Source organism: Paraburkholderia sediminicola (assembly GCF_046027355.1).
In the GTDB taxonomy this organism is placed as follows: domain Bacteria; phylum Pseudomonadota; class Gammaproteobacteria; order Burkholderiales; family Burkholderiaceae; genus Paraburkholderia; species Paraburkholderia sediminicola_B.
On the sequence record NZ_JAQQEK010000020.1, the window covers coordinates 1 to 57,671 of the forward strand.

The following is a 57,671-nucleotide window of genomic DNA, read 5'->3' on the forward strand; positions in this document are numbered from 1 at the left end:
GCTCTCGGCTCTCGGCTCTCGGCTCTCGGCTCTCGGCTCTCGGCTCTCGGCTCTCGGCTCGAAGCTCGAAGCTCGAAGCTCGAAGCTCGAAGCTCGAAGCTCGAAGCTCGAAGCTCCGATCATCGTGTCGACTCAGTGAACTACTGGCCGATACTCTCCAGCAAACAACTGTCACAGTGGAGCTCGCTGCGGGGACTTTATGCGCATAAACCTCGCGGCCAGTTCCGGCGACCTACCGCGCGCTCGCCGCCAACGCAAGTCTCGTTGCCGGTGACGCCCGCGTTGATAAATAGCGGTCCGGACACGGCACGAACGGATTCGAATTGGTGCCGTGCTGGCCAAATCGCTTGAGCGCTCTAAGCATCCAAGCGGCTATCACTCCGCGGCCACTACAGCGCACGGCACGCATCGACCAAACCGGTCTGCCGACACATCGCCCTCCAACCTCTCTTAACCACAACAGCGTCCCCATCACCGCGCCCGCGTCCTTTATGCGCATAAACCTATCCCGAACGGCTAATCCTTCTTGTGTTTACACAAAAACGATTGAAATACCAATTCATCCAGGTAAAATCCATCTGCGTCTAAAAAGAGGAGGTGAAGATTGGCAGCAGAAATCATCGCGGTAACTCAGCAGAAGGGCGGGGTCGGGAAGAGCACAATCGCGATGCACCTCGGCGCTGCATTTCATGAAAAAGGCAAACGCGTCCTCGTCGTAGACGCAGACGGTCAAAACACGCTGATCCATTGGGCCAGTGCATCATCAGACGGCGACACCGGCATCCCCTTTCCAGTCGTCAACCTCTCCGAAGCAGGCAGCCAGATCCATCGCGAGATCAAGAAGTTCGTGTCTGACTACGACATCATCGTCGTCGACTGCCCGCCTTCTATCACCGAGAAAGTCTCCGGCGTCGTCCTTCTCGCTGCGAGCGTCGCGGTGATCCCGACATCGTCATCGCCCGCCGACTACTGGTCGAGTATTGGATTGGTGAAGCTTGTCCAGCAGGCTCAGGTCATGAACGAAGACCTGCGTGCGGTCTTCCTGCTCAATAAGACCGAAGAAAAACGGATGCTGACGCGCGAACTGAAGCGCGCGTTGGAGGAGCTCGGGTTCCCGTTGCTCAAGACACAGATCCCGACTCGTGAGGCCTACAAGCAGGCCATGGCGTTAGGGCAAACAGTGCTTCAGATGAATGATCGCGGCGCCAAGCTGGCCGCCATCGAAGTACGGGCATGCGCGAATGAGATCGCTGCCTTGCTCCCGTGAAATTTATGCGCATAAAGGACCCTGAATGAAACCCTCCCAATTCGCCAAAGGCTTTCAAGCACGTCCTGATTCGACCAGCAGCGAAAAGCGAACCGCGCTCGATCGCCTGAACGCTATCGACGGCCTGGTCAAGAATGACCCAAAGACTAGCGAGGCGGCGCGGCATACCCTCGCGCCCGTCATGCCATCGCAAAGCGTTGCCGAAGTCGACGCCATTGACGCGGCTAATGAATCGGCGGCATACCGCACGTGGCGCAACGAGCACGGCTACCGGCCGGGTCAAGTCATCGAGCTGGCGCTTAAGACGATCAAGCCGAGTCCGTTCAATCCGCGGCACTTCTATCTGAAGTCGTCGATTGCCGAGCTCGCCGTCAATCTGGCCAAGCAGGGGCAGCAGCAGGCGATTCACGTCATCCCTGATTACGACAATCCCGGCACCTACTACGTCAGCGATGGCGGACGACGCGTGCGGGCCCTGAAAGAAGCGAACAAGGAAACGGTGAAGGCGATCGTCATCGATCTGCCGATCGGTATCCAGAGCTACAAGCTCGGCTACGACCTCAACGTGCAGCGCGATTCGCAGACGGTGTTCGACAACGCGGTCGTATGGAAACGCTTTCTCGACGATCGGCATTTTCAGAGTCAGAAGGAACTTGCCGAACACCTTGGGCTAGACGAGTCGACCGTCGCGGTTGCCTTGTCGATCGCCAAATTGCCTGAGGTCGTCATGCATGAGATGGTCGCGCGACCGGACCGCTTCGGCTCGAACATGGCGTATCAGGTGGGTCGATATCACACCGCCCGCGGCGCCGATGCAACGCTGCGTCTGATCAACAAGATCCTCTCGGACGATCTGAGTACGCGACAAGTCGCGGACATCGTCAAGGGAAGGGCGAGCGCCCAGGAAAGCGCCAAACCAGCAGGCCGGCAACGCTACGCGCAACGCCTGGAAATCAAACTCGACGGTGTGTCGGTCGGCGATCTCAAATCGTACGGTGATGATCGAATCGAACTGCGCCTGAAGGGGCTCACGCGTGAAAAGCGCGACGACATCCTTCGGCAGATTGAGAAGATGTTGAAGTAAGAAAAGACTGTACAGAGATGGGGCAGGCGGCAGCCAAGAGCCGCGCCCCACTCGATGATTACGCCGCGCGCGATTGGCTCAGCGTGAAGGCAAGCAGATCACCGTCAGTAGGCTCGCCCCAGGTCTTGCGAGCCAGCCAGTCGAAGAATGCCGTTTCGACAATCTTCGAATCCAGCCCGCGACGGCGCCAGTCGTCGCGCATGTGCGTGCCGAGTCCCGGCAATTCATCTTCCTCAAACGACTGCCGCGCGATCTCCCGCTCGGACTCACCTTGTTCGTCGTACAACTCGCGCGCTTCCTTACGGCGATACGCCGAGTACTCGCCGAGCAGGCGAGCCTTGAGGTCGTCGGCCGGCGCGGCAACCGCAGCCTTGCCGCCACCTCCCGACGGCAGCGCTTCGACCGGCGGCGCGTAACCTTTCTTCAACGCGTCCTTGAACAACGCGGGCGCGCTGCGCACCGCCGGCAACGACGTGCTGCGCATGCGTTGCTCGGTCATCTGCAGCGCGGCGCGAATGCGATTTTCCTCGCTGTCGGCGTAGAGCGTTTGCGCTTCTTTCAGCGGGATGCCGATCTTCACCATCCGGTCGACCAGCGTGCTGTCGAACACGTTCGGATGTTCGTCGAGCGCGAGCATCGGCTGCTTGCGTTCGGTCACGCGGAACTGGATCTCGGCGACCCGTCGTCCTTCCCGGTGCTCGATCAGTTCGACGAAGATGTTGGTAACGGCGTTCACTTCGGCGATGGCCGGGCGCAAGTAATCACGCTTGAAGTATTTGTACTCGCGCTTCGCTTCATCGCCCGCTTCCGTATCCGGTGTGCCGGACAGGATAGGGCGCCACCATTCCCACGTCTCGCGCATCGTCAGATGGCTCGGGTTGGTCAGGTAGCGCACGCATATCTCGTACAGCGCGAGACCCGCGCTGCTGCGCAGCTGGCTCTGGAACTGGAGACTCAGGCGGGCGTACTGAACCGGATCGAGCAGCTTCTTCTTGATCTTCGGCGCAAACGAGAATTCCACCCAGACGCGGCGGGTGGTCGGGTCTTCGAGAATTTCCGCGTCGGCAATCAGCGTGGAAATACCCCATTTCCGGCCCGGCTTCTGACTGGACGTGCCGGTGCTCCATTCGACCTGAACCGACACCATGCGCCGCAAGTGCTCCTTGACGAGCGCCGTGTCATTGGAATCAAACGCGGAGTTCGCGACGATATCGGACAACAAGGCACGATACGTGTCGCCGGATTCGTCCGCTTGCTGAGCCACAGCGAGGAGCACGTTGAACAGCTTGCGGGTAAGGAGTGTGATTTTGCCGCTTTTAGGCTGAATCGCGATCGCCTCGACGGCTTTGCGCAATTCGGCCGAGCTCGGGCTGACTACGTCGGTCTTCTTCGCGCGCTTCGTGGCCATGCGTCTGGTCGAGGAGGGATTTGGCGAGAGCATACCGGCTGCGGTGATACGCGTCTATAGCGTGCATCTCACCGTTGCGGGTGAAGCGAGTTTACGAGGCGCAACTCACCTCGAACAACTCCCGAAAACCCTCACCTCAACCGTTTCGCGCCAGGTTCGCACCATCCTTGCAGGTCGCGGGCCTGGCAAATTCGGACCATTTCCGCAGCGTGCGCGAACCGAAGCCATCTGATCCCGAATCTTCTCACCTCAAAAAAATTTCGAGAATTTTGACGGGTGCGCCCGCGGACCGGGCGCGCTCGTGGTTGATCAATGCGGCGAACAAACTCCGAGCAACATTGTCAGCAGGAGAGGGCTGCGCCGGCGCAAAACGTGGGACGCTGACATGCGAGCGGTCGGATCGACGCCGCCTTAACAAGCAAGGCCTCCACATGCGCACTGCGCCGTGCGAAGCACGCCGAGCCTAGCTACAAGCCTGCCGCGCGCGTTCTTGAAACCGCCCCGCACGCAGCAGCCCACGCATTCACGGCGATGCCGCAGCCCCACGGGGACCTCCGCAGGCGTCACAAGCTTTCCAACCGTGCACCCGGCCCAGGTCGGCACAGCCTGAGCTTCGCGTATTGATGCAACTACCACTTGTGCAACGGTTATAGGCAGTGGCCGACCAAGGCGTTCTGACTCGATGGGTCCGAATCAACGCTCTCAAAGCCCCCGAAAAAGCTCACCTTAGTGCTAGCGGCGTGCTTGGAACGACGCGGCCTTCAGGCGGGTTGAGCTCCAAAAGCACGGAAAAAGGGTCCCGAAAAACCTCACCATAGAGCGATCTGAGAGTCTCCAGCCACCCCAAAAAAGAGCCCCCGAAAAACCTCACCTTTGCGAAATTCATCAAAAATATTCAACGATTTCATCAACTTAGAGATCGCACTTTAGCAGAGCCATCCGCGAACACTCCCGTAAAATCTCACCTCAAAGCCCATTTCGGTGAAATCCCGCATTTCTGATCCCAATCGTCACTGGTCCTGAAAAATCTCACCGTTCGATTTCCGCGACCGTAAAACGCAAACGACTTCGGCAGCGTCAGTAGGGCTTTTCCGGGCGATGGAAGCCATTTTGGTCCCGTATTTCCTCACCTTGACGATCACCAAGCACCCAAACGACTCCTGAAAAACCTCACCTTTGACCCAAACCGGGTGCATTTCGCGGACGGTACAAGCCTCAAAACCCGACCTCCCGAATTTCCTCACCTTTGGCAGACAGCGACCCTCCAATTCATCAGCGTAGACCCCGACATTCAGCCCGAAACCCGGCCTCGCTCCCGAAAACTCTCACCTTAGGCACCGGAATGCACAGAAATAAGGCAAAAATGCCACCCCTTCCCCGTAAAATCTCACCTTCGGTTCGCGTTTTCTCCCGACTTGACTCACCAATGGGGTTAACGAGCTCAAAATAAGGCCGAAATTGGGCGGACGAACACATCCCGAAAGCGCTCACCTTGGCCCCGCTCGGGCCACGAACAGACTTTCTAGTGCTGCCGGGCGATCCACGGCGTTCAGGTCCTGCAAAATCTCACCTTTAGTCATACCGCACTTTTGAGGTGGCTCCTGAACCCGCTCACGTCCTGTCCCGGACCCGCTCACCGAGGCCCCCGAACCTCATCACTCTACATTCCCGCAAGACCTCACCACCTCTCCCGCAAAGCTTCACCTTACCCGGCTGGAACCCTTGCCAGATAAGGCTTTGCCGTGGCGTTAACGTTTTTAACATGGGTTCAAAGGTGTTTACTTTTATTACTCTCTAGCATTTCCCCGCGCGTCCTTCGGACAAAGCCTTCCAACCAAAGTAGCCATCATGAAGCGTTCGTGAAACAGTGCGCGATCGCTGTAAAACCTTTAAAAGCTCTTTCTTTACAAGACCTTATTGGCTATTCTTCGTTTTGTTTCACGGAAAAAACCAGCTAGCACAAATCCGCCGCCCCACGTCTAGCAGCAAAACACGCCTTTTCTCGAATCCGTGTTCCAGACCAACAAATACGTAGCAAACAGTACGTAAATTGTTATGATTTATCCAATTCGAGCGACATCGAGGTATACATGAATCTGGATCAGGAACGGCAATCCATTCGAAACGAGCTTGAAGCGCTGCGAGCCAACGGGGCACGGCGACAAGAACTTTCGCTGCACGCATGCAAGCGTCTGTTTTTTGATCTGGGAATCCGGCCCTCCATGGCAACCGTTCGTGATCTGACCCAGACTGGCAGTGCGAGCGACATTCCAAAAGATATTGACCACTTCTGGGAGCGCATTCGAAATGTCTCGCGCGTGAAAGTCGGCTCCGGCGCTATTCCGAAAGCGCTCGAAGACCGTGCCGGCGAATTGCTGGGCGCGCTTTTCGAAGAAGCCGTCGCTCATGCACGCACAACGCTCGACGACGAGCGCGAGGAAATTCGTGCGCAAATCACCGCCGCCGACCAACGCGCTAGAGAGGCGGAAATTCGTCAGCAGGCATCGGAAGACGCGATCAAGCGCAGCGAATTGCGAGCGGAGGCCGCCTGGGAACGAGTTCGCGTGCTCGAAGCCGAGTTGTCGAGCGCGACCACACACGGAAATGCTCACCAGGAAGGTTTACAGGCAACGGTGCGTCGACTCGATCACGAAAATGAAGCGCTTCGTCAACGGCTCGACACCGAACTCGCGACCAATGCAACGCTGCGGGACCGGATCGACGCATTGCATGTCGAATTGCGCCAAAGCACTGAACACTATGCGCAGCAGATCAAGGACGCCGTCGCCGAAGCCGAGCGGCGCGTCAAGCCGATGCTGGTCGAGCTCGATTCCTTGCGCAGCATGGCGGCCACTTATCAGTCCGGGGTGCGCGACGCAAGCCGCAAGGAATTTGAGTTTATTCAGCAAATCGCCGCGGCCAAGGCGCGTGGCGACCGGCTCGACGCTCAGTTGCGCGAGCAGTCCGACGAAGTGGACGCGCTCACGAAAGAAGTCGCCGTCCTGCGCGGCCAGCAAGGCATCGATCCGGCGATCGCGAGTCTGCTTTGCTCGCTGGTCGAAGCCGGCCGGCTGACGGGTGACGAATTAAAGGCGATCGGCACCGCGGCGGACGGTCATGTCGCCCTCCCGCTGCGGTGTCCAAAATGCGAGGAAGGTGAGCCCGAACTGTCACAAGTGGATCACCGCTTCGAACTGCAATGTCCGGAGTGCGATCACTCGTCGGGTCTCGGCGAATCAAGGCTGGAGGCGGTTAGCCGGTTTTTGTCGAGCGACCCGATTGCAGCGTCGGCGTGACGTTTGCCGCGGCGCAATAGCGGATAAATTGTCAAAGGTGAGGAAATTCGGGACTCGAAAGGTGAGCAGTTTCAGGACTCGCCGGCTCCCCTTTTCCTCGTCAAACGCCCGTCGCGCCTAGGCGCTGGCAGCGGCGGAACGGCCGGATCCGGCACATCTGCGGCAGGAGAATCCTGCTGATCCATCCAGTTTTGCCACGCGCGATACAGACGGTTCGCCGACACCGCCTGCACAAACCCCAGCCACTGCCCGACCAGTTCCGCCTCGACCCCGCTCTCGAACAGATCCGCCGCAAACGTATTGCGCAATGTTTGCGGACTGGCTCGCGACGCCCGCGACTCGGCGATCCCGGAGCCGTCGATCAAGGCGTCGACCGCGCGCAGCATGGTGGCTTTATGCATCGGACGTCCGGAAGGCGATGCGGGAAAAACCAGATTACCCGCCAGCTCCGACAGACGCCTTTCGGCGAGCCACGCATCGAGAATAGCCGCGGCGAAAGGCGCGAGCCGAGTGCGCCGCGTCAGTATCGGGTTGGCTGACTCGATCGTCACCCAAGGTGAGCCCGCATTCACGCAACTAACCGTAAGCGAAGTAGCCTCGCCCGTCTTCAACCCACCGCCTAAAAACACAGCAATCAAAGCGCGGTCCCGCCGTTCCCTCCAACGTTGCGCCGCAGACAAATCCGGCAACGGTGAAAACAGATGCGCGATCAATGCGGTTCGTTCGGCGTGGTTGAGAAAGCCGGTCGGCTCGTTGTCGCGCGCGTTTCGCCACGCTGCTTCGCCATCCTGAGCAATGAAGCGCGCCGGATTGGTCGAAGCGGATTCGATTTCGCGCACATGATCGAGCACCCGCTCGATCAACCGTAAATACCGCACACGCTGTGTTTTTTTGACATCGAGTCCGGCGACGAATTCAGCAATCGTGTGAGCATCGACTGTGACCAGACTCTTTTGACGCGCGCTCAGCCAATCGAGAAAAAGCCCCCACTGCGCCTGGTAGACTTCAGCGGAAGAACGGCGGAAATGTTGTTTGGCAAGCCATGCATCGAATGCGATTTGCGGGTCGCGGCGCCAGTCTTCACGTTGCTGATCGAAGAGATCCGTGGACGGCGCAGGGCGCGGGGCCGGGTCGGTCAGATGAGGAGGTGACATGAGCTATTCTTCCGTTAGTTGCACACATTGTAGGTGGCAACCAATGGAAATGCAGCCCCGCTTCAGTCGCCCCAAGCGCGCGCGTGTTTCAGCGGCGCGTTTTCCGACGACGGTTGTGCAGCGCGGCGTGCCGCCTCTTCATAGGCACTGACCGCGAACGCGAACACCGCCGGCAGTGCCGTGGACGTGCCGAAGTCCACCGCCTCGTCTGTTTCCGGATACGGCAGGTCGGACGGTCGTTGAAAAAGGCCCAGCATCACCGCGTCGTGCCGGCTGGCGAAGCCGAGGTCAGCGAGCGCTTCGGCTTCGATGGCATGCAGCAAACGCCAGGTGAGCGGCACCTGCTGCACGATGTAGCGCGCAGCAATATTGCGGACGATGTGTTCGAGATCACGCGCTGCGGTTTGATAGCGCAGTGCGGCCAGAGCGTGGTCGGTCGAGTCGGTTGTCAGGTTGTTCATGATCGGCTCCAGTCGATACCCTGTACTGTACAAATATACAGTGTCCGATGCAACCTCCGCCGAAGTGCCGATTCCGCCAACTGCTAGCCACGGTGCGCCGGAAAATCAGCCGTGAATCACCACCAGCAAAGCCTTTGCCTCGCCCTTTCCGGCGTTGCGGATAGCGTGCGGCTCGTCGGCGACATAGCGCGCGGTGTCCGCCGCCTTCAGTCGCTTCGTCGTGCCGGCCGCCTCGATTTCGATCGATCCTTGCAGCACGGTCAGATGCTCGCGCGTGCCGGGTTCGTGCGCGTTCGACACCAGCGCCCCGCCCACCTGCAGCGTCAGCTCGTACCATTCGAACTTGCCGGCCAGCTCGATCGGCCCCCACACGCGCAACTGGTACTTGGCGTCGTGCCCGCTCAATGTGGGAATCTCGTGCGGACCGGAGACGGCGATCGCTTCCGGCGTCTTTTGCGGCGCGAACAGCGAATCGAGGCTGACGCCGAGCGCATTGGTCAGCCGCCAGGCGACCGCAATGGTCGGATTGGCCTTGTCGCGTTCGATTTCCGAAAGCATTGATTTCGACACGCCGGCCGCGCGCGACAGATCGTCGAGCGTCATGCGCCGTTCGGCGCGCAGACGCTGAATCTGCTCGCCGACGCGCGGCGGCGCCGCGACTGCCGGGACCGAAGTCGCCCCTGGGATGGGCGCCGCGTTGGCCGCGGCGCGGCGGATACCCGAACTTGCCATTTCCTGACCCATCGTTTAGAGTTGTTCGACATACCGGATTTTAGTTCGGAAAAACGAAAATATCCGATAAAACTGACTGCCGACTATAACAGGCCGCCTCGTGGTCGCACATGCCGAACACGCTGACACGGGCGCTATCACCCTTTTCAGGAGTCTGGTTCATGCGTGACCTTTACCTCGCCCATCTGCGCGGCACCCTCGAGCAGATTCGCGCTGACGGCTTTTACAAGAACGAGCGCGTGATCGCCAGCCCGCAATCGGCCGACATTCGTCTGGCTAACGGCACGGACGTGCTGAACTTCTGCGCGAACAATTACCTCGGCCTCGCCGGCGACGCACGGCTGATCGACGCCGCCAAGCAGGGCTTGGACAACGACGGCTTTGGCATGGCGTCGGTGCGTTTCATCTGCGGCACGCAAACCGTGCACAAGGATCTGGAACACGCGCTCGCCGCGTTTCTGCAAACCGACGATTGCATCCTCTACTCCAGCTGCTTCGATGCAAACGGTGGCCTGTTCGAAACCCTGCTCGACGAAAACGACGCGATCATCAGCGACGAACTGAACCACGCGAGCATCATCGACGGCGTGCGGCTCTCGAAGGCGAAGCGCTTTCGCTACAAGAACAACGATCTCGCCGATCTCGAAGCGAAGCTGGTCGAAGCGAAGGCCGCCGGCGCGCGCTTCACACTGATTGCCACCGATGGCGTGTTCTCCATGGACGGCATCATCGCCGACCTCGCCGGCATCTGCGATCTGGCCGACCGTTACAGCGCGCTCGTGATGGTCGACGACTCGCACGCCGTGGGTTTTGTCGGCGAACACGGGCGCGGCACGCCGGAGCATTGTGGCGTGCTGTCGCGCATCGACATCATCACCGGCACGTTAGGTAAAGCGCTGGGCGGCGCATCGGGCGGCTACGTGGCCGCGCGCAAGGAGATCGTGGAGTTGCTGCGTCAGCGCTCGCGTCCCTATCTGTTCTCGAACACGCTGACGCCGAGCATTGCCGCCGCTTCGCTGAAAGTGCTCGAACTGCTGGCGAGTGACGAAGGCGCGCAACTGCGCGCACGCGTGCGCGAAAACGGCGCGCACTTCCGCAGCAAGATGAGCGCGCTCGGCTTCACGCTCGTGCCCGGCGAACATCCGATCATTCCTGTCATGCTCGGCGACGCGCAACTCGCTTCGAAAATGGCCGATGCACTCCTGAAGGAAGGCGTGTACGTGATCGGCTTCTCGTTCCCGGTGGTGCCGAAAGGCCGCGCACGCATTCGCACACAGATGAGCGCCGCGCACACGCCCGAACAGATCGACCGCGCGGTGGATGCATTCGCGCGCGTCGGCCGTGAACTCGGCGTCATCTAATACGGAGGCGCACATGAAAGCATTGGCAAAACTCGAACGCGCTCCCGGCCTCACGCTCACGGACGTCAAGAAACCCGAAGTCGGCCACAACGACGTGATGATCCGCATCACGCGCACCGCGATTTGCGGCACCGATATTCACATCTGGAAGTGGGACGACTGGGCGCAAAAAACGATTCCCGTGCCGATGCACGTCGGTCACGAATACGTGGGCGAAATCGTCGAAATGGGTCAGGAAGTGCGTGGCTTTGCAATCGGCGATCGCGTGTCGGGCGAAGGACATATCACGTGCGGTTTCTGCCGCAATTGTCGCGCTGGTCGCAGACATTTGTGCCGCAATACGGTGGGCGTCGGCGTGAATCGTGAAGGCGCGTTTGCCGAGTATCTGGTGATTCCGGCATTCAACGCATTCAAGATTCCGCCCGAGATTTCCGACGACCTCGCCGCGATTTTCGATCCGTTCGGCAACGCCACGCATACCGCGCTGTCGTTCAATCTGGTCGGCGAAGACGTGTTGATCACTGGCGCCGGACCCATCGGCATCATGGCGGTGGCGATCGCGAAACATGTGGGCGCGCGTAATGTCGTGATTACAGACGTCAACGACTATCGCCTCGAACTCGCGCGCAAGATGGGCGCGACGCGTGCGGTCAACGTCTCGCGCGAATCGTTGCGCGACGTGATGGCGGATCTGCACATGACAGAAGGTTTCGACGTCGGGCTGGAAATGTCCGGTGTGCCGAGCGCGTTCACCGGCATGCTCGAAGCGATGAACCACGGCGGTAAGATCGCGCTGCTCGGCATTCCGCCCGCGCAGACCGCGATCGACTGGACTCAGGTGATCTTCAAAGGCCTCGAAATCAAGGGCATTTATGGACGCGAGATGTTCGAGACCTGGTACAAGATGGTCGCGATGCTGCAAAGCGGCCTGGATCTCTCGCCGATCCTCACGCACCATTTCAAGGTCGACGACTATCAGGAAGCGTTCGCCACGATGCTCTCCGGCGAGAGCGGCAAGGTGATTCTCGATTGGACGGCCGCGTGAGTTAACACTGAACGTGCTTTAACGCGCGCAATCGCAGCAGCGCGCACAGCGAAAAAAGCTTAGACAAAACGCCCGCGCCGCGCTCACCCGCCTGCGGGCGTTTTAACGAATTCGGCCTGAATGCGCACATGAATATCGTCGCCGACGGCCGGATACCACGTCGCCAAACCGAACTTCGCGCGACTGAAATGACCCTCGGCGGAAAAACCGAGCGTGTCTTTTTTCGTGAGCGGATCGGGGGCAAAACCGTTGAAGGTCACGTCGAGCGTGACCGGTTGCGTGACGCCGCGAATCGTCAGGTCGCCAGTCAACGTGCCGCGCGATTCACCCGTGCGCTCAAAACGCGTGCTGACGAAGCGAATCTCCGGATAACGCTCCACGTCGAGCATGTTGCCGCTCTTCACCATCTTGTCGAGCAAAGGCACATTCGTATCGATGCTCGCGGCGTCGATCGTTACCGAAACCGTACTCTTGTCGAGACCGCCTTCGTTCCAGTCGAGCTCTCCCTTCTTGCGATCGAAGCGTGCAGTGAAGCGTGAATACTTGAAGTGATCGATGTCGAAGGTAATGCTGCAGTGATCCGGATCGATTTCGTAGCGGCCGGGCGGCACGCGCGTTTCGTTCTGGCTGACCGTATGCGTGAGCACTTGCACAGGCGTGCAGGCTGCCGCCGTCAGAAGTGATGCGCTGAGCAAGGCGCGCATGAACGTGGCGCGGAGAGTCAGTGTGCTCATGAAGTTCGTTCCCGTTGATCGATCGTGCTCAAGATAACAGTTCGCACACCCCACCTGCAAAAACGCAAAAGACTTGACGGAGGAGAATGATCGTTCTACCCTTCGTCCATGGCTACGGAAACTCACACTGAATCAGTCACACCCGGCAGTGCGCGCGAGCGGCTGCTGGACGCGGCTGAGGCGCTGATCTACGCCGGCGGTATTCACGCAACCGGCGTGGACGCGATCGTCAAGCAGTCCGGCACGGCGCGTAAAAGCTTTTACACGCACTTCGAATCGAAAGACGCGCTCGTGGCGGCCGCGCTCGACCGGCGCGACGAACGCTGGATGAACTGGTTCATCGCGGGCACGCAACGGCATGGCAAGACGGCGCGCAAACGCCTGCTCGGCATGTTCGAGGTGCTGCGCGAATGGTTTGCATCGGAGGATTTTCACGGTTGCGCGTTTCTGAATGCGTCCGGCGAGATTGCCTCCGCGGACGACCCGATCCGGATCGTCGCGCGCCATCACAAGGAACGCCTGCTGGCGTTCGTGCAAACCGAATGCGATGCATTCGCGGCGGAGTCGGACATCGACGCCCGTCGCACGGCGCGCTTGTCGCGTCAATGGCTGATCTTGCTCGACGGCGCCATTGCCGTGGCGCTGGTGAGCGGCGAGCCCGATGCCGCACTCGACGCGCAAGCTGCAGCCCAAGTCCTGCTCGACGCGGAGTGTGCGAGCGAGCCAGGCATCCCGCCAAGCAAACGACCGCCATCCCGGCGAACCGCAACCTGACTGAGGAACCATCATGGCCGACACAATCGAAACCCGCCCGCCGCTGCCGCCCTTCACACGCGAAACCGCGATCCAGAAAGTGCGCGCCGCGGAAGACGGCTGGAATACGCGCGACCCGGAGCGCGTGTCGCTCGCCTACACGGTGGACAGCGTGTGGCGCAACCGCGCCGAGTTCACGCACGGCCGCGCGGAAATTGTCGGCTTGTTGCGCCGCAAATGGGCGAGAGAACTCGACTACCGTTTGATCAAGGAGCTGTGGGCGTTTACCGATAACCGTATCGCCGTGCGCTTTGCCTATGAATGGCACGACGATTCGAACAACTGGTTCCGCTCGTACGGCAACGAGAACTGGGAATTCGACGAACACGGACTGATGGCGCACCGTCACGCCAGCATCAACGATATGCCGATTCGCGAAGCCGACCGTCTCTATCACTGGCCGCTTGGCCGCCGCCCCGACGATCATCCGAGTCTCTCCGATCTCGGTCTCTGACCTTACGCCGGTGAATGCGTGATGCGCGTTCACCGCTCTGCCATCGGTTCTCCGTTACTGTTGTGTCTGCGCCGCGGGGCACGTCTTGTGCCCGCGCGCCCGAGCGTGTCCTCAACATCGTGTGTGCGGCTTGAGGTACAGTGCGCGACGGACGGCATGCAAGCATACCCAGAACACAGATGACGCCGGCGCTCGACCGGTGGCGGAGAGGACATGCATTTTCGGCAGATCAACAAGAATATCCGACGTACCGCAGTGGCGCTCGTGGCTAGCCTCGCTGCTGCGTCGGCCGCGCATGCGGGCAACTGGTGCGAGGGTGGCGTCTGGGTCGACGCCATGCTGGGTTCGTATCACATCAACCCCGACCCAGATACCCATTTCGAACAGTTCAACCCGGGCCTCGGCGTCGAATGCTGGCTCAATAACCAATGGGCGTTGACTGCCGGCGGCTTTCGCAACTCGCTGCGCCGGCCTTCCTACTATGGCGGCGGTGTGTGGGCGCCGGAGTTCGCGCACTGGGGCATCGTGCGGATCGCGGCGATCGGCGGGATTATCTCTGGCTATAACTATGGCAACTGGGGTTTGGGCCGCGACCATACGATCGGTCCGGTGGTCGCGCCGATCGTCATGGTCGAATACAAGCGTGTGGGCGCGAACTTCATTGTGATTCCGCCGATCCCATCGGATGATCTTCCGTTCACCATTGGGTTTCAGTTGAAGGTGAAGTTCTAGCCAAATGCCACTTCACAAGCAGATCGTGACATTTCACATCGGCATTTTCGTGGCAAATGAGTCGCGATCCTCTCTTCCGTAGTCCGCGAGGTCGGCAAGCAAAGCATGTCAGGGCAGGTGTCGAAAATCCCGTATATGTCAGGCATTTCAGGCATTCAGACAGCACCGCCGTCTTGGCGAGACGACAGCCCGCAAGGTGAGACGTTCCAGGAGATCGCGCACAGAAAGTGAGGTGTCCCGGGAGGTGAGCGATCACCGCGATTCAAGCGCACCTGAACCTCATCTGAGCCTACGGTGAGTATTTCCAGGGAGTCCTGGCCGAACAATGGCGCATTCGAATATGAAGACTGGGGCCATACAGAGCAAGCGTTAAACCGGTATATGGACTCCGCCTTCAGGACCCGCTCCCCTTTCGGCCCTCGCCACACCTGCGGCATTGCGCGGCGCGCAACCTCAATCTCCGTTGTGACGACCATGCCGCCATCAACTTCCAGGAAATTTGAACGCCGACCACCCCGCGATGGCCGTTGTCCGGCGGTCGGCGACCATGCGGGAAGGATTCGTAGCTCAATGGCAAGCAATAGCGTCACCGACTTTAAGTAGCCGCGGGACAACGAAGCCGTTCGTGCGTGAAGACTATCTCCGCCGATTACTGCTTGCAGCAATGCGCGCAACTATCGGCACCAAACGAGGATTGAACGCCGGGATCGAGCTACTCCGACATTCAGCTCGAGCGACAATTGCATCAATGGTGACTCGTGCAACCGCACGTTGTGCTCGCTTCGCGAAGTGCTTCAGACGGCGATCGCTCACAGGATGCCGCGCCCATATCAGCGCCGCGAACCAGCCGATCACCGTCCATCCCAGCAAGATGTTCACCATGGTCACCGCAAAGGCGTCCTTGCGTTCTCTGGCGTCCGCAATCATTGCGGGCGCCAGATACAGCATCAGCGCACTCAGAACCACCGCACCTTCGATAATCTTCAACATTTCGACACCTCGCTACAACCTCGGTACGCAGACGACCTTCAGATTAGTGACCTGAGTACAGACGACCAAGAGACTGGTCAGGTTGACGGCTGCCGGATTCCGAAGACGACGCCACGACGCCACCGTACGAATCATTGACCGAACCGACTGCATTGTTGCGTTCGGCTGCGACGGTTTGTGCGCTCTGGCCGCGCTGCGACGCCGGGGCGCCAACCGACGGGCGATACGAAGGTGCCGGACCATATCCACTGGCAAATGCGGGAGCAGCGAAAGCGGTAGTGGCTGCGACGAGCAAGGCTGCAAGAAGTTTGCTTTTCATGATGAATCTCCAATGCGATTTTTTAGGAGCACCGCGAGTCGAGTGAGACGCGCGCCACTGACAAGATGCAGTTTAGGTGGCGCCTATCTTTTTTCTATGCCGATAGCGTGAAATCACAGTTGCTGCAAACCGAACAATGAGGCGGAGCGCGGCTCATGGCGGGTTTCAGGGCATCCCAGTGCTGAGAAAGGCCGATGACCAACAGTCCGCGGGTGACCGAAAATTCGCGTTCAGGTCGAGGCAGAGGGCGAAAACATGGATTCGCCTGCGGTGCTAGCATCGTTGACGGACAAGTTGTGACAACTGCGAAGTGCAGGCCCGATCTTGGAGTGCAGATCCGAAATGTCATCACGTATCGACAAGTCTTCGCTGGTGTTCGACAGCATCGAAAACGATGAGCACAACCGATGCGTGGACCTGTTCCTGCGTTCGGACAGCACGTACGGATTCGAAGAATTTCGTCGCGACGTTGAAGACGGGGGAGCCTGGACGCCGGTCCAATATTATTCGGGCGCTGTGTTTCCTTCGAAGGAGGAAGCGCTCGACGCGGCAGTCAAAGCAGTCGTCTGGCTTGCCGATAGGGTCGCTCGTTGAGGTGAGCTGTTCCAGGATGGTGAGGAATTCCAGGAGATAGCGCCGCACCGATGCATGGTGAGGAATTCCAGGAGATGACACCAGCACGATCAAAGGTGAGGAATTCCAGGAGATGACGCTCGTCACGATCAACGGTGAAGGTTTCCAGGAGACAGTCTGCTTAGACTTGCTTAGAGGTGAGCCGACCCAGGAGCTGGAATAGCACCTTAGCCATACACAAATACACGTGAAGGTGAGCCGTTCCAGGAGATCGCCCGGCAAAGGTGAGCGATTCCAGGAGGTGAGTTAACGCCGCGCTGAATCCGCACCTGAGATAAGGTGAGGATTTCCAGGGAGTTCTATTCATAGCGTCTACGGTGAAGCATCAAGCGCTCAAGCACCTCACCTTGAAGCGTATCGGCGCGACGCCGATGCCGCCCATCTGCTTACATCCTCTTCCATATACAAACAAAGCGTGAACGCGTCAGCTTGCCCGCGCAATGCTGCGAAAAGCCATGTGACCCACGCTACAAGGCGACACACACGCTAACGCGTTTCGCGGCAACCGCCATTCATCGCCGAGCTTGTAACCGCTTCGTAAAACATGATCTTTCGCCGGTTGATAAGTTGCGCATGACACGCAACGCCGCCGCTCCAAACACGAGCGACGACGTGACGTGACCATAGACTCATCGAAGGAGAAAGCATGAAGAAGTTATTGGCAATCGCGGCGCTGGCCGCCTTGAGCGCAACCTTGGGTGGATGCTGGTGGGGTCCGCCTCCGGGTTGGGGCGGCGGCGGTCCGGGCCACGGTGGCCCCGGCGGCGGTCCGGGTGGCGGCGGTCCTGGTGGAGGCGATGGGCCTCATGGCACGATCGTCGTTCCCGGCAACGTCGCTCAAGCCTGATCGATACACACCGCGCGTGAGTTCACGCGCGGCAACCGTGCAAGCAACTACGCCGGAAACGTCATCGACACCACGAACCCGCCGTCAGCCGCGTTATCCGCATGAAAAGCGCCACCGTTATACCGCACCAGACGCCGCACGATCGCAAGGCCCAAACCGCAATGCGCATCGCCGCTGCGGGCTTCGTCGAGTCGCACGAAGGGTTGCAGCGCTCGGTCGAGCTGACCGCCAGGTATGCCGCTGCCATGATCCCGCACCTCGAGCGTGAAGCGGCCGTTATGCCGTGACGTCGAGATTTCCACCGGCGGTTCGCCATAGGTGAGCGCGTTCTCGATCAGGTTCGTCAGAATCCGGTCGAGGTCGACGAGCGGCAGCTCGAAGCTGTCGCCGGCCTGCAGATGCAGACGCACGAGTGCATCGTCGGCGAGACTGTCGCCGTAATGCCGGCGGCAATGCGCGTCGACGTTGGTGCGCGGCGAGGTGTCCGCGGTCTCGCGCGCAAAATCCAGAAACTGCGTGACGATGCGCGACAACGACTCCGCATCGCGCAAGAAGCCGCGACGGTTCGCTTCGTCGGGCAGCAGATCCGCGCGCACCTGCATGCGCGTGATCGGCGCGCGCAGATCGTGCGCCACGCCGGCCAGCATCACCGCGCGCTCCTGCTCGGCCTGCGCGAGTTCATGCACCATCTGGTTGAAGTCGCCGATCAACTCCTTCACCTCGCGCGGACCGCTCGCCTCCACGACCGGCGCGCGATGGCCGACGCGGAACTCGCGCGCCGCAAGCGCCAGCCGATGCAACGGCCGCTGTAAATGCCACGCGCCGAACAACGCGATGATCACCGCGAACACCAGCATCGTCGCCGACGCACCAAGAAAACGTCGCGCCGGCAGCATCGAATTCCGCAGTTTGAGCCAGTCCGAATTGCCCGCGTAGTGCACCCACACCGTGCCATCATCGGCGTCGGCCACTACCTGGCTGCCAGGCGGCAACTTCGCGCGCAAGTCCCGTTCGAACGGACCCGAAGTGTTCTCACACGGCGCGGGACAGCCCGACGCGATCGCGTCGCTCGCCTTCACATACGACACGCCGAGTATCGCCGAGACGTGCGACGCGGCCAGTGCGCCGTCATGTTCTGCCTGGACCGCGAGAAGCAGAGCGCGCTGCGCATGACCCGTGTCGATCTGACCGCGCTCGCGGTCCACGAGCAACATGGCGGTGATGTGGACCAGCACGATCAGGCTCACCGTCATCAACGAGAGCCGGCCGAACAGCGTGTTAAAGGGATTGGTCATCGTCACTGCCGCCAGGCACGAACATGTAGCCGGTGCCGCGTATCGTCTGGATCAGGCGCGGATTGGCCGGATCGTCTTCGAGCAGACGGCGCAGGCGCCACACCGGCACGTCGATACCCCGTTCGGTCACTTCCGAATACGGACCGTGCAGCAGGTCGACGAGCTTCGAGCGCGACAGCGTTTCCATCGGATGTTGCGCGAGCACTTCGAGCAACGCGTATTCGCTGCCGGTCAGCTTGAGCGGCTCATCGTCGCGAAACAGCGTGCGACTGGCGAAATCGAGGCGGAAGCGGCCGAAGCGCAGCGCTTCGCGCTTCTCGACCGGCGCTGCTGCTGCAGGCGCGGCTTGCGCGTGCCGGCGCAGCACCGCATGAATACGCGCGAGCAATTCCTGCGGCATGAACGGCTTGCCGAGATAGTCGTCGGCGCCGAGTTCGAGACCGACCACGCGATCCACGCCGTCGGCGCGTGCCGTCAGCATGATCACGGGAATCGTGTCGCCGTTGGCGCGCAATTGCTTGAGAGCGCTGAGTCCGTCGATGCCCGGCATCATCAGATCGAGCACGATGATGGACGGCCGCTCGCGTTCAAGCCGGCGACTCAAATGATTGGCGTCGTGCAGCACGGACATCTCGATGCCGCGTTGCTGGAAGAAGGTTCGGAGCAGGTCACGAAGGTCGGCGTCGTCGTCGACCAGTAGAACCTGGATGGGCGTGTCTGACATGGCTGAGCCCTGATCGATGAGGACAATTGACTGACGGCGTTCCCGCGCGCCTGGCACTCGTCGAAATATATCGAATCGCGCGGCGCCAGCGGTTTCCGGTTCTTAACCACGCTTACAGTTTATTACGGCAACGCGGCCAGTTCGAGTGGCTTGCGTCGAGCCATCACGTCCCTTCACGTCATCCCGGCGCGCTGCGTTACAAGTCGTAATCGCAGTCTAAGCCACCGTAAGACGCCGCTCTCTATGCTGGGCTCCATCTTGCCGCTGGCGCGGCGCTGCGTGGGCTCTTTCGCGAGCGAACGGCGCATGCCAGACGGTCCTTGGTCGAATCCAGTCGAAGGATGCTCACAGCATGCCCGCTCTCTCTATCGCGGTTGAACCGTCACGGCGCGCGCCGGCGTTCACGCTGCTTGCGGCGGCCGTTGCCGCTGCCACGTTCATGTTGTCCGGTTGCGGCGAACAGGCGTCTCACGGACCGGTGCAGTCGGTCCCCGAAGTCAGCGTCGAAACCATCAAAGCACATACCGTCGTGTCGAGCACCGAATTGTCCGGGCGGCTCTCGGCGATTCGCGTCGCCGAAGTCAGGCCGCAGGTCGAAGGCATCGTCAGAAAGCGCCTGTTTACCGAGGGCTCGCAGGTCGTGGCCGGCGCCGTGCTGTATCAGATCGACGCGTCTAGCTATCAGGCCGCCTACGACCAGGCGGTCGGCACGCTGGCCAAAGCAGTGGCGACGGCCAGCGCCGCGCAGACCAAGGCCACTCGCTATGCCGAACTCTCGAAGATCCAGGGCGTGAGCCGCCAGGACTACGACGACGCCGTCGCCGCGCTGGACGAAGCGAAAGCCGACGTGGTTGCCGACCGCGCCGCGTTGAAGACCGCGGCGATCAACCTAGGCTACACGAAAGTCGTGGCGCCGATTGCGGGCCGCATCGGCAAATCGAGCGTGACCGAAGGCGCGCTCGTGACCGCTGAGCAGACCACCGCGCTCGCCACGGTGCAGGCGACCACCGAGATGTATCTCGACGTCACGCGTTCTTCCGCGGACTGGCTGCGTCTGCAGAAGGAATTCGCGAGCGGTCAATTGCAGCAGGCCGGCACGGACGGCGCGGTCGTTCATCTGGTGATGGAAGACGGCAGCACCTATGCGCAAGCCGGCAAGCTGCTGTTTTCCGATATCACCGTCGACGCCACCACCGGCTCGGTGACCTTGCGCTGCGTGTTCCCGAATCCTGACGGCGTGTTGTTGCCCGGCATGTTCGTGCGCGCGCGGCTCGATGAAGGCGTGAACCAGCAGGCGATCACGGTGCCGCAACTCGCGGTCTCGCGCGCGTCGGACGGCTCCGCCAGCGTGCTCACCGTCGGCGCCGACAACAAGGTCGCGCAAACAGCCGTGACGGCCGACACCGCGTCGGGCAGCGACTGGCTCGTCACGAGCGGCCTCAAGGCGGGCGATCGCGTGATCGTCGCGGGCTCGCAGAAAGCGCGCACCGGCGTGGTCGTCAAGCCGGTCGAACGTCCCGGCACGTCGGGCAGATCGGCCGCGCCCGCCACCGCGGACAACACGTCGGCAGCCCATAGTTAAAGCGAGATTCTCATGGCAGGATTTTTTATCAACCGACCGATCCTCGCATGGGTCATCGCGATCGTCATCATGATGATCGGCGGTGCTTCCATTGGGACGCTTCCGGTCGAACAGTATCCGAGCGTGGCGCCGGTTTCCGTGCAGATCACGGCGACCTATCCGGGCGCCTCGGCCGAAACCATCGCGACCACCGTCACGCAGGTGATCGAGCAAAAGCTGAGCGGCATCGACCATCTGCTCTATATGTCGTCCACCAGCAGTTCGTCCGGACAGGCGCGCATCACGCTCACGTTCCAGCAAGGCACCAATGCGGATATCGCGCAGGTGCAAGTGCAGAACAAGGTGGAGCAGGCCAGTTCGTCGCTGCCGGAGACGGTTCAGGAGCAAGGCGTGCAGGTCGCGAAAGCGGCCAACGCGTTCCTGATGATCGTGTCGCTGTCGTCGACGGACGGCAGCATGAATTCAATCGATCTCGGCAATATCATCGCCACGCAGATCGAGGACCCGCTCACGCAGATCGACGGCGTCGGCGACGTCACGCTGTTCGGCGCGCAACACGCCATGCGCATCTGGCTCGATCCGGTGAAGCTGCAGGCGGTCGGGCTGACCACTGCCGACGTGACCACCGCGATCACGAATCAGAACGTGCAACTCTCCGTGGGCCAGATCGGCGGCTCGCCGTCCACGAAAACGCAGGCCATCAACGCGACGATTTCCGCGTCGAGCCTGCTCACCACGCCCGCGCAGTTCGGCGCGATCCTGCTGCGTGTGAATAGCGACGGCTCGAAGGTCATGCTCAAGGACGTCGCGCGCGTCGAGGTGGGCGGCGACGACTACAGCACGGACTCACGCCTGAACGGCAAGCCGGCGGCCTCGCTCGCGGTCAAGCTCGCGAGCGGCGCGAATGCCATGAGCGTCGCGAAGGCCGTGCGCGCCAAGCTCGACGAACTGAGCGGGCAATTGCCGCGCAACGTGGTGGTCGACTATCCGTACGACACCACGCCATTCGTGAAGATCTCGATCGAAGAAGTGGTGAAGACGCTGGTCGAAGCGGTGATGCTGGTGTTCGTCGTGATGTACGTGTTTTTGCAGAACCTGCGCGCGACGCTGATTCCGACCATTGTCGTGCCGGTGGCCTTGCTCGGCACGTTCGCGGTGATGTCGGTGGTCGGCTTTTCGATCAACGTGCTGTCGATGTTCGGGCTGGTGCTGGCAATCGGCTTGCTGGTGGACGACGCCATCGTGGTCGTCGAAAACGTCGAGCGGTTGATCGCCGAAGAAGGACTGTCTCCGGTCGAAGCCACGCGCAAGGCGATGAAGCAGATCACCGGCGCACTGGTCGGCATCACGACGGTGCTGATCGCCGTGTTCATTCCGATGGCGTTCTTCTCGGGCTCGACGGGCGCGATCTATCGGCAGTTCTCCGTGACGATCGTCGCGGCGATGCTGCTCTCGGTGTTCCTCGCACTGACGCTCACGCCGGCGCTGTGCGCGACTTTGCTGCGGCGCACCGACGTCGAGCATCACGCGAAACGCGGCGTGTTCGGCTGGTTCAACCGCGTGCTTGCGCGCGGCACCGATCGCTACGACTCGGCGGTCTCGCGCGTGATCGGCAATCCGATGCGCTACATGGTGATCTATGTGTTGATCGCGGGCGTCGTGGCGTTGCTCTTCATGAAGCTGCCCTCGTCGTACCTGCCGGACGAGGATCAGGGGATCATCATCACGTCGATTTCCGCGCCCGTCGGAACGCCGTCCGCGCAGACGCTGGAAACGGTGAAAAAGGTCGAAGCCTATTATCTCGCGCTTCCGCAGGTCGACAAGATCATTGCGCTGACGGGCTTCAGCTTCAACGGCTCCGGCCAGAACAACGCGTTGACCTTCGTGAAGCTCAAGGACTGGAGCACGCGGCGCGGCAAGGACGGCTCGGCGGCGGCGCTCATCCAGCACGCCAACATGCACTTCGCCGCCACGCGCGACGCGCAGATTTTCGCGCTCAATCCGCCGGCCATTCAGGAACTCGGCACGCAGAGCGGTCTCGACTTCGAACTGGAAGACCGCGCGGGCCAAGGGCACGACAAGCTGATGGCCGCGCGCCAGCAACTGCTCGCGCTCGCTGCCAAAGACAGCGCGCTGTCCGGCATGCGTCCCGGCGGTCTCGACGATACGCCACAGTTTCATGTCGACATCGACCGTGAGAAGGCGAGCGCGCTCGGGCTCTCCATTGCCGATGTGAGCGACACGTTGCAGACGGCGTTCGGCTCGTCGTATGTGAACAACTATGTCGACACGGGGCGGATTCAAAAGGTCTATGTCCAGGCCGATGCGCCCTACCGGATGATGCCGTCGGACATCGGTCGATGGTATGTGCGGTCGAGCACCACGAGCAGTTCGAGCAGCACCACTTCGACAAGCACAAGTGCGACTGCCACCACGAGCAGCTCGACCACAAGCGGTTACGACGGCGAGATGGTGCCCTTCTCCGCCTTCGCCACCGGTAAATGGACCTTCGGGCCGCCGCAGATCGAGCGCTTCAACCGCACGCTGGCGATGGAAATCACCGCGCAAACCGGCGCGAACACCAGCACGGGCCAGGCAATGGACGCCGTCGACGCGCTCGTCAAGAAACTGCCCGCGGGCTACGGCATCGACTGGACCGGGCAATCGTACCAGGAGCGCATTGCCGGTTCGCAGGCGATCTATCTATACGCGATTTCGCTGATCGTGGTGTTCCTCTGCCTCGCCGGTCTGTATGAAAGCTGGTCCATTCCGATCGCGGTGATTCTGGTGGTGCCGCTCGGCGTGCTCGGCGCGGTGCTGGGCGCGCATATCCGCGGGCTCTCCGACGACATCTATTTCAAGGTCGGCTTGCTCGCAACCATCGGCCTGTCCACCAAGAACGCGATCCTGATCGTCGAATTCGCCAAGGATCTGCAGGCACAGGGGCGCGGGCTGATCGACGCGACCATCGAAGCCGCCCGGCTGCGACTGCGGCCGATTCTGATGACGTCGCTCGCGTTCATATTCGGTGTCTTGCCGCTCGTGATCAGCACCGGCGCCGGTTCGGCGAGCCGTCATGCGATCGGCACCGGCGTGATGGGCGGCATGATCGCCGCCACGTTCCTCGCGATCTTTTTCGTGCCGGTGTTCTTCGTCGTCGTGCGACGCCTGTTCGGCGAACACGGCGACACCAAGCAACAGGAAGGTGTTGAATGATGAGACTCAAACTCGGTGCCTGCGCAGTGGCGTTCGCGCTCACCGTGCTCACGGGCTGCACGCTCGATCCGCACTATGAGCGGCCTGCGGCGCCGGTTGCGGTGGCGTATCCGCGAGGCGATGCCTACGAAAGCACGAGCGCGGCGGCGGCTTCAAAGAGCGCGAGCGGCACGGCCGCCACACCACTGCTCGCCGTCGATACCGCATGGCGAAGCTTCTTTCGCGATGAGCGTCTGCAGCGGTTGATCGACATCGCGCTGGCGAACAACCGCGACATGCGCGTGGCGGCGTTGAACGTCGCCGAGTACGAAGCGCAATACCGCATCACGCGCGCCGCGCTTGCGCCGTCAATCAGCGCGAGCGGCAGCCTGACTCGCGAGCGGACCCAAGGCGTGACGTCCAGTGTCAGCGATCTCAACGTCGGCACGACGTCGTGGGAAATCGATTTCTTTGGGCGCTTGCGCAGCCTCAAGCGTCAAGCGCTGGAAAATTACCTCGCAACGGATGCATCGCGCCAAAGCACGCAGATCAGTCTGATCGCGACGGTAGCGACCGACTATCTGACCTTGCTGTCCGATGAGCGCCTGCTGCAGTTGACCGAAGACACGGTCAAGGCGGATCAGTCGACCTACGAGGTGACGAAGCGCGTGCAGGAGTTGGGCAACTCTTCTCTGCTCGACGTGCAACAAGCCGAGAACTCTCTGGCTAGCGCGAAGGCCAGCCTGGCGTCTTACCGTCGCGCCGTCGCGCAAGACCGCAACAACCTGGTCGCCGTGCTCGGCGCGCCGATTCCCGACGACCTGCCGCCTGCCCGCTCATTCGACGATGAGTCGATGTTCGCCGACATCGGTGCGGGCGTGCCGTCGCTGTTGCTCACCCGTCGCCCTGACATCGTGCAGGCGGAGCACGCGTTGAAAGCGGCGAACGCGAATATCGGCGCCGCGCGCGCCGCGTTCTTCCCGAAGATCGAATTGACAGCGACGGCCGGCACGTCGAGTTCGACGCTCTCGAGTCTGTTCAAGGCCGGCACGGGAGCGTGGGCGTTCGCGCCGAGCGTGTCGGTGCCGATCTTCGATTACGGCAGCAACAAGGCATCGCTCGATGTCGCGAAGATCGAGAAGCAGATCGAGGTCGCCGACTACGAAAGCACGATCCAGACGGCGTTCAAAGAGGTCTCGAATGCGCTGACGGCGCGCGCCACTTACGTCGATCAGGTGCAGGCGGATCGCGAATACGTGGCGTCCTCGCAGCGTTACTACACGCTGGCCGAAGCGCGTTACAAGGCGGGCACGGATAGCTTTCTGACTTTCCTCGACGCGCAGCGCACGCTCTACACCGCGCAGCAGCAACTCGCGACCGATACGCTGTCGCGGCAAGCCAATCTCGTGACGTTGTATAAGGTGCTGGGCGGAGGTTGGGAGCAAGGTTGAAAGCGTATAGGTGAGAAGATTCGGGAGCCGGCGAGGTGAGAATATAGCTACCTGTGTGCGCACTTTAAATACAAAGGTGAGGGAATTCGGGAGCGGAAGTTCGAATTCTCATCGGGCGGTTTTCCCGTTAATTTGACATTGATTTCCTGGAAAACTAGCATTCGGCCAACATATCTTTGATGCTTCCATCGAATAAACGTCCAACTCTGCTGGAGATCACAATGTCCGCCACGCTCGATGAAGCAAGCCGTCGCGTTGCCGAAGACTGTGCGCAGCGCTCGCACAACGGCGCGATCGACCTCGGCTCCGTGGTGTCCGCGCTCGGTGAGGCCGGCATCGAATCGTATTTCACCGATTACCGTTGCGGTGAAGTTCATGTCGAGCGCTTTCCCCAATGACGCCCAACGCCTTCGCCAAGGAAATCAAGGCCGCGCTCGCGCCGCACGCGGACACGGAGCGAGCGTTCGCCATGCGTGCGTACATGCGTCACCAGTTCGACTTTATCGGCGTGCCGACACCGCTACGGCGACAAGCGGTAACGCCGGTCTTCAAGCGGCTGCCGGTGGAGAGCGCCGATCACTTGCTGGCGTGCGCCAATCGCTTATGGACAATGCCGGCGCGTGAATACCAGTACGTCGCGACAGATCTGTTGGCGCGCAACTGGAAGACGCTTGCGGTCACCGACATCGCGCATCTGCTGGCCATCGCGCAGCACGCGTCGTGGTGGGATTCGATCGATCCGCTCGCGGCCGTGGTCGGCGATGTGCTGAAAGCAGCGCGAGTCGAGACGCCGCAGGCGCAGGCCGTAATGGATGCCGCGCTTCAGCACGAATCGCTGTGGGTGCGGCGCATCGCGATGATTCATCAACTCGGCTGGCGCGGGCATACCGACGAAGATCGCCTCTTCGGTTACGCGCGTTTGCTTGCGGGGGAAAGTGATTTCTTTATCCGCAAGGCAATCGGTTGGGCGTTGAGAGACTACGCGCGGCACGCGCCCGACACGGTGAGCGGCTTTCTGTCGGCATCACGAGACCTTATCTCGCCGCTCACCCTGCACGAGGCGTCGAAGCATCTGCCGCCGATTCGCTGACGCCTTCGATCGCACTCGATCTAATCACCGCCGTGCGCGAGCGCAACCCGCGCTTTGTCTTCCGGACTGTCCGCGACGAAATACTTCTTCGCCCACGACCCATCCGGCGCCAGCATCAAACGCTGATGCGTGCCGTCGTTCTTTTGCTGTATCGCCAACGCGCGCGCCCGATAGTGCTCGTAGAGCCGCAGAAATTCCGCGAGATACGTGCCGGCGATGCGGCGGTCGCGAATCTCCAGCAGGTTCTCGTCGTTGAAATGTTCCGAGTTATTGCTCATGTTCGCGGAGCCCGTGTAGACGACCGGATTCGCGCCCTCCGCGTCGATCACCAGGAACTTGTGGTGAATGATGACCGGCGCGTAGCTCGGCGCGTGTTCGCCTGGAAAAAGGCGCAGCTCGGGTTCGAACCCTGCCGGCACGGTCGCCGGTGAAAAATACTCCGCGTCGATCACGTCGTGCTTGTCCCGGCCGCGGTGATACAGCTCCATGTTGGCGAGCGCGGTCGTCGAGACGATCTGGCCGTTGTTCTCCGCCTCCTCCGCCGCTTCCGCCGACTTCGGGCTGATGTGGTTGACGAGGCCGAACATCATCCGGCCTTTGTCGCCGGCCGCGAAACAGGCATCGCGCAGCGGCGCGTCCGTCGGCATGAAAAGGCAAAACACCACGGAGTGCTTCGCGTTGTTGATGGCGTCGACGATCGTGTCGATCTGCAAACGCGAGTCCTTCGCTTCCGGTGAAAAACAGACCCGCACTTTCGCGCTGCCGATCTCGATCGACTCGGACCAACCTGGCGTGAGCTTCGCTGTCGCGGCAATGGTCGGATTGCCGGCGAGCGCCTCGGCGCGCTCGCTGTACAGCGTGGCCAGTTCCGGCGAGTCGAACAGATGGAGCACGTTCGCCTGCTCCGTGATGCCTTCGGTGGTGAAGTTGGCCGATCCCGTCAATACGCGCGCCGGTGACGCCTCGCCATTGCCGTTGTCCACCACGATGAACTTGTCATGCATGATGTGCGTCTTGTCGCGCGGCGCGAACGTGGCGACATCGGCGAGCTGGTCGACGGCGGGTTGATTCGGCGACGGTGCCGGCGGCTTGCCCTTCTGCGAGACCTCGTGCGAGTCGTAAACAATGGCAAGCGATGCTTTGCCCTGCTTCTTGCCGAAAGCCTCGAAGGCAGGAATTGCCCAGAGCGGATCGGTCAGGTGGTACACCGCCGACGCCGCGCGATGCGCTTGATCGAGCGTGAGCGCGAAGACTTCCTGCAAATCGTTCGCGAGCCAGGTGCGCAGGCGCAATGCCTGCTCCGGCGACGGCGCCGCGTTCGGCGCGAGGTGCAACGCGGCGACTTTACGCGCGAACGCCTGCGAGCTGACCACGGCGCGGTTGAACCACGAGCCGATGTTCGCCTCCATATGGGCGGGCAGCGTCAACTTGCATTCGCCCTTCTGCGCGTCGAGCAATTGCGGCGCCCCCGGCGTGCCGACCACCGGATAGACGAGATAAGTGAACGACTTCTCCCGATCCGCTTCGTCGATCCGCGCATCCCACCACATGAATTTCTGAATGGGCGCCTCATTCGTCGGCGCGTCTTTCTGCGTGTCCGGCACCACGCCTTTGAAGGTCAACCGGTTGGGCAGCCAGCTGCTGGCTTCGCGTTCGTGTCCATCGGCGGCGAGAAAACCCGGCGTCCGTTTGATGGCGAAACCGAGGAAGTCTTCGCGGGTGCCGCCTTCGGGCCAATCGAAAGCGAGTAGGACGAGTGTCGGGGACAGATAGCTACGCACGCTCACATTCATCATTTGGCTCCATGATGTCGAATGGAGCTTTAGTCTGGATGCGCAGTTTGTTGAAATGGTGACAAGACGCAAAATCGAAAAAGATATTAATTAACGGCATTTTATGCAGAAACTTTAGCGATAAATTTAACGCGTCGAATGCGCTCTAAAAGTCTGCAGTCATCGCTTAGTAACATGCGTGCGCAATACTCCGCAGCGCTGCAAGTCAGACCAAATTTCGCATAAAACGCGCTGCTCCCAACGAGGGCTGACGCGACGGCCAGACCCCGGGGGGTTCACATGACTATTCGTCATCGCATCACGCTATTGGTTGTTTTGATGTTCGTCGCCTTATCGGCGATCGGCGGCTACGCTGTCTACCAGACGCGCGGCAGCGCCGCCGAGGTGCGCAAGGTAACGGAAGGCGTCGTGCCCAGCGCGCTCGCTTCTGCCGACCTCGTGTCGCAAGTCAAGGATGTGCAGCTCGCCACGATGACGCTGGTCTACGCGCCCGACGCCAACATGGTCGCCCAGGCACAGGACGAACTGAAGAAGAAGCGGGCCTCGCTGCAACAGGCGCTCGCCTTGCAAGCCCAAGATGCCGCGAGCCACGCCCAGAAGGGTCTGGTTTCGCAGGCCAACGACAGCCTGGAAAACTATTTCTCCGCGATCGCCGAGACGGCCAAGATGAAGGCCGACGGCAAGAACGAACTCGCGCAGGCGTATCTGTTCGCCAACGTCGCGCAGTATCGCGACGAACTCGAAGGGATTGTCGAAACCTTGCGTGTTGAGAAGAATCGCGAGAAAGACGAGGCGATCGCCACGCTGAACACCACGCTCTCGACCACGACCACGGCAATCGCCGTCGTCACGGGCATCGCGATCATCTTGCTGACCTCCATCGGCTCGCTGCTCTACCGGCAGATCACGCGCCCGCTCAGCCGCATGCAAGCGATGATGAGCGAGATCGCCTCGAGCCAGGACTTTACGCGGCGCGTGCCGGTGGGCCGGCTCGACGAGATCGGCCATTCGATCGTCGCCTTCAACGGCATGATCGAGAAGATTCAGGAGAGCTCGGCGCAACTCAAGCAGAAAACCGCCGACATTCAGGCGATGTTGCAGAACATGCAGCAAGGCATTCTGACGGTGATCGACGGCGCCGTGATCCACGCGGAGTACTCGGCGTATCTGGAAGACATCTTCGAAACGAAGGATATTGCCGGGCGCGGTTTGATGGAGTTGGTGTTCGCGGATACCGATCTCGGCTCGGATGCGCTCTCTCAAGTCGATGCGGCCGCGCATGCGTGTCTCGGCGAAGACTGCATCAACTTTGCGTTCAATCAGCATCTGCTGGTCGGCGAGATTTCCAAACGTATGCCCGACGGCCGCGTGAAGATTCTCGACCTGAGCTGGTCGGCAATTACCGATGAAAACGACGTGATCGTGCGCCTGATGCTCTGCGTGCGCGACGTCACTGAATTGCGCAAACTCGCGGCGGAAGCCAGCGAACAACGCCGGCGCCTCGACATGATCGGCGAGATTCTCGCGGTCAGCGAGGAGAAGTTCCACCACTTCATCGAGAGCTCGGCTGGGTTTATCAGTGAGAACGAGCGGATTATCCGCAAGCATTCGGAGGCGGATCACGCGGCGATTGCAGAACTGTTCCGCAACATGCACACCATCAAGGGCAATGCGCGGACCTACAACCTGCAGCATCTGACCAACGTCGTGCACGAAACCGAGCAGAGCTATCACGAGTTGCGTCAACCGGACGCGGATCGTTCGTGGGATCAGGAGCATCTGATGCGCGAACTGACGCGCGTGCGCGAAGCCATCGAGAGCTACGCGAAAATCAACGAGCAGAGCCTTGGCCGCAAGAACAAGGGCCAAGCGAACGACGCCGCCAACTCGAGCCGCTACGTGATGGTCGCGAAGGAGCATATCCAGCACACGCTGAGCATGCTGGAGCAGACCAACGCCGGCGAACTGCACGAACTTCAGTCAATGCGCGATGCGCTGCGCCGCACGCTGCGCGCACTGGGTAGCGAAAGTGTCCGCGACGCGCTCTCCGGCGTGCTGGACTCGCTGCCGTCGCTCGCGAGCGAATTGGGCAAGCCCGCGCCGAACGTGCATATCGACGACAACGGCTATCGTCTGCGTGGCCAGGCGGGCGGCACGCTGAACAATGTGTTCATGCATCTGCTGCGCAATTCGATGGACCACGGCATTGAAACCGCCGAGGCGCGCAGCGCCCACGGCAAAGCGCCGGCCGGCACGATCGCTGTCGAAGTCGGCGTGGACAATGGCGCGCTGCAGATCACGCTCAGCGACGACGGCCGCGGCCTCGCGCTCGAACGCATTCGCGGCATCGCCATGGAGCGTGGCTGGATCGGCCGCGACGACATGCTGAGCGATGAAGCCATCGCCGATTTCATTTTCCGGCCGGGTTTCTCGACCGCGGAAACAGTCACGGAGTTGTCGGGCCGCGGTGTCGGTATGGATGCCGTGCGCGACTTCCTCAAGCGCGCGAACGGCAGCATCGAACTGCGCTTCACCGACGATCACAAGGGCGCGGCGTTCCGTCAGTTCCAGACGATCGTCTGCCTGCCGGACAGCCTTGCCGTCGATACGCTTGGCGTGGAAGCGCGTGGCGAAGCCGGCGCACTGCAACTCGACGCGATGGCGGACTGAGCGCCGCATCGGCGTACGTCGCGACGGAATTCGAAGGGAACGGTTGTGATTCAACAGTATGTATTGGCGGCGGCAGCAGGCAGCGCGGTGACCGCGCTGCTGGCATTTACCGTGCACAGGCTGCACAGCGCGAAGCTGACGGCACGGCTGCGCGCCGAAGCGCAAGCCAGCATCTCCAGGCTCGAGGCTGAGCGGGCCGATCACGGTTCAGCCATGCGCGAGCGAGAGCAGGCTGAGCAGGAACTGCTCGCCTTGACCACGCAACTGCGCGAGGACTTGATACAGCAATCGGCAAGCGCCGACGAACTGCGCGCCGCACTGAAAGCGGCCGCCGAGGACAAAGACCAGTTGGCGCATCACGCACGGCAGATCGCCGGCGAAGCCGAGCGTCTGAAGAGTCTCGGCGCGACGTTCGAGCGCTGGCACGAACAGATGATTTCGCTGATGACGCAAAACCACGATATGCACGCGAAGAATCAGGAGCTGTCGTCGATTGTGCGGCACGTGGTGATCGTGTCACTGAACGCGTCGATCGAAGCCGCGCGCGCCGGTCCGGCCGGCCGTGGCTTTGCAGTGGTGGCGAGCGAAGTGCGCGCGCTTGCTGCACGTTCCGAAGAATTGTCGAAGAGCTATCGCGACAGCCTGCATCGCAACGACCTGACCACGACGTCCACGTTTCAGGACATTCAGGCGGGCGGCAAGATGATCGCGGCTTCGCTTGCCAGCGTCGAGTCGCTCGCCCATCAGTTTCATTCGAAGCTGCACGAGGTGGCGGTGTGATCTCGGCCCACGCCAAGGACAGCTTCGACCTCATTTTCCGCAAGGCCGCGCAGGCGCGTTTGCCGCTGGATTCAGGCGATCTATGCGAGATCGCGCCGATAGCTGACACCAGTGTCGGCGTATCCAAAGACACGCAAGTGGTCGTGCTGACCATTTCGTCGATCGTATTCAGACTGCTGCTGATTCTTCATTTCGACGAAGACGACACCACGCGCAGCTACTACCTGAAAGACGCGGCCGACGAACGGCCCTTCCAGGAGGCCTTTCTGGAAATCTGCAATCTGTGTTGCGGGGCGATGAATCAGGAGTTGCTGCGTTATTTCCCCGACCTCGGCATGTCGACGCCTTATGTGCTGAACGCGCGTTGCCTGCCGCATCTGCATGAATTGAAGCCGGCGCTGCTGTCGTCGTATTCGATCACGCTCGACGGCAGCGTGCGGCTTGCCGCGACGGTGTGCGTGTGCGCGCATGCGCCGCTCGACTTCGTCGCCGATACGAGTGCTGTCGAAGAAACCAGCGGCGAGCTGGAGTTGTTCTGACCGTGAAATGGATAGCCGCTGTGAGCAGGAACGCGACATGAACATGAACAAGCCGGTCAGCAAAGTGCTGGTGCTGGACGACTGCCCGGCGCACAAGGAAGCGCTGAAGCGCTTTTGCGACGAGAACAATCTGGTCGGCGTGAAGGTCGGCAAGAACCGTCTGCAGTCGGTGCTGCGCTCGAACATCGATCTGGGCGCGGTGCTGTTTGCCGAAAGTTATGGCGGCTCGCCGGAAGCGAGCGCCGAGATCGCGATCAGGATCAACGCCGTGCGCCCCGAGTTGCCGATCATCATGCGCCGGGACAACGACCCGGACATGGACGGCTTGCCGGAGAGCTTGCGACGCGTGGTCTGTGCCGCGTACGTCGCGCACGATATGGCGCCGCTGCGCCAGGTGATCGACGATTACATCTTCAGCCTGGATTATCCGAACGCGCTGGTGCGCGGCATCGCCGACATGACGCAGGCGATTCTCGGCGACGTATTCAAGGACCTGACCATCACGTGCGACACGCCGTATATCGTGCGCGACCGCATCATTTTCGGCGAGGTGTTCAGCCTGATTCCGCTGGAAAGCGCATGGTGCCGCGGCTACATGATGATGCAGGCCGAAGAGACGCCGATCCTCGAACTGCTCGATCGTTATCAGATGATCGACAACGCGCGGCACGGCGAAGCGGATTTCCGCGACCTGAACAGCGTGCTCGGCGAAGTGACGAATCTGATCTGGGGTTCCTTCAAGAACCGCTATGTCGGCGACGCGGACGCCTGGGCGCGCAGCCAGGTGCAAGTGCCGCTGCTGGTGAATCACAAGCACAAGTACATCTCGTTCGGCAGCGGCAATCCGCAACTGTGCTTCACGTACTGGCTGAAGGATCCGCAGTCGAGCCGTGCGGTCAAGTTGCATCAACGTTTTGTGTTCAGCCTGAGCTGGTCGCCGGAGGACTTCAAGGAAGTCACGGACGACGTCGGCGCAATGGTCGAGGCAGGCGAACTGGATCTGTTCTGAGTGTTGTCATAGGAAAAAACATGTCGAAAATTCTGGTGGTGGATGACTCGAGCACGGTGCGCGACGAAGTGGCCGGCTTTCTGAAGAAGAACGGCCTGGACGTCGACACGGCGGTGGACGGCAAGGACGGCCTCGCCAAGCTGAAGGCCAGCCCCGGTATCAAGCTGGTGATCAGCGACGTCAACATGCCGAATATGGACGGTCTGACGATGGTCGAAAAGATTCGCGGCGAGCTCGCGAACAAGACCGTCAATGTCATCATGCTCACAACCGAGAGCAGCCCTGCGATGAAGGAGCGTGGCAAGGCGGCCGGCGTGAAAGGCTGGATCGTCAAGCCGTTCAAGGGCGACGCGGTGCTGGAAACGTTCCGCAAACTGGCGAGCTAAGCGCTTCTCTTGCTGCAAGCAAGCGCAAAGGTGAGAGTTTTCGGGAGCTTCGCGCCGAGGCGGTGTTTGAGCCTGGTTCGCGGTCACCGTGACTGTCGAAACACGGGAAAAACGCTAATAAACCAGCTGGCGCAGTGATCGAAGCGATGCTTCACGCTGCCTCTGGTTGCTCAAAGGTGAGGATATTCGGGACCCTCCGGGTATTCGCATCATGCGCGCCGCAAAGTTTGGTTTATTGCGGCGTGCGCGGACCATGCTACTTTTTCCGCTCTGCGAGCCTCACTGAGCCTTGATTGAAAACGGTGAGCGGCAAAATCGCTCCGCACTCACCGCGGTCCTCTGTTTCGGCACGGTGGTGTCGGCCGCCGGCATACATAGCGATCGCAACACCCATCCCCGCGCGAATCGCGCATCTCCATTACGTGCAAAGGCCCGCACGCGCACGGCTGCTTACCTGGGTATGCAAATTACTCCACCGGCTTTAAAGGTGAGGGTTTGCGGGAGTGGCCTGTTCTGGCGTAGTCGAACCATGCCCAGCATGCCTTTGCGGCCTGCCCCCAAGCTCGAAAGGTGAGGGTTTTCGGGAGCGATCCGATGCGCACCTCGCCTCGAACCCCAAGCACACCGTGTCAAAGGTGAGGTTTTTCAGGAGCCGACCCGAAAAATCGTACGGTGCGCCAGACGCGCCGACTCATATCACGTTTCGCGTTGAAAGAGTTGGGAAGAAATTGGCAACCTAGGGGGCTGTTCCGCGTTTTGAGAACACCCGCATGCAGGGAAGATGGCGACGCGGACGACAGGGTGCGCGGATCGGCTATATCCGCATGCCAGATGCCTGTCTCTGAAAAACGATCGTCTCCTGGAATCAGTTGGATGAGTCAGCATATTCTTTTCGTGGGTGCCGACGCCGGCTTGACTGCCGTGGTGGGCGAATCATTGCGCGGGCAGGGCTGCGGCATGTCCGCACGTCCGCCCGGCGCCGGGCTCAAGCACGTGGTCGAGATGGAGCGGCCTTCGTTGCTGGTGCTCGACATCTCGGCGCCGCACGGCGACGGCCTCGCCGTGTTGCGCGACTTGCGCATGAGCGGCAACGACGTGCCCGTGATTCTGCTATCGGCGAGCAGCAAAGCGATTGATCGCGTGATCGGTCTCGAACTCGGCGCCGACGACTTCATGAGCAAGCCCGCTGACCCGGCCGAACTGCTTGCGCGCATTCGCGTGCTGCTGCGACGGCGCGGTTCACTCGCGCCCGGCGCGCCTGAGACGCGGCCGCCGTATCGCTTCGGCCGCTGCGAACTGAACTTCTCCGCGCGCGAATTGCGCCGCGACAACGAGCACTTCGCGTTGCGCAGTTCCGAGTTCGCGTTGCTCAAGATCTTTGTCAATCACGCGATGACCGTGCTCACGCGCGTGCAGCTCAACGAGAAACTGCGCGGCAATAGCGTGTTGCATCAAGGGCGTAGCCTGGACGTGTCGATCTGGCGACTGCGTCGGCTGATCGAAATCGATCCTTCCGAGCCGCGCTATGTGCAAACGGTGTGGGGACGCGGCTACGTGTTCGTGCCGCACGGCGAACTCGGTGCGGCCGAGCGCGATGTGATGGTCGCGCCCGGCGTGTAAATCCGCGGTGATTCGGGCGAAAGGTGAGGGTTTTCGGGAGCGCTCGATGCGCTCCGTTATCAGCGCATTACACCGCCTTCGCGATCTCGCGAATGTCCGCGACCGGCGTTTGACCGAATGCATCGCTCAATGCGTAATCGAGCAACTGGGTGGCACTTTGTTCAGGCGTCGACAGTTGGCCGTTGCGCTTGAGGTCTTCGAATCTCTCGCGCATGGGGAACTGTTCGACGCCACTGCCGCGAATCTCCGCCTGCATATTCGTATCGATCACACCCGGCGCCAGACTGCAGATACGCAACGCACGATTCGCGTCGAGTGCGACGGCGCGCGCGTGATGATCGAGCGCGGCCTTCGTCGCGCAGTAGATGCTCCAGCCGGGATACGCATTGCGCGCCGCGCCGCTCGAAATGTGCACGATGCGCCGGTCGGCTGCGTCGACGGCGGCTGCGGCGAGCGCGCTGGCCAGCATCAACGGCGTGGCGACATTGAGGCTCACGGCGGTCGCGATGGATGCCGCATCTTGTTCTTCAATCGCGCCGATCGGCTGCACCATGCCCGCGTTGTTGATCAGCAGAACCGTTTGCGCGCCGCTGACGAATCCACGCAGCGCATCGCTCGCGATCCATTGCGCGACGCGTGCGGTGTCGGCCAGTTCCAGTTCGATTTCTTCGAGCAGCGCCGGGAAGCGCGCTTTGAGCGCATCGTGACGCGAACGGGACAAGCCCAGCACGGCGATCCCGCGAGCCAGAAGTTGTTCGGCGAGCGCCGCGCCCAGACCGCGCGTGTGGCCGGTGACGATCGCACGGATCGGAGAAGAAGTGCTCATGTCGGTCCTTGGGATCGTTGGCTTGGAAAGGCCGCTATTTTCTCACGCGACATTTTTCCGCGTGCGGCGGCCCTCACTGCCCGCGCGTGCGCTTCACTTCAAGCCGAGCGAAAGCGCTCGCGATACTGCATCGGCGTCGCGCCGATTCGCTTGGCGAAGACAATACGCATGCGGTCCGCCGTGCCGAAGCCGCAGTCATACGCAATCGCCTTGAGCGCCGCAGCGCTGCTTTCGAGCAGCTTGCGCGCCGCATCCACGCGGGCCCGCTCAACGAATTCATGCGGCGTTACACCGGTCTCCTGCACGAACACGCGCGCGAAGTTGCGCGCGCTCATGCCCGCGACGTCCGCCAGTTGCTTCACCGTGAAGCTCTCGCGAATCCGCTCCATCACGTGCGCCTGGACTTTGGCGACTGGCGAGGTGTCGTCGGCGGGCGCGGTCAGGTAGGGGCTGAATTGCGACTGGCCGCCTTGGCGCTGCGCGAACACCACCAGACGTTTGGCGACGGCGAGCGCCGTGTGCGGACCGTGATCCTCGGCGACCAGAGCGAGCGATAGATCGATGCCCGCGGTCACACCGGCTGACGTGACGAGTTGCCCATCGCGCAGATAGATGCGGTCGAAGTCGACGCGCGCCTTTGCAAATTGCGCCGCCAGTTGCGCTGCGTGCTGCCAATGCGTCGTGACGTTGCGGCCGTCGAGCAGGCCCGCGTGACCGAGCGCGAACGCGCCGGTGCAGATCGAACCATAGCGGCCGCACTTTGTGGCGACGTTCGCCAGCCAGTCGAGCAGAGGCGCATCAGGTGTGGTGTCCGGCAGCGCCGGACCGCCCGCGACCAACGCAAGATCGAATGGACCGCGCGCCTTGTCGAACGTAGCGTCGGCGACCAGCATCATGCCGTTGGACGCGCGCAGCGGTGCGGCTTCGGCGCTGAGCAACCTCACCTCGTAAGCATCTGCGGGCGCGATGAACCGGTTAGCTTCGGAAAACACGTCGACGGGACCGGCGACGTCGAGCGCCTGCACGCCGGGAAAGATCGCGATCGCGACGGTGGGCATCGGAAGACTTCCTTTGACGAGGGACGGGATCCGCGAAGCACGGCACCTATTTTTTGCATCTGGCGTCAGAATAGGCGCATCGCACAACAACGCGGCGTCCCGCCATGGTAATCAAAAACCTTCTCAGAAGGCTCGACCTCACCACGCTGCAACTCTTTCTCGCGGTTTACGAAGAAGGCACCCTCACGCGTGCCGCCGAGCGCGAGGCGATTGCCGTCTCCGCCGCGAGCAAGCGTCTGCTCGAACTCGAACAGGCGGTCGGCGCCACGCTGTTCCAGCGCAACGCGCGCGGCATGACGCTGACGCCGGCGGGCGAAACGCTGCTGCATCACGCGCGCCGCGTGATGCGCGACATCGAGAATATCGGCATCGAACTGGCCGGTCATGCGAGCGGCGTGCGCGGCTATGTGCGCATGATGGCCAACCTGTCGGCGATCGTCGAATTCCTGCCGGAGGATCTGCGCGCGTTCCAGTTGCAGCACGAGCGCGTCAAACTCGATCTGGAAGAGCGGCCGAGCGGCGGCGTGGTCGAAGCCGTCGACGACAGTCTCGTCGACGTCGGCATCTGTTCCGGCGATGCCGACACGCGCGACCTGCATGTCGAACATTACCGGCACGATTCGCTGGTGCTCGTGATGCGCGACGATCACCCGCTGGCGGCGCGCGAAAGCGTTGCCTTCGTCGAAACGCTGGATGGCGATCACGTCGGTCTGCACGCCGCGAGTTCCATCAACGCCCGCACGCATCTCGCCGCGCGTCAGGCGGGCAAGCCGCTGCGGCTGCGCATCCACGTGCCCGGCTTCGACGCGGTCTGCCGGATGGTGCAGGCCGGCATGGGCGTCGGCGTGCTGCCGCTCAAGGTGTATCAACTTATGGGCCGTCCGCTGGGTCTCGTCGGCGCACCGCTCGAAGACGACTGGTCGGCACGCAGCCTCGTGCTGGTGGTGCGCGACGTCGACGCATTGTCGCCGGTGAGCCGCCTATTGTTCGACCATCTGCGCACCATCGAAGCCTCGGAAGTCCCGCCCACCACCGCTTGACGACGAGCGTTCGCCGTTCGCGAACGGTCGTTGGCGAATTGCGGTTGGACGCCGCGCCCGCGCCCCTCCTAAGCTGCCTCTCAACACGAAACCAGCTTCGGAGACAGCATTATGAGTGGACCCCTTCAGGGTATCCGCGTCATCGAGATCGGAACCCTCATCGCCGCGCCGTTTGCCGCGCGCCTCATGGCCGAGTTCGGCGCCGACGTCATCAAGATCGAAGCGCCCGAGACCGGCGATCCCCTTCGTAAATGGCGCAAGCTGCATGAGGGCACCTCGCTCTGGTGGTATCTGCAGTCGCGCAACAAGAAGTCCATCTGCGTGAATCTGAAGTCGGCGGACGGTGTCGAGATCGTCAAGCGGCTCGCGGCCGACGCCGATGTCGTGATCGAAAACCTCCGTCCTGGCGCGCTCGAAAAGCTCGGCCTCGGCTGGGACGTGCTGCACGCCATCAATCCGAAACTGACGATGGTCCGCATTTCCGGCTACGGCCAGAGCGGCCCGTATCGCGATCGCCCGGGCTTCGGCGCGATCGGCGAAGCGATGGGCGGCATCCGCTACACGACCGGCGACGTGGACGGCGCGCCGGCGCGCGTCGGCGTGAGTCTCGGCGATTCGCTTGCTTCACTGCATGGTGTGATCGGCGCGCTGATGTCGCTGCTGCGCGTGAAGACGGGGCAGGGCGAAGGCCAGGTGGTCGATGTCTCGCTGGTCGAGAGCGTGTTCAATCTGATGGAAAGCCTCGTGCCCGAATACGATCTGCTCGGCCACGTGCGCGAGCGCAGCGGCGGCGCATTGCCGGGCATCGCGCCGTCGAATACGTATCGCACGGAAGACGAAGGCTTCGTCGTGATCGCCGGCAACAGCGACCCGATTTTCAAACGTCTCATGCAGGTGATCGGCCGCCCCGATCTCGCCGACGACCCCGCCTTGGCGCGTAACGACGGCCGCGTTCAACACTGCGCGATGCTCGATCAGGCGATCACCGCATGGACCTCGCACCACTCCACCGACGACGTGCTGGCCGCGCTCGAACGTGCTGAAGTGCCGTCGGGGCGCATCTATTCGGTGGCCGACATCGTCGCCGATCCGCATTACCAGGCGCGGGACATGTTGTTGAACGCGCAACTGCCGGGCGGCGCGTCGGTGAAGATGCCGGGGATCGTGCCGAAGCTCTCGGACACGCCGGGCGAAGTGCGCTGGCAAGGGCCGGCGCTCGGCGAGCATACCGGCAGCGTGCTCAGCGAGCTCGGATTTGCCAACGAAGATATCGAGCGGCTGCGCCGCGAAGGAGCCGTGCAATGAATAACGCTCGTTTCGACAAACTGATCGTGCAGGAAGTGGCGCCGCGCGACGGCTTGCAGATCGAACCCACCTGGGTCGACACGCCCGACAAGATCGCGCTGATCAACGCGCTATCCACCGCGGGCTTCACGCGTATCGAGGCCGGCTCGTTCGTTTCGCCGAAAGCCATTCCGGCATTACGTGACGGCGAGGCTGTGTTCCAGCAGATCGAGCGGCAACCAGGCGTGATCTACGTCGCGCTGATCCCGAATCTGAAGGGCGCCGAACGCGCGCTGGCTTCGCGTGCCGACGAACTAAATCTCGTGATGTCCGCGAGTCAGACCCACAACCGCGCCAACATGCGGATGAGCTGCGAGTCGTCGCTGGTGGCGTTCGGCGATATCGTGCGGCATGTGAAGGGCTCGGGCGTGCTGTTGAACGGATCGGTGGCGACTACATTCGGCTGCCCGTTCGAAGGCAAGATCGACGAAGACCGCGTGGTCAGCATTGTCGACACATATCGCGAGATGGGAATCGAGGGCGTCACGCTCGCCGACACGACCGGCATGGCGAACCCGCGCCAGGTGACCCGACTGGTCACGCGCGTGCTCGAACGACTGCCGGCCGCCGCGCTCACACTGCACTTTCACAACACGCGCGGGCTGGGTCTCGCGAATGTGCTGGCGGCATACGAAGCCGGTGCACGCCGCTTCGACGCCGCGTTGGGCGGCCTCGGCGGTTGTCCGTTCGCACCGGGTGCGTCCGGCAACATCTGCACGGAAGATCTCGTGAACATGTGCGATGAAATGGGCATTCCCACCGGGATCGATCTGGAAAAGCTGATCGCGTTGTCGCGCGGCTTGCCCGCCTTGCTCGGCCACGACGTGCCGGGGCAGTTGGCGAAGGCGGGCCGTAACTGCGACCTGCATCCCGTACCCGAATACGTTCTACAAATCTGACATTTCCCTAATGGATTAAACGACCGGACGGCCTCGCCGAATCCGGCATTGGAGACGAACATGAGTGACCTGGGCGCAGTCGCAACCGGCAACCGCGAGCACTTTGCGAATGATGCTTCGGCCATCATCCGCAAAGTGGCGTGGCGGTTGATGCCGTTGATCATGATCTGCTATCTGTTTGCGTTCTTCGACCGCATCAACATCAGCTTCGCGAAGTTCCAGTTGCAGAGCGACCTCGGCTTGTCCGATACCGCATACGGTCTGGGTGCGAGCCTGTTCGTGATCGGCTACGTGCTGTTCGAAGTCCCAAGCAATCTGTTTCTGTACAAGGTCGGCGCTCGGCGCTGGATTGCGCGGATCATGATCTCGTGGGGACTGGCGACGGCCGCCATGGTGTTCGTCAGCAACGAATGGCAGTTCTACGGGCTGCGTTTCATCATCGGCGCAATGGAAGCGGGCTTCGCGCCGGGCGTGCTGTACTACCTGACGCTGTGGTTTCCGCCGAGCTATCGCGGGCGTATCACGTCGATGCTGTTTCTGGCATCCGCGTTTTCCGGTTTGGTCGGCGCGCCGCTCGCGGGACTCGTGATTGGACACATGAACGGCGTGCTCGGCATGCCGGGCTGGCACTGGCTGTTTCTGCTCGGCGGGCTGCCGTGCATCGTGCTCGGCTATCTGGTGTTGAAACTGCTGAAGGATCGTATCGAAGACGCGGGTTGGCTGTCGCCCGCTGAAAAGTCCTTTCTGTCCGGGCAGATTGCGCAGCAAAGCCGTCATCCGGACACCGGACATTCGTTGATGGGGGCCATCAGAACGCCGGGCTTTCTCACGCTGGGGCTGGTGTATTTCCTGATTCAGGTGGCGTCGTATGGGTTGAATTTCTGGGCGCCGCATCTGATTCACGTGGCGGGCACAAACAATCCGACGGTGATCGGTTTGTTGACGGCTGTGCCTTATATTGCCGGCGCAATCTGCATGGTGGTGGTCGGGCGCTTGTCCGATGCGAGCGGCGAACGGCGCAAGTTCGTGTTCGGCTTGCTCGTGATGTCGGCGATCGGCTTCTTTGCCGCGGGGTTCTTCGACAAGCAGACGGCGTTGCTGGTCGTCGCGCTGGCTGTGATGGGCGCGGGCGTGGTTGCTTCGATTCCGGCGTTCTGGGCGTTACCGCCGAAGCTCGTCACGGGCGCCGGCGCGGCCGGTGGGATCGCCTTGATCAATACGCTCGGTCAACTCGGCGGGATTGTGAGCCCGATCATGGTGGGGCGCGTGCGAGACTTGACCGGCAGCACGACGCCGGCCTTGTACGTGATCGGCGCGATGAGCCTGGTGTGCGCACTGATCGTGTTGTACGGATTGCCTGACTCGTTGCGACGCAAGGAAGCTGCTCGGTAAAGGATGACCTGACGCGTCCGGTCAGCCTCTGCCATGCAACGCCGCGATTTCCTGCAGGTCCAGATCGTGTTCGAGAACGGTCAGCAGTTCATCGTGAAGCAAGCCCGTTCGGTGCAGCTGCAATAGCTCGACGCGTGCCGCCGAAACGGCGGCCAGTACCACGTCGTAGTGCGCGGCGCGTTCTTTCGCTGGAAAGGTGGCTTCTTCCTGATGGGCCTCGGTAATGCGCGCACGATAGCTGTACTGTTCCAGCAAGCGTGGATGAATCACGCTGCCATCCGGCCCATGCACGAGCGGATGGATGGCGGCGAGCTGCGCGGCTTCGAGCCGTGCCCACGCCTGCGGCTCGGTCAGATGCTGCGCGTTTCGTTCTGACGCGTGGTCCGGATTGATCCATCGAATCAGCGGTCCGATCGTCGTGCCTTGACCAAGCACCGTCACCAGAATCACGGCAAACGAGGCGACCAGGATCAGGTCGCGGCCGGGCATTTCCTCGGGCAAGGAGAGCGCGATAGCCAGCGTGACCACGCCACGCATGCCAGCCCAGCTCGTGACGGTGGCCGAGCGCCAGTCGGGCGTGCCGCCCGCGCGGCGCGCCAATTTGCATACCAGCGCCTTCAACCATTCCATCGCGAAGACCCACACGAAACGCGACAGCACGACCACCGCGAGCACCGCGCCGACGGCTGGGGCGAACGCGGTCAACGCGTCGCCGACGCCGCCCAGCCGCACGATCACGCCGCGCAGCGACAGTCCGATCAGTATGAACACCAGCGCTTCCATCAGGAAGATCACGACTTGCCAGAAGGCCGTGCCGCGCATGCGTACCGCCGCCGAGAAGATTTCATGCTGATGCCAGCCGAGCACCATCCCGCAACTCACGGTCGCGATCACGCCCGACACGTCCAGCGTGTCGCCGACGATGTAGCTGATCCAACTGGACAGTGTGGCTGCGGTGATGATGAGGTAGGCGTCGTCGAGATAACGCAGCAGCTTGACGACCACGAAGCCGATCGCCACGCCCACCGCCACGCCGCCCAAGGCGAGCACGGCGAAGCGTCCGATCGCATGCTGCGCGCTGAAGGTGCCGGTTAGCGCGGCTGCGACGGCGAAGCGGAACAGCACGAGGCCGGCGGCGTCGTTGAGGAGGCTCTCGCCTTCGAGCAGAACCATCAGCCGGCGCGGTAGCGCGACACGTTCGAGCACCGCCTTGGCGGCGACGGCGTCGGGCGGCGAGACGATCGCACCCAACGCAAAGCACGCGCCCCACGGCAGGGCGGGCGCGACCCAATGCACGACCACCCCGACCGTGAGCGTGGTGAACGCGACGGCACCGATCGCAAGCAGCAGGATGCCGCCGAGATTGCCCTTGAACTCGTCCCAGACGGAGAAGTACGCGCCGTCCATGAGGAGCGGCGGCAGGAACACGATCAGGACCAGTTCGGGATCGAGATTGAAGCGTGGCAGACCGGGCACGAAGGCCATCGCGGCGCCGCCGACCAGCAGCGCGGCGGCTGGCGGCAGACGCAGCCGCTTGGCGAGCAGTTCGAGACCGATGATCGCGACGAGCGACAGCAGGACGACTTTGAAGCCCATGACGGACGACATGTTCGGCCTCGGTAAGTGGCTGGGGAATTACTTTTTATCACATGGCGGGCGGGGTGCCTGTGGTTGCGCCGAGACAGGATAGGGCTTTAGCGTCAATCACTTGGGTGGGCTGTGCGCAGGTTGTCCACAGGCTTGCGAACAATTTGTGGGGATAAGTTTGGGGGGGGGCTGGAGGCCGGGACGTGACGACAGCCGATTTTACTTTTTGCTCAGACGGTCCGCGTTCGGACTGAGCGCCTGTGAGAATTTCTTCATTTGCGCCGCCCGTTGTCCTCGTGACGACGGGGTGATAGCCGACAAACGTCTACATCGTTTCCTACATACTGAGTGGTCGGCGGTAAGGCGTTATTTGTGCAAAATGAAGGTAATTGTAATTTTAGGAGTTGTCGGATAGTCGGGATGCAATGCTCCTTATAGGGTGCTTGGGCTTCAAACAAGTACAACCAATAAGGATGCCTATGAAAAGCAACAAAATCACTGAGGGGCCAGCGGGCGTGGTGGCTCGCCTGCTGGTCGCATTCATGCTGCTCGTGGTGGCGTTTGGCGCGAACGCGGCTGATTGCAATGCGGTGTGGGCGGCCACCGGCGCAAAACCAGGCTCGCCCACCTGTCGCTGGGATGCCTATGCCGGCGTACCAGGCGGCATGCAGTACTACAACTGCGTTAGCTTGCCGCTCATCGACGCGTGGTGTGCAACACCGCCTGCTGACCAGCCGGAGGCCAGCTGTCCGGTTGCTGACCCGGTTCTCCCCGGCAACGGAACCGTCACGTTGACCGAGGCTGACTTTGTCAGCGGCGACGACATTCCGATGCAGTTCACGCGAACCTACCGATCGAAGTCGTTGGGTACGACCGCTACCGGGATGGGACCGGTCTGGTTTCATAACTGGCAACGCAATCTGGGCCTGACAAACGCTAACAGCGGTAGCGCATCCAAGGTGTTTGCCTATCGCGGGAACGGCGATCCCATCACATTCAACTGGTCAGCGGGCACGTGGCGTTCTGCAGGTGGCAGTGGGCTCGCGTTGAGCCAATCCGGTTCTGGATGGACGCTCGTCGATCTCAAGACAGATACTGTCGAGTCGTATTCGACGCAGGGTGTACTGCTTTCGGAGAGCACGAAGACTGGATTTGTCCGTACGTTGACCTATGACGGCTCGGGGCTGCTGACGACGATCACGCAGCATGCAGCAGGGACGGATGCGAACAAGGACATTACCCTCCGTCTCGACTATGACGACAAACGCCGTCTGTCACGCGTGAATGACCCGTTGGGTCGGATGACGCAATACGGGTACGACGCGAACGGTAATCTGATTTCAGTTACCTGGCCTGATGGCTATGCCCACCGCTATGTCTACGACGATGTGCGTTTCAAGAATGCGCTGACCGGCGAGATCGATGAAGTTGGCAACCGCATTGCAACGTGGAGCTACGATGCTCAAGGTCGCGCAACGACGGCTAGCCACCCTGATTCGTCTCGCAATGCGCAGTTCAATTACGGGCCTGGGAGCACCTCCATCACCGACAACAAGCGCACTACGACGCTGAATTTCTCTTCCGTCGGCGGAATGCTGCGGCCCACTTCGAGCAGTTCTGCTGATGGTGCCAACAGTCTGACGTGGGATGCGTCCGGCAATTTGCTGAAAGACACTGGTGCAAGCGGCAATACCGAATATGGCTACGACGACGTGGGGCGACCCGTTCGGATAACAGTCAATAGCGCGTCCGGCGCGTCGATTACCACGATCCGATACGCCGACGCGACTAGCTTGCATCCGCTGATCGTAGCGTCGCCGGGTGTGATTCAGTCCTTCGTCTACGACGCTCAGGGCAATACGACCGGTATGAGCGAAACGCCCACTACGGACAGCACGGGGGCAAGCGGGTTTGAGGCGGCAAAGTCGGACGGCACAACCCGTGCATACGGCATGGTGTACGACGCATTTAATCGGCTTACTTTCGTGCAGATGTATGAAGGCGAAGCGTTGGTGGGGCAGTGGAAGGTTGCGCGCGACTCTACCGGCAATGTTTATGCAATCGTACTTCAACAGCAGTTTCCGCAAGCGACGGAAATGGCGTCTCGCGACGCCGCTCACCGAGTTGAATTTGGGTTTAACCCGACCGGCGATTTCAACCTGCACTATGATCGACGCGGTCGTATTGACAACTTCAAATTTAATGAATACGCGAGCCCTGTAAACGGCGGTGTAAGACGCGTTTTCAAGGTCAAGTTTGGCTATTCGCCGAACGGCGAGGTCGTTTCACGTACGGGCACTGTCGCGAAGAATGGCAGCATTCTTGACATGGGTGACGGTACGGATGTCCCGATCTCCAGCCATGAGATTGACGAGTGGATCGACAACTATAACTTCGGTGAAGCCCCTGTAGGACCACCAGCCAATCTTCAGGGCGCGAGCCGGTTGCTCGGCGATAACTTCCTGGGCACGTCGACCGTATGCAGCGGTTGCCATTTTTCCGCTGGTCTTCCGGACGGCATACTGCGCAGCATCGTGTTTGTCTGGCGGCTGATTCAGTATCCGGCAGTCCGCTATGGCATTGGACAGGGCGCAAGAAAGGCTGCAGAAACAATCGAGCGTATCAAGGAGCAATGCAAGCCAGTTGTTAAGGATACGTCGGAGATAAACTTCGGACGGAATGAAAATCAGCTCAACCATACGTTCCGTCACCTTGATGAAGACGGTATCGCGCATCAACCGGTCATTGACGCAATTCGCCAAGATTTGGCCGAGACTAGTGGTGCTAAATTGGCGGTCGGCGACGGAGAGTCCTTTTATGTCACTGTCAATGGCAGGCTGATCGAATATTCGTCGAATCGATTGTCGCCAACTGAGATTAGAGTTGGGTCCATTCGGCCGCAGAAACCGTGATCCTGCCCACTATGGAAGAAAATATGCAACGGTCTTTAGCAAGCCACGAACGTCGGCTACTGGAATTTCTTCTTACCGTGAACGAGTCTTTTTACGGCGCCTACGTTTCAAGGTGGGAGGCCCAGGTTAAAACCTGCACGGTTCATGAAGTCAATGTGCCGTACTGCCTTGCCATCAGTCATGATGAAACTAGATTGCCGAATGGTGGCTACACCACGCTCGCGCGTGATTTGATCGCCATTGACGAAGGCGTTCCGGTGCTCATCTATGCTTATGCGGTGGAGACGCAGTCGGGCTACGTCATCGACTCTTTTTCCATTGACCGTCTTGACGGGGAACCGCTTACCGCCTATCCGGAGCCTGGCGACAGCCTCATGATCATGGAGGCGGGCAAGCGCATAGGCGGGGCAGATTTGCGACACGTGTTCAAGGAGTCGGATCTGCCTCCGCACCGTAAGCTTCCCTGAGCGCTAGCACCGGATCGTGCGGGGAAGCGCCTAAGGCTTACGGACACAAGTCACTGTCTTTAAAGGTTCGGGCCAGCACTTCGGTTCCTCGGGTACGACGGCGCTGGCTCCGCAACGGACGGCTCTCCACGCAGGAAGAAGGCTCCATCGTTTGTCTGGCTTGGCATCTCGGTCCTTTTCGTCTGGCGCGAAGATTCGTGAAATTCTGATACCGCGCACGCGCTTCACGTGGTGCTAGAAATTCTAGGATCGCACGCCTCGGGTCGCATGCCACCGTAACGAGTTTCTCACGCATCCGCTCACAAAGTCCCGACCCCTGCTCACGCATCACCCGCAAGCCAATACTCCCATCACATCAACCACTTGCCTAGGATGTGCGAACGTTGTCCACAGGCTTGCCAACATTTTAGGTGGACAAGTTTTGCCTTCGACGTGCATGGACAATCCACGCCGAAGCCGAAGGCAAACACCACTTAGGTGCCTTAACTCAACTCAACTCAAGTCTTCAACGGCGACGCAGCCACCGCTTCCCGCGACTGCACCTGCAACACCGCATCGCGCTTATCGAGCAGATGCTGCCGAAGAATCGCACTCAGCTTCTTACCGTCCCGCGCTTCAAGCGCCTTCAGCATCTCGTCGTGATCGTGAATCGCGCTGTCCCACTTAGGGATCTGGAAATTCGACCGAAACCTGAGCGCCTGCAATCGCCGATTCACCGCGACATAAGTCTGCCGCAGTGCTGAATTCCTGGCGGCCTCATTGATCTTGTCGTGAATCGCCTGATTGCGGCTGTAATACCCCGCCAGATCGTTCTGCGTACGACACGCGAGCATCGCGTAATGCAGCGCCTTGATTTCGGCGAGTTCGGCAGCGGTCATCCGTTCCGCCGCCAACTCGCCGGAAAAAGCCTCGAGACCACTCATCAGTTCGAAGGTCTCACGCAACTCAGCCTCCGACATTTTCGACACCGACGCGCCGCGATTCGGCGAAATCTCGATCAGCCCTTCGGCGGCCAACACCTTCAGCGCCTCGCGTAGCGGCGTGCGCGAAATGCCGAGCGTTTCGCACAGTTCGCGCTCGTTCAGTTTCTTGCCCGGCTCGAGCACGCCTTCAACGATGAAGCGCCGAATGTGCTCCACCACCGTGTCATGCAAGCGCTGCCGCTCGACCTTCGGCATCAGCGGGGAAGTGGCGACGCCCGCCTCGAAATCCGAATTTTGCATACAAAAGCCCTCAACATCTCATTAGCTCGGATTTTATAGGAAGCTGAAAGATTAGTTAATAGCGCGGGTAAACACCGGTGCCGACACACAATTTTCGCCTTGGGAGCGCCGCCGTTCGTCTGATATAGTTTTTTGAATGCAAAATTCAATCGGAGAAGCCCAATGCTCAAGCTAGACTTTCACCCCGCTGGCCGTCACTTTTTGCAGATCCCGGGTCCGAGCCCGGTGCCCGACCGTATCCTCCGGGCGATGAGCTACCCGACCATCGACCATCGCGGTCCTGAGTTCGGCGAACTCGGTCTGAAGGTGCTCGACGGCATCAAGAAAATCTTCAAGACGCAGCAACCCGTGGTCATTTACCCGGCCTCGGGCACGGGCGCCTGGGAAGCGGCGCTCTCGAACACATTGAGCCCCGGCGACCACGTGCTGATGTTCGAAACCGGCCACTTCGCCACGCTGTGGAAAAAGATGGCGGAAAGCCTCGGGCTGAAGCCGGAGTTCCTCGGCCTGCCGGGCATTGAAGGCTGGCGTCGCGGCGTGCAGCCGCAAATGATCGAGGAGCGTCTGCGCGCCGACACGCAGCACGCGATCAAGGCGGTGTGCGTGGTGCACAACGAAACGTCCACGGGCGTGACCTCCGATATCGCCGCCGTGCGCCGCGCAATCGACGCAGCGGGTCATCCGGCCTTGCTGCTGGTCGACACGATCTCGGGCCTCGCCTGCGCCGACTACCGTCACGACGAATGGGGCGTCGACGTCACCGTCTCGGGCTCGCAAAAAGGTTTGATGCTGCCGCCGGGCATCAGCTTCAACGCGATCTCGCCGAAAGCGATCGCCGCCAGCAAGCAGGCAAAACTGCCGCGCAGCTTCTGGGACTGGACCGACATCGTCGAGATGAACAAGACCGGTTACTGGCCGTACACGCCGAACACGAACCTGCTTTACGGACTCAACGAAGCGCTGGACATGATTCTCGGCGAAGGGCTCGACAACGTGTTCGCCCGTCATGAACGTCTCGCCGAAGCGACTCGCCGCGCGGTCCGTGCGTGGGGGCTCGAAATTCAGTGTGCGGATCCGTCGGTGTACAGCCCGGTGCTTACGGGCGTGATGATGCCCGACGGCATCGATGCCGATGCGGTGCGCAAGCTCATCTACGAACGCTTCGACATGTCGCTTGGCACGGGCCTCGGCAAGATGAAAGGCCGCATGTTCCGCATCGGCCATCTGGGCGACTGCAACGACCTGATGCTGCTGGCCACGCTGGCCGGCTGCGAAATGGGTCTGCGGCTCGCGGGCGTGCCGCTCAAGGAAAGCGGCATGCCTGCCGCTATGGAGTGGTTGAGCCAGCCGACCAAAGCCTCGGGCCTGAAAGCCGCAGCCTGAAGGCACGAGGAGCCACCAACGGCTCGCAAAAAAGGGACTTCCCTGACGAAAGAAGCCGCGCACAGAACGCGGCCCGAACAAAACTGCGATGGTCCCGCGGCGTGAGCCGCGGCCGGGCAACGACGCAGCGCGCCATCTCGGGCCCGCCGTCGACACATGCAATGGAGAGAGACGATGAAGCGGTTTCGTGTGACCAGTGCGACCAGTATCGTTCTAGTGATGCTATGCATCATGTACTTCATCACCTACCTCGACCGCGTCAACGTCAGCACCGCGGCTGCGGGTTTCGGCAAGGAATTCCATCTCTCGCATACGGAAGTCGGCCTGGTGTTCTCGGCCTTCGCGTATCCGTATCTGATCTTTCAGATTATCGGCGGATGGGTGAGTGATCGCTTCGGCGCGAAACGCACGCTGATTTTTTGCGGCGCAATCTGGGGCGTCGCGACTTTGCTGACAGGTTTTGCCGGCGGCCTGGTTTCGCTGCTGGCCGCGCGCGTGCTGCTTGGCTTCGGCGAGGGCGCAACGTTTCCCGCCGCCACTTCCGCGATGGCGCGCTGGGTCGCCAAGGAAAAGCGCGGCTTCGCGCAGGGCATCACGCATGCGGCATCGCGGATCGGCAACGCGGTGGCGCCCGGCTTGATCGTGCTCGTAATGGCGACTTGGGGCTGGCGCGAATCGTTCTATATCTGCGGCGTGTTCAGCTTGTTGTGGGTCGCCGTGTGGGCCATCGCCTTCACCGAACATCCGAAAGATCATCCGCGTATCACGAGCGACGAACTCGCCGTGCTCCCCGCGCCGAAGCCGAAAGCCGCCGGCGTGCCGTGGGGCAAACTGTTTCGCCGTATGTGGCCGGTCACGATCGTGTACTTCTGCTACGGCTGGACGCTCTGGCTGTTCCTGAGCTGGATTCCGCAATACTTTCTGCACAGCTATCACCTGCAACTTCAGAAGTCGGCGATCTTCGCTTCGGTGGTGTTCTTCGCCGGCGTGATCGGCGACACGCTCGGCGGCATCGTGACCGACTGGATCTTCACGCGCACCGGCAGCCTGAAGCGCGCACGCAGCTGGATGGTGTCGGTGTGCATGTTCTTCTGCCTGCTCTCGCTGATTCCGCTGATGTTCACGCACAGCCTGTATCTGTCGATGGCGTGTCTCGCGTCCGGCTTCTTCTTTGCCGAAATGACGATCGGTCCGATGTGGGCGATTCCGATGGACATCGCGCCGGAATACTCGGGCACGGCGAGCGGCATGATGAACACCGGCTCGGCTCTGGCCGCGATCATCTCGCCGGTGGTCGGCGGTTTCCTGATCGACTACTTCGGGAGCTGGGAATTGCCGTTCGTCGGCAGCATGCTGTTGATGGCGATCGGCGTGGTGCTCGCGTTCCGCATGCAGCCGGAAAGCAAGTTCGCGCTCAATGCAGCCGACAAGGCGCACGTTCCCACCGGCATGGGCGTTTGAGCGCACTCCACCTTCCCTCTCTCTTCGCCTTTCACGACATGACCACAGCACTTAGCCGGCTTCTCGCCGACGCACGCCGCAATCACGCCACGCTCGACACGTTGCCGCCGGAGCAAACACCCGGCGACGCCGCCGCGGCCTACGCGATCCAGCACGAAATCCTGGACGCATGCGGCGCGCGGATCGCCGGTTGGAAAATCGGCGCGAAGTCTGAAAGCGGCCCGATCCAGGGCGCGCCGTTGCCGGACGCCGACTTGCATGCCGACGGTGCGCGTTTGCCGCGCGAAGTTTTCGCGCCGTTGGGTCTCGAACTGGAAATCGCGTTTCGCTTCGGACGCCGCTTCGACGTTTCCACCGCGCCGTATAGCGAGGCTGAAGTGCAGGCGGGCATCGGTTCGATCGGCGCGACCATCGAAATCGTGGCGAGTCGCTACGCCGAATGGCCCGCTGTCGACAAGCTCGCCCAGCTCGCGGATTTGCAGAACCACGGCGCGCTGATCGTGAGCGAATTCACGCCGTATCGCGAGGACTTTCCGTTCGTGGCGCCGTCGCTGCATTTCAATTTCGACGGAAACGATGTGGTTAAAGCAACGCCGGCCAATCCGGCCGGCGATCCGCGACGCCTGCTGACGTGGCTCGTCAATCACGCGACGTCGCGCGGCATTGCCGTGACGCCGGAGATGGTCGTCACCGCCGGTTCATACACCGGCATGTTCTTTCCGCAGACGGCGGGCACGGCGAGCGGGCGCATTGAAGGACTCGCGCCGGTGAGCCTCACGCTGTACTAGCCGCTTCCCTGTTTTTGCCATAGGCCGACGATATGACGAACCCCACTTCCGCTTTACTCGTCAAGCCGATCCACCTGGTTCCGTCCGCCGCGCGCCTGACGAGTCCGCTCGCGCAGCATCTGCGCAAATCATTGCGCGGCGACGTGCTGTTCGATGCGGCGAGCCGTGGCCGTTACGCGACCGACGCGTCGATCTACCAGATCACGCCGATCGGCGTGGTGGTGCCGCGCGACCAGGACGATCTGCGCATCGCACTGGAAATCGCGCGCAGCGAGAAAGTGCCGCTGCTCGCGCGCGGCGCGGGCACGAGCCAATGCGGCCAGACGGTCGGCGAAGCGCTGGTGATCGACACGAGCAAGTGGTTGAACAACGTCGTCGCCTTCGATGCCGAAGCGCGCACGGTGACGGTCGAGCCGGGCGTCGTGCTGGATCACCTGAATGCATGGCTCAAACCGTACGGTCTCTGGTTTCCGGTGGACGTATCGACGGCCGCGCAATGCACGATCGGTGGCATGGCGGGCAATAATTCGTGCGGCTCGCGTTCGATCGAATACGGCAACATGGTGCATAACGTCGACGCGATCGATGCGATTCTCGCCGACGGCGGCGAAGCGCATTTCGCCTCGTTGCGTGAAGCGCCGCAAGGCGCGCGCTTGCAGCAGATACTCGCGGGCGTGAAGCAGATTGCCGGACGCGAGCGCGACGAGATCGTGGCGCGTGTGCCGAAAGTCTTGCGCCGCGTGGCGGGCTACAACATCGACGTGTTCGATTGCCAGAACCCGCGCGCTTACAGCGACGACGGCGTCGCGAACCTCGCGCATCTGCTGGTCGGCTCAGAGGGCACGCTCGCGTTCAGCCGGCAATTGACGCTCAGGCTTGCGCCGCTGCCCGCGCATAAAACGCTCGGCGTGGTCAACTTCCCGACCTTCTGGCAATCGATGGATCTGACGCAGCACATCGTCAAGCTGAAGCCGGTGGCGGTGGAACTGGTCGATCGCACGATGATCGATCTGGCGATGAGCAATCCGGCGTTTCGTCCGGTGGTCGGCAAGGCGTTGGTCGGCGAACCGCAAGCCATTCTGCTGGTGGAGTTCGCAGGCGAGGACCGCGACGCGCAACTCGCGTCGCTCAAGCAACTCACGGAACTGATGGCCGACCTCGGTTTGCCCGATTCGGTCGTCGAGATGCCGGACGCGAACGAACAGAAAGCGCTGTGGGAAGTTCGCAAGGCCGGGCTCAATATCATGATGAGCATGAAGGGCGACGGCAAGCCGGTGTCCTTCATCGAAGATTGCGCGGTGCCGCTCGAACATCTCGCTGAGTACACGAGCCGCCTGACCGAAGTGTTCCATCGGCATGGCACGGAGGGCACGTGGTACGCGCATGCGAGCGTCGGCACGCTGCACGTTCGGCCGATTCTCGACATGCGGCGCGACGGCGCGCAGAAGATGCGCGCGATCGCCGACGAAGCCGCGGCACTCGTGCGCGAGTACAAGGGCGCGTATTCCGGTGAACACGGCGACGGACTGTGCCGCGGCGAATGGGTCGCGTGGCAATACGGGCCGCGTCTGAATCAGGCGTTCAGCGAGATCAAGGCGCTGTTCGATCCGGACAACCGCTTCAATCCCGACAAGATCGTGCGTCCGCCGAAGATGGACGACGCGCGCAATTTCCGCTTCGCACCGGGCTACAAGGAGCATCGCATAGAAACGGCGCTCGACTGGTCGGCATGGAATGTCGAACGCGATCCGCTGACCGGACAGGAGACCTTGCCGGGCAGTGGTAACGATCTATCCGGCGGTCTCGCGAAGGCCGTCGAGATGTGCAATAACAACGGCCACTGCCGCAAGTTCGACGCGGGCACCATGTGCCCGAGCTATCGCGTGACGAAGGACGAGCAGCACGTCACGCGCGGACGCGCAAACACGTTGCGCCTCGCGATTTCCGGTCAACTCGGCGAAGCGGGACTCGCGAGCGACGACGTCAAGGAGACGCTCGATCTGTGCGTCTCCTGCAAGGGCTGCAAGCGCGATTGCCCGACGGGCGTCGATATGGCGAAGTTCAAGATCGAGGCGCGGGCGGCGCGCGTCAAGCGTCACGGGCTGCGTCTGCGTGACAAGTTGGTGGCTTTTATGCCGCGTTACGCGTCGACGGCGAGCCGCATGTCGGGTTTGATGGCGCTCGCCGATAACGTGCCGGTGCTGTCGGCGTGGTTCAAGCGGGCTGTGGGCTTTGCGCCCGAGCGTAGCTTGCCGCGTTTCAAGAAGTCATTTTTGGCCGACGCGATGCCGCCGCGCAAAGCAGCCCAAGGCGCCGCGCTGAAAGAAGTGCTGCTGTTCGTCGACACGTTCAACAACAACATGGAGCCGGAGAACGCGCGCGCTGCGCAGCAAGTGCTGGAGGCCGCGGGTTACACGGTGCACTTCAACACGCGCCAAGGCGAGCGGCCCGTGTGCTGCGGCCGCACGTTCCTCGCGGCGGGTCTGGTCGATGAAGCGAAGCAGGAAGCGCGGCGCATGCTCGATCTGTTCAAGCCGTTTGTGGAGCGCGGCGTGCCAATCGTCGGCTTGGAGCCATCATGCTTGCTCTCCTTGCGCGATGAGTTCCTGCATTACGGCTTCGGCGAAGAAGCGCAGCTACTCTCGAAGCAGGCATTCCTATTCGAAGAGTTTCTGGTGCGCGAGGAAAAGGCCGGACGTCTGCAGCTTGCGTTGAAGCCGTTGGCCAAACAACAGGCGTTGGTGCATGGACATTGCCATCAAAAAGCCTTCGACGCCTTCACGCCCGTGCAAACCGTGTTGAAGTGGATTCCTGATTTAAAGGTATCGACGGTGGAATCGTCGTGTTGCGGAATGGCGGGCAGTTTCGGCTACGAGGCCGAACACTACGCGACGTCTCAAGCGATGGCGGAGCTGTCGTTACTGCCGGCGGTGCGCAAAATTGACGGCAACACGCTCATGGTCGCGGACGGCACGAGTTGCCGGCATCAGATCCACGACGGCGCGGGCGTCGACGCAATCCACGTGGCGCGCGTGCTGGCGATGGCGTTGCGGTAATCGCAGTAACCACAGTAACGCAGCGAGCGCGCCGGCCCGCGCTCAGGCGGCGATAGCCTGCCGATACGCAGTCGGCGCGACACCGACACTCTCGCGGAAACGGTGGCTGAAATGGCTGGCGTTCGCATAGCCGCATTGCTCGGCGACCTGTGCGAGCGGCAGCGTCGTGGAGCGCAATAGCGTGCGGGCGCGTTCGAGCCGCTGCTGCGCGATCCACGCAGCGGGTGGCAATCCGAACGAGGTGCGGAACATGCGCGCAAGATGAAATTCCGACAACGCCGCCACGCCGGCCAGTTCGCCGAGCGTGAGCGTCTGCGAGAGATGGCTTTCGATATAGTCGTGCAGCCGCCGGCGAGTCGTGACCGACAAACCGCCTTTGAGCGACGCATCCGTGCGGCGCACGCCTTGCGCGCGCAACAGCAGACTCAGTACCTGATGCGCAGTCTCATTGGTGCGCAGCAAGCCGTCGGGGTCCTGCCAGTCTTCATTCGCAAGCGATTGACACAACGTGGCGATGCGGGCGTCTTCGAAATACGTGCGATCGGCGAGTGTCAGTTCGCGCGGCTCGAGGTCGAGTTCCTGAACGGCGCGCTGCGTGAAGTGCTCCGGAAGGAAGTACAGGTGCATGAAATGCATGTGGCCGCGCACCCACCAGCGTGATTCGTGGTCGCCGGGCAGCGCACAGAGCCGCGACGGCGCACCATAATGGCCCGGCATTTTCTGACGCTCGGTGCGATAGCCGCCGTCCAGATAGCACGACAACGTGTGATGGCCGGGCCGCTCGTAGACGGTCTCGGCTTCTTCCGTGTCGCGAGTCCAGACAGCGATGGCCAGCCGGTCGCCGAGCCACGCGAAGCGGTCCAGATTCGCATTGGCGCTGCTCAGCGTGTGACACACCGACTGAAGGCCGAACGGCGAGTCAGTGGGGTGGGTCGCGTGGGCGGGCGGTCTGGCGTTCACGAAGCGGGCGAAATACTTGTCATGACTGAATAAGCGTCAGTATACGGCCGCCCGCGCGCGGCGGCTTGCCACTCCGAAAAAGTGCGCAATCCTGGACAAGTGCGGCCGGCCTGGCTGCGGCATAGTGGGCTTCCGTATTTGCTGCTGCAGGGTTGACCATGAATTTGTCCCTTTATGCCGCCACCGTTCTGATTTGGGGCACCACGTGGATCGCGATCAAATGGCAACTGGGGGCGGTGCCGCCGCCGGTGTCCATTGCATGGCGTTTCTGGATCGCGGCGCTGGTGTTGTTCGCGTTGCTGCGTATCATGCGTCGGCCGATCTGGCCGCCGCGCGCTGCATGGCGATTCCTGGTCGCGCAAGGATTGGCGCTCTTCTGTCTGAACTTTCTGTGTTTCTACTACGCTGAACAGGTGGTGCCGAGCGGCCTGGTGGCGGTGGTGTTTTCCACCGCGCCGCTGCTGAATTCGATCAACGGCCGCCTGTTCATGGGCCGGCCGCTACAACCCACGGCGATTGCCGGGGCGGCGTTGGGGCTCGTCGGCATCGTTTGTCTGTTCGTTCAGCAGATGACCGGACACCTCGGCGATCATGCCGCGTGGTTCGGTCTCGGCATCGCGTTTCTTGGCACCCTGTGTTTTTCGGCCGGCAATCTGTTGTCGAGCCGGATGCAATCGATGGGCTTGCACCCGTTCGCCACGAATAGCTGGGCGATGCTGATCGGCGCAGGTGTCTTGACGGTGGGAAGCGTATTGGCCGGCTTCTCGTTTGCCGTCGAGCCGTCCGCGCGTTATCTCGGCGCGCTCGCGTATCTCGCGATCTTTGGTTCGGTGATCGGCTTCACGGCTTATCTGATGCTGGTCGGGCGCATCGGACCCGAGCGGGCTGCTTACTGCACGGTGTTGTTTCCGATCGTGGCGCTGGCAGTATCGACGGTATTCGAAGGCTATCAGTGGTCCGCGCTGGCCGTGGTCGGATTGCTGCTGGTGGTGGCCGGCAATCTGGTGGCGTTCGATCTCACGCGGCGTATTTTTGTGCGGCGGGTGCGGACTTCTTGACGACCATTCGTGCGCGCACAGCGGCGCGCCAGTCCGCTGCTGTGCAAGAGTGCCGGAGAGACGCCGTTTGCCAACGCGCCCGTAGATCAACGGTGATGAATCACTTTGACCCGGCCGCACCTGCGAGTGTTTGAGGTGAGTATTTTCGGGAGCTCAAAAAGTGGTGAAGGAAGCCACGGGTGAGCTTTTTCGGGAGTGCGGAAATCACGCAAAAATCAAAGCCAGCACTCTCACCAACTCCTCCGCATTAACCACATGGGTAGACGAACCCATCCAACGCCCGTATAATCCCAGCACCCTAACCGCGAAATCGCAGCTAAATAAGCCAAGTTAGAAGGGGTTGAATGCAAACTGGCAACACTTGCATCAGGCCCTGTCGCCGGTAAAAAGCCGGTATTCATAGGGGGCCTCAAATCCCCGTCGGACAAGCAGCCCAGCGCTGCTGCCCAACATCATCGATGGATCTGGCACCAGTTTTGCTGACTGGTCCGCCACCGAAGGCGAAATCCCATCGCCTTCGCGCCGGGCACAAACAAACTCCCGGCACCACTCGGTTCACCTCGCGGCATCTGCCGCGTCCCGAACTTCCCATTCGCAGCGTCATCTCGACGCCTGTGCGGCGCGGCTATTTCCGCGCGTCGCTCGAACAAGGAGGCGCATCTTCATGATTCAACGTCCTGCCAGACTGATCGGCAGTCTTGTAGCCATCGGTGTGGTCGTCGCGTTGCTGTGTCGTGCGATCGACCCCAGCGC

48 protein-coding genes (1 of these 48 running past the window's edge) are annotated in these 57,671 nt (G+C 61.4%); 33 read left to right on the forward strand and 15 right to left on the reverse strand.

The features are described 5' to 3' along the window. The first annotated feature begins 604 nt into the window (after positions 1 to 604). Entirely contained in the window at positions 605 to 1,267 is a 663-nt protein-coding gene (gene parA / locus PQR42_RS28870) for a ParA family partition ATPase (RefSeq protein ID WP_012428795.1), read from the forward strand. Between the two features lie 25 nt (positions 1,268 to 1,292). Then, the gene (locus PQR42_RS28875) at positions 1,293 to 2,351 is read left to right on the forward strand and encodes a ParB/RepB/Spo0J family partition protein (RefSeq protein ID WP_408213605.1); all 1,059 of its coding nucleotides are present in this window, start codon (positions 1,293 to 1,295) and stop codon (positions 2,349 to 2,351) included. Between the two features lie 58 nt (positions 2,352 to 2,409). On the opposite strand, the gene PQR42_RS28880 is transcribed toward PQR42_RS28875, so the two are convergent. Next, a complete protein-coding gene (locus PQR42_RS28880) occupies positions 2,410 to 3,759 on the reverse strand; it encodes a replication initiation protein (protein ID WP_408213603.1) in 1,350 nt (449 codons plus the stop codon). A gap of 2,090 nt (positions 3,760 to 5,849) precedes the next feature. Between PQR42_RS28880 and PQR42_RS28885 the strand changes: the two genes are divergently transcribed. After that, entirely contained in the window at positions 5,850 to 7,055 is a 1,206-nt protein-coding gene (locus tag PQR42_RS28885) for a DNA-binding protein (RefSeq protein WP_408389212.1), read from the forward strand. Positions 7,056 to 7,126: 71 nt separating this feature from the next. Here the strand turns inward: PQR42_RS28885 and PQR42_RS28890 are convergent, their stop codons facing one another. From PQR42_RS28890 to PQR42_RS28900, 3 genes are all read right to left on the reverse strand, one after another. Further along, entirely contained in the window at positions 7,127 to 8,209 is a 1,083-nt protein-coding gene (locus tag PQR42_RS28890) for a tyrosine-type recombinase/integrase (protein ID WP_408389214.1), read from the reverse strand. A gap of 62 nt (positions 8,210 to 8,271) precedes the next feature. Further along, positions 8,272 to 8,670: a DUF2471 family protein gene (locus PQR42_RS28895; RefSeq protein ID WP_408213594.1), complete on the reverse strand. Its 399-nt coding sequence runs from the start codon at positions 8,668 to 8,670 to the stop codon at positions 8,272 to 8,274. Between the two features lie 105 nt (positions 8,671 to 8,775). Beyond that, positions 8,776 to 9,414, reverse strand: a complete 639-nt coding sequence (locus tag PQR42_RS28900) for a helix-turn-helix domain-containing protein (protein ID WP_408389216.1) — start codon at positions 9,412 to 9,414, stop codon at positions 8,776 to 8,778. 149 nt (positions 9,415 to 9,563) lie between these two features. Here PQR42_RS28900 and PQR42_RS28905 point away from each other — a divergent pair, with 149 nt between their 5' ends. Both PQR42_RS28905 and tdh read left to right on the forward strand, forming a co-directional pair. Continuing rightward, positions 9,564 to 10,763, forward strand: a complete 1,200-nt coding sequence (locus PQR42_RS28905; protein WP_408494305.1) for a glycine C-acetyltransferase — start codon at positions 9,564 to 9,566, stop codon at positions 10,761 to 10,763. A gap of 13 nt (positions 10,764 to 10,776) precedes the next feature. Next, a complete protein-coding gene (gene tdh / locus PQR42_RS28910) occupies positions 10,777 to 11,808 on the forward strand; it encodes an L-threonine 3-dehydrogenase (RefSeq protein ID WP_132383412.1) in 1,032 nt (343 codons plus the stop codon). Positions 11,809 to 11,891: 83 nt separating this feature from the next. Here tdh and PQR42_RS28915 read toward each other — a convergent pair whose 3' ends face one another. Then, the gene (locus PQR42_RS28915) at positions 11,892 to 12,542 is read right to left on the reverse strand and encodes a YceI family protein (RefSeq protein WP_408213585.1); all 651 of its coding nucleotides are present in this window, start codon (positions 12,540 to 12,542) and stop codon (positions 11,892 to 11,894) included. Positions 12,543 to 12,650: 108 nt separating this feature from the next. On the opposite strand from PQR42_RS28915, the gene PQR42_RS28920 reads away from it, so the two are divergent. The 3 genes from PQR42_RS28920 to PQR42_RS28930 all read left to right on the forward strand — a co-directional run bounded on the left by PQR42_RS28920 (position 12,651) and on the right by PQR42_RS28930 (position 14,541). After that, complete coding sequence (locus PQR42_RS28920; RefSeq protein WP_408213582.1) at positions 12,651 to 13,316, forward strand: TetR/AcrR family transcriptional regulator; 666 nt, start codon at positions 12,651 to 12,653, stop codon at positions 13,314 to 13,316. A 13-nt stretch (positions 13,317 to 13,329) separates the two neighbouring features. Beyond that, a complete protein-coding gene (locus PQR42_RS28925; RefSeq protein ID WP_408213579.1) occupies positions 13,330 to 13,809 on the forward strand; it encodes a nuclear transport factor 2 family protein in 480 nt (159 codons plus the stop codon). A gap of 213 nt (positions 13,810 to 14,022) precedes the next feature. Continuing rightward, positions 14,023 to 14,541: a hypothetical protein gene (locus PQR42_RS28930; protein ID WP_408213577.1), complete on the forward strand. Its 519-nt coding sequence runs from the start codon at positions 14,023 to 14,025 to the stop codon at positions 14,539 to 14,541. 636 nt (positions 14,542 to 15,177) lie between these two features. On the opposite strand, the gene PQR42_RS28935 is transcribed toward PQR42_RS28930, so the two are convergent. After that, entirely contained in the window at positions 15,178 to 15,531 is a 354-nt protein-coding gene (locus PQR42_RS28935; RefSeq protein ID WP_408213571.1) for a superinfection immunity protein, read from the reverse strand. A gap of 43 nt (positions 15,532 to 15,574) precedes the next feature. Next, complete coding sequence (locus PQR42_RS28940; RefSeq protein ID WP_408389220.1) at positions 15,575 to 15,850, reverse strand: hypothetical protein; 276 nt, start codon at positions 15,848 to 15,850, stop codon at positions 15,575 to 15,577. 342 nt (positions 15,851 to 16,192) lie between these two features. Here PQR42_RS28940 and PQR42_RS28945 point away from each other — a divergent pair, with 342 nt between their 5' ends. Both PQR42_RS28945 and PQR42_RS28950 read left to right on the forward strand, forming a co-directional pair. Then, entirely contained in the window at positions 16,193 to 16,444 is a 252-nt protein-coding gene (locus PQR42_RS28945; RefSeq protein ID WP_408213566.1) for a hypothetical protein, read from the forward strand. Positions 16,445 to 17,129: 685 nt separating this feature from the next. After that, a complete protein-coding gene (locus PQR42_RS28950; RefSeq protein WP_408389222.1) occupies positions 17,130 to 17,330 on the forward strand; it encodes a hypothetical protein in 201 nt (66 codons plus the stop codon). Positions 17,331 to 17,377: 47 nt separating this feature from the next. On the opposite strand, the gene PQR42_RS28955 is transcribed toward PQR42_RS28950, so the two are convergent. Together PQR42_RS28955 and PQR42_RS28960 are read right to left on the reverse strand one after the other, a co-directional pair. Beyond that, complete coding sequence (locus PQR42_RS28955) at positions 17,378 to 18,625, reverse strand: ATP-binding protein (protein ID WP_408389224.1); 1,248 nt, start codon at positions 18,623 to 18,625, stop codon at positions 17,378 to 17,380. Continuing rightward, positions 18,609 to 19,349, reverse strand: a complete 741-nt coding sequence (locus tag PQR42_RS28960; RefSeq protein WP_408389226.1) for a response regulator — start codon at positions 19,347 to 19,349, stop codon at positions 18,609 to 18,611. Before PQR42_RS28960 ends, PQR42_RS28955 begins: the two co-directional genes overlap by 17 nt. Before the next feature lie 352 nt (positions 19,350 to 19,701). On the opposite strand from PQR42_RS28960, the gene PQR42_RS28965 reads away from it, so the two are divergent. From PQR42_RS28965 to PQR42_RS28985, 5 genes are all read left to right on the forward strand, one after another. Then, positions 19,702 to 20,931 (forward strand): efflux RND transporter periplasmic adaptor subunit, encoded by a 1,230-nt coding sequence (locus tag PQR42_RS28965; protein WP_408389228.1) that lies wholly within the window; start codon positions 19,702 to 19,704, stop codon positions 20,929 to 20,931. Between the two features lie 12 nt (positions 20,932 to 20,943). After that, the gene (locus tag PQR42_RS28970) at positions 20,944 to 24,147 is read left to right on the forward strand and encodes an efflux RND transporter permease subunit (RefSeq protein WP_408389230.1); all 3,204 of its coding nucleotides are present in this window, start codon (positions 20,944 to 20,946) and stop codon (positions 24,145 to 24,147) included. Next, positions 24,144 to 25,577 (forward strand): efflux transporter outer membrane subunit, encoded by a 1,434-nt coding sequence (locus tag PQR42_RS28975; protein WP_408389232.1) that lies wholly within the window; start codon positions 24,144 to 24,146, stop codon positions 25,575 to 25,577. The genes PQR42_RS28970 and PQR42_RS28975 overlap by 4 nt, the downstream gene beginning before the upstream one ends. 221 nt (positions 25,578 to 25,798) lie before the next feature. Continuing rightward, positions 25,799 to 25,975, forward strand: coding sequence for a hypothetical protein (locus PQR42_RS28980; protein WP_408389234.1), 177 nt, complete (start codon positions 25,799 to 25,801; stop codon positions 25,973 to 25,975). Next, entirely contained in the window at positions 25,972 to 26,667 is a 696-nt protein-coding gene (locus tag PQR42_RS28985; RefSeq protein WP_408389236.1) for a DNA alkylation repair protein, read from the forward strand. Before PQR42_RS28980 ends, PQR42_RS28985 begins: the two co-directional genes overlap by 4 nt. Before the next feature lie 20 nt (positions 26,668 to 26,687). Here PQR42_RS28985 and PQR42_RS28990 read toward each other — a convergent pair whose 3' ends face one another. Beyond that, entirely contained in the window at positions 26,688 to 28,460 is a 1,773-nt protein-coding gene (locus PQR42_RS28990; protein ID WP_408389291.1) for a phospholipase D-like domain-containing protein, read from the reverse strand. A 279-nt stretch (positions 28,461 to 28,739) separates the two neighbouring features. Here PQR42_RS28990 and PQR42_RS28995 point away from each other — a divergent pair, with 279 nt between their 5' ends. The 6 genes from PQR42_RS28995 (at position 28,740) to PQR42_RS29020 (ending at position 35,464) form a co-directional block, all read left to right on the forward strand. Then, entirely contained in the window at positions 28,740 to 31,130 is a 2,391-nt protein-coding gene (locus PQR42_RS28995) for an ATP-binding protein (protein WP_408389238.1), read from the forward strand. Between the two features lie 45 nt (positions 31,131 to 31,175). Continuing rightward, entirely contained in the window at positions 31,176 to 31,910 is a 735-nt protein-coding gene (locus PQR42_RS29000) for a methyl-accepting chemotaxis protein (protein WP_408389240.1), read from the forward strand. Continuing rightward, on the forward strand, positions 31,907 to 32,449 hold the full coding sequence (locus PQR42_RS29005; protein WP_408389242.1) for a hypothetical protein: 543 nt from the start codon (positions 31,907 to 31,909) through the stop codon (positions 32,447 to 32,449). The genes PQR42_RS29000 and PQR42_RS29005 overlap by 4 nt, the downstream gene beginning before the upstream one ends. 37 nt (positions 32,450 to 32,486) lie before the next feature. Next, entirely contained in the window at positions 32,487 to 33,458 is a 972-nt protein-coding gene (locus PQR42_RS29010) for a chemotaxis protein CheX (RefSeq protein WP_408389244.1), read from the forward strand. A 20-nt stretch (positions 33,459 to 33,478) separates the two neighbouring features. Continuing rightward, a complete protein-coding gene (locus PQR42_RS29015) occupies positions 33,479 to 33,844 on the forward strand; it encodes a response regulator (RefSeq protein ID WP_007178665.1) in 366 nt (121 codons plus the stop codon). A gap of 873 nt (positions 33,845 to 34,717) precedes the next feature. Next, entirely contained in the window at positions 34,718 to 35,464 is a 747-nt protein-coding gene (locus tag PQR42_RS29020) for a winged helix-turn-helix domain-containing protein (protein ID WP_408213532.1), read from the forward strand. Between the two features lie 67 nt (positions 35,465 to 35,531). On the opposite strand, the gene PQR42_RS29025 is transcribed toward PQR42_RS29020, so the two are convergent. Both PQR42_RS29025 and PQR42_RS29030 read right to left on the reverse strand, forming a co-directional pair. Beyond that, complete coding sequence (locus PQR42_RS29025; protein WP_408213529.1) at positions 35,532 to 36,290, reverse strand: SDR family oxidoreductase; 759 nt, start codon at positions 36,288 to 36,290, stop codon at positions 35,532 to 35,534. 98 nt (positions 36,291 to 36,388) lie between these two features. Further along, on the reverse strand, positions 36,389 to 37,348 hold the full coding sequence (locus PQR42_RS29030; RefSeq protein ID WP_408389248.1) for a GlxA family transcriptional regulator: 960 nt from the start codon (positions 37,346 to 37,348) through the stop codon (positions 36,389 to 36,391). 104 nt (positions 37,349 to 37,452) lie between these two features. On the opposite strand from PQR42_RS29030, the gene PQR42_RS29035 reads away from it, so the two are divergent. The 4 genes from PQR42_RS29035 (at position 37,453) to PQR42_RS29050 (ending at position 42,023) form a co-directional block, all read left to right on the forward strand. Further along, entirely contained in the window at positions 37,453 to 38,388 is a 936-nt protein-coding gene (locus PQR42_RS29035; protein ID WP_408389250.1) for a LysR family transcriptional regulator, read from the forward strand. A gap of 111 nt (positions 38,389 to 38,499) precedes the next feature. Then, the gene (locus PQR42_RS29040; protein ID WP_408389252.1) at positions 38,500 to 39,693 is read left to right on the forward strand and encodes a CaiB/BaiF CoA transferase family protein; all 1,194 of its coding nucleotides are present in this window, start codon (positions 38,500 to 38,502) and stop codon (positions 39,691 to 39,693) included. Continuing rightward, a complete protein-coding gene (locus PQR42_RS29045) occupies positions 39,690 to 40,631 on the forward strand; it encodes a hydroxymethylglutaryl-CoA lyase (RefSeq protein ID WP_408213519.1) in 942 nt (313 codons plus the stop codon). Before PQR42_RS29040 ends, PQR42_RS29045 begins: the two co-directional genes overlap by 4 nt. Positions 40,632 to 40,691: 60 nt before the next feature. Continuing rightward, positions 40,692 to 42,023: an MFS transporter gene (locus PQR42_RS29050; protein WP_408213517.1), complete on the forward strand. Its 1,332-nt coding sequence runs from the start codon at positions 40,692 to 40,694 to the stop codon at positions 42,021 to 42,023. A gap of 21 nt (positions 42,024 to 42,044) precedes the next feature. Here the strand turns inward: PQR42_RS29050 and PQR42_RS29055 are convergent, their stop codons facing one another. After that, entirely contained in the window at positions 42,045 to 43,631 is a 1,587-nt protein-coding gene (locus PQR42_RS29055; RefSeq protein ID WP_408389254.1) for a Na+/H+ antiporter, read from the reverse strand. 458 nt (positions 43,632 to 44,089) lie between these two features. Here PQR42_RS29055 and PQR42_RS29060 point away from each other — a divergent pair, with 458 nt between their 5' ends. Both PQR42_RS29060 and PQR42_RS29065 read left to right on the forward strand, forming a co-directional pair. Continuing rightward, a complete protein-coding gene (locus PQR42_RS29060) occupies positions 44,090 to 46,522 on the forward strand; it encodes a DUF6531 domain-containing protein (RefSeq protein WP_408389256.1) in 2,433 nt (810 codons plus the stop codon). Continuing rightward, on the forward strand, positions 46,519 to 46,989 hold the full coding sequence (locus PQR42_RS29065; protein WP_408213509.1) for a hypothetical protein: 471 nt from the start codon (positions 46,519 to 46,521) through the stop codon (positions 46,987 to 46,989). The genes PQR42_RS29060 and PQR42_RS29065 overlap by 4 nt, the downstream gene beginning before the upstream one ends. Before the next feature lie 497 nt (positions 46,990 to 47,486). Here PQR42_RS29065 and PQR42_RS29070 read toward each other — a convergent pair whose 3' ends face one another. Next, positions 47,487 to 48,212 (reverse strand): GntR family transcriptional regulator, encoded by a 726-nt coding sequence (locus tag PQR42_RS29070; protein WP_408177619.1) that lies wholly within the window; start codon positions 48,210 to 48,212, stop codon positions 47,487 to 47,489. A 162-nt stretch (positions 48,213 to 48,374) separates the two neighbouring features. Here PQR42_RS29070 and PQR42_RS29075 point away from each other — a divergent pair, with 162 nt between their 5' ends. The 4 genes from PQR42_RS29075 to PQR42_RS29090 all read left to right on the forward strand — a co-directional run bounded on the left by PQR42_RS29075 (position 48,375) and on the right by PQR42_RS29090 (position 54,900). Next, the gene (locus PQR42_RS29075) at positions 48,375 to 49,595 is read left to right on the forward strand and encodes a pyridoxal-phosphate-dependent aminotransferase family protein (protein ID WP_408213506.1); all 1,221 of its coding nucleotides are present in this window, start codon (positions 48,375 to 48,377) and stop codon (positions 49,593 to 49,595) included. A gap of 174 nt (positions 49,596 to 49,769) precedes the next feature. Beyond that, entirely contained in the window at positions 49,770 to 51,056 is a 1,287-nt protein-coding gene (locus PQR42_RS29080) for an MFS transporter (protein ID WP_408389258.1), read from the forward strand. 38 nt (positions 51,057 to 51,094) lie between these two features. After that, positions 51,095 to 51,844: a 2-keto-4-pentenoate hydratase gene (locus tag PQR42_RS29085; protein ID WP_408389260.1), complete on the forward strand. Its 750-nt coding sequence runs from the start codon at positions 51,095 to 51,097 to the stop codon at positions 51,842 to 51,844. 32 nt (positions 51,845 to 51,876) lie between these two features. Beyond that, positions 51,877 to 54,900 carry an FAD-binding and (Fe-S)-binding domain-containing protein gene (locus PQR42_RS29090; RefSeq protein ID WP_408389262.1) on the forward strand — a complete coding sequence of 1,008 codons (3,024 nt, stop codon included), beginning with the start codon at positions 51,877 to 51,879 and terminating at the stop codon, positions 54,898 to 54,900. Positions 54,901 to 54,942: 42 nt separating this feature from the next. On the opposite strand, the gene PQR42_RS29095 is transcribed toward PQR42_RS29090, so the two are convergent. Further along, positions 54,943 to 55,860 (reverse strand): helix-turn-helix domain-containing protein, encoded by a 918-nt coding sequence (locus tag PQR42_RS29095; RefSeq protein WP_408389264.1) that lies wholly within the window; start codon positions 55,858 to 55,860, stop codon positions 54,943 to 54,945. A gap of 158 nt (positions 55,861 to 56,018) precedes the next feature. Here PQR42_RS29095 and PQR42_RS29100 point away from each other — a divergent pair, with 158 nt between their 5' ends. Together PQR42_RS29100 and PQR42_RS29105 are read left to right on the forward strand one after the other, a co-directional pair. Beyond that, entirely contained in the window at positions 56,019 to 56,918 is a 900-nt protein-coding gene (locus tag PQR42_RS29100) for a DMT family transporter (protein WP_408177625.1), read from the forward strand. A 664-nt stretch (positions 56,919 to 57,582) separates the two neighbouring features. Continuing rightward, positions 57,583 to 57,671, forward strand: the 5' portion of a protein-coding gene (locus tag PQR42_RS29105; protein WP_408213492.1) for an ABC transporter permease. It continues 628 nt past the right edge of the window; 89 of the gene's 717 nt are visible here — the first part of the coding sequence; the start codon lies at positions 57,583 to 57,585; the stop codon falls past the right edge of the window.

What these genes read in the sequence shown, in the direction of transcription:
- PQR42_RS28875 (WP_408213605.1), top strand. Translation starts at nt 1,293, where the DNA reads ATGAAACCCTCCCAATTCGCCAAAGGCTTTCAAGCACGTCCTGATTCG.
- PQR42_RS28880 (WP_408213603.1), bottom strand. Translation starts at nt 3,759, where the DNA reads ATGGCCACGAAGCGCGCGAAGAAGACCGACGTAGTCAGCCCGAGCTCG.
- PQR42_RS28885 (WP_408389212.1), top strand. Translation starts at nt 5,850, where the DNA reads ATGAATCTGGATCAGGAACGGCAATCCATTCGAAACGAGCTTGAAGCG.
- PQR42_RS28890 (WP_408389214.1), bottom strand. Translation starts at nt 8,209, where the DNA reads ATGTCACCTCCTCATCTGACCGACCCGGCCCCGCGCCCTGCGCCGTCC.
- PQR42_RS28895 (WP_408213594.1), bottom strand. Translation starts at nt 8,670, where the DNA reads ATGAACAACCTGACAACCGACTCGACCGACCACGCTCTGGCCGCACTG.
- PQR42_RS28900 (WP_408389216.1), bottom strand. Translation starts at nt 9,414, where the DNA reads ATGGGTCAGGAAATGGCAAGTTCGGGTATCCGCCGCGCCGCGGCCAAC.
- PQR42_RS28905 (WP_408494305.1), top strand. Translation starts at nt 9,564, where the DNA reads ATGCGTGACCTTTACCTCGCCCATCTGCGCGGCACCCTCGAGCAGATT.
- tdh (WP_132383412.1), top strand. Translation starts at nt 10,777, where the DNA reads ATGAAAGCATTGGCAAAACTCGAACGCGCTCCCGGCCTCACGCTCACG.
- PQR42_RS28915 (WP_408213585.1), bottom strand. Translation starts at nt 12,542, where the DNA reads ATGAGCACACTGACTCTCCGCGCCACGTTCATGCGCGCCTTGCTCAGC.
- PQR42_RS28920 (WP_408213582.1), top strand. Translation starts at nt 12,651, where the DNA reads ATGGCTACGGAAACTCACACTGAATCAGTCACACCCGGCAGTGCGCGC.
- PQR42_RS28925 (WP_408213579.1), top strand. Translation starts at nt 13,330, where the DNA reads ATGGCCGACACAATCGAAACCCGCCCGCCGCTGCCGCCCTTCACACGC.
- PQR42_RS28930 (WP_408213577.1), top strand. Translation starts at nt 14,023, where the DNA reads ATGCATTTTCGGCAGATCAACAAGAATATCCGACGTACCGCAGTGGCG.
- PQR42_RS28935 (WP_408213571.1), bottom strand. Translation starts at nt 15,531, where the DNA reads ATGTTGAAGATTATCGAAGGTGCGGTGGTTCTGAGTGCGCTGATGCTG.
- PQR42_RS28940 (WP_408389220.1), bottom strand. Translation starts at nt 15,850, where the DNA reads ATGAAAAGCAAACTTCTTGCAGCCTTGCTCGTCGCAGCCACTACCGCT.
- PQR42_RS28945 (WP_408213566.1), top strand. Translation starts at nt 16,193, where the DNA reads ATGTCATCACGTATCGACAAGTCTTCGCTGGTGTTCGACAGCATCGAA.
- PQR42_RS28950 (WP_408389222.1), top strand. Translation starts at nt 17,130, where the DNA reads ATGAAGAAGTTATTGGCAATCGCGGCGCTGGCCGCCTTGAGCGCAACC.
- PQR42_RS28955 (WP_408389224.1), bottom strand. Translation starts at nt 18,625, where the DNA reads ATGACCAATCCCTTTAACACGCTGTTCGGCCGGCTCTCGTTGATGACG.
- PQR42_RS28960 (WP_408389226.1), bottom strand. Translation starts at nt 19,349, where the DNA reads ATGTCAGACACGCCCATCCAGGTTCTACTGGTCGACGACGACGCCGAC.
- PQR42_RS28965 (WP_408389228.1), top strand. Translation starts at nt 19,702, where the DNA reads ATGCCCGCTCTCTCTATCGCGGTTGAACCGTCACGGCGCGCGCCGGCG.
- PQR42_RS28970 (WP_408389230.1), top strand. Translation starts at nt 20,944, where the DNA reads ATGGCAGGATTTTTTATCAACCGACCGATCCTCGCATGGGTCATCGCG.
- PQR42_RS28975 (WP_408389232.1), top strand. Translation starts at nt 24,144, where the DNA reads ATGATGAGACTCAAACTCGGTGCCTGCGCAGTGGCGTTCGCGCTCACC.
- PQR42_RS28980 (WP_408389234.1), top strand. Translation starts at nt 25,799, where the DNA reads ATGTCCGCCACGCTCGATGAAGCAAGCCGTCGCGTTGCCGAAGACTGT.
- PQR42_RS28985 (WP_408389236.1), top strand. Translation starts at nt 25,972, where the DNA reads ATGACGCCCAACGCCTTCGCCAAGGAAATCAAGGCCGCGCTCGCGCCG.
- PQR42_RS28990 (WP_408389291.1), bottom strand. Translation starts at nt 28,460, where the DNA reads ATGAATGTGAGCGTGCGTAGCTATCTGTCCCCGACACTCGTCCTACTC.
- PQR42_RS28995 (WP_408389238.1), top strand. Translation starts at nt 28,740, where the DNA reads ATGACTATTCGTCATCGCATCACGCTATTGGTTGTTTTGATGTTCGTC.
- PQR42_RS29010 (WP_408389244.1), top strand. Translation starts at nt 32,487, where the DNA reads ATGAACATGAACAAGCCGGTCAGCAAAGTGCTGGTGCTGGACGACTGC.
- PQR42_RS29015 (WP_007178665.1), top strand. Translation starts at nt 33,479, where the DNA reads ATGTCGAAAATTCTGGTGGTGGATGACTCGAGCACGGTGCGCGACGAA.
- PQR42_RS29020 (WP_408213532.1), top strand. Translation starts at nt 34,718, where the DNA reads ATGAGTCAGCATATTCTTTTCGTGGGTGCCGACGCCGGCTTGACTGCC.
- PQR42_RS29025 (WP_408213529.1), bottom strand. Translation starts at nt 36,290, where the DNA reads ATGAGCACTTCTTCTCCGATCCGTGCGATCGTCACCGGCCACACGCGC.
- PQR42_RS29030 (WP_408389248.1), bottom strand. Translation starts at nt 37,348, where the DNA reads ATGCCCACCGTCGCGATCGCGATCTTTCCCGGCGTGCAGGCGCTCGAC.
- PQR42_RS29035 (WP_408389250.1), top strand. Translation starts at nt 37,453, where the DNA reads ATGGTAATCAAAAACCTTCTCAGAAGGCTCGACCTCACCACGCTGCAA.
- PQR42_RS29040 (WP_408389252.1), top strand. Translation starts at nt 38,500, where the DNA reads ATGAGTGGACCCCTTCAGGGTATCCGCGTCATCGAGATCGGAACCCTC.
- PQR42_RS29045 (WP_408213519.1), top strand. Translation starts at nt 39,690, where the DNA reads ATGAATAACGCTCGTTTCGACAAACTGATCGTGCAGGAAGTGGCGCCG.
- PQR42_RS29050 (WP_408213517.1), top strand. Translation starts at nt 40,692, where the DNA reads ATGAGTGACCTGGGCGCAGTCGCAACCGGCAACCGCGAGCACTTTGCG.
- PQR42_RS29055 (WP_408389254.1), bottom strand. Translation starts at nt 43,631, where the DNA reads ATGTCGTCCGTCATGGGCTTCAAAGTCGTCCTGCTGTCGCTCGTCGCG.
- PQR42_RS29060 (WP_408389256.1), top strand. Translation starts at nt 44,090, where the DNA reads ATGAAAAGCAACAAAATCACTGAGGGGCCAGCGGGCGTGGTGGCTCGC.
- PQR42_RS29070 (WP_408177619.1), bottom strand. Translation starts at nt 48,212, where the DNA reads ATGCAAAATTCGGATTTCGAGGCGGGCGTCGCCACTTCCCCGCTGATG.
- PQR42_RS29075 (WP_408213506.1), top strand. Translation starts at nt 48,375, where the DNA reads ATGCTCAAGCTAGACTTTCACCCCGCTGGCCGTCACTTTTTGCAGATC.
- PQR42_RS29080 (WP_408389258.1), top strand. Translation starts at nt 49,770, where the DNA reads ATGAAGCGGTTTCGTGTGACCAGTGCGACCAGTATCGTTCTAGTGATG.
- PQR42_RS29085 (WP_408389260.1), top strand. Translation starts at nt 51,095, where the DNA reads ATGACCACAGCACTTAGCCGGCTTCTCGCCGACGCACGCCGCAATCAC.
- PQR42_RS29090 (WP_408389262.1), top strand. Translation starts at nt 51,877, where the DNA reads ATGACGAACCCCACTTCCGCTTTACTCGTCAAGCCGATCCACCTGGTT.
- PQR42_RS29100 (WP_408177625.1), top strand. Translation starts at nt 56,019, where the DNA reads ATGAATTTGTCCCTTTATGCCGCCACCGTTCTGATTTGGGGCACCACG.